This window comes from Pseudomonas sp. GW458-11-26-14-LB4, assembly GCF_059423925.1.
The window spans coordinates 56,329-111,618 of the sequence record NZ_JBWKYU010000014.1 but is presented as its reverse complement, the minus strand read 5'-3'; the positions used below and the strand labels follow the sequence as shown (position 1 = coordinate 111,618).

The window sequence follows — 55,290 nt, the reverse complement described above, 5'->3', positions numbered from 1 at the left end:
AGCATCGAACAGGCAACGCCACCCAGTACGCGCAACGGCAATACCACCCGGGCGAGGAAAAACAGAATCACGATGGTGGTCACCGCGCCAGCCGCTTGCAGCACGGCGTAGTCGTCCTTGCCGGCGCTGTATTGACCGAGCACCATGGCCGCCGAGGTGGTCAGGGTGACCCCGACAATCAGGTTGACCCCCACAGCCAGTGTGATGATCTTTTTCAGCTCCGCCTGTTCGCGGATATGCCTGAAAGCGATGCGCAGAGGCTGCAGCCAGATGTCCTGATGCTGCTCGAACACCTCCAGAGTGATACGGCTGAAACGTTGCCACACCAGCATGCTGAGGTCGGCCAGCAGGAACAGTCCGGCCACCCACAGCACCACCCAGTGCCAAGCCGAAAACTCCAGCAGCAATGCCGCCACCAAGGGTCCCAGAACCAGTCCGGTCTGGTCGGCTATCTGCGAGTAGGAAAGGGTTTTGGTGTAGCTGTAGTGCTGGAAAATATGCGGCATCAGCACTTCGCGGGCCATGATGCCCTGAGTAGTCAGCACGCCGCACAGCGCTGACAGCACCACCAGCCATGCGATACCGCCGAAGACGGCATAAAGCCCTACTGCCAGCACGCAGAGCAGCGCCCGGTAGACCTGACTGATGTGCAGGATTCTGATGGGCGAGAACTTGTCGCACAGGGCCCCGCACAACGGAAACGCGAGAAAACGCGGCAGCGACTCGACGAAGAATGCAAGCCCCGCCCAGGACGCGCTGTTGGTGGTCTGGAATACCACCAACGGCACGATGAACAACAGGATCTGGTCCGCCAGCCGCGACAGGAACAGCGAGATGAAAAAAGCCAGGTAATCCTTGCGCATGATGACTCCTGTCGGTGGGCGTTTTGGGCGTGATATGAAACCAGAATCCGCCGCCTCCGCAAGCGGCGGTCATATCTGATCGGAGAAAAACCGTTCGGCTGCGAACCCGACGAGATTCCCCCGCATGGGTTATACCTGAACCGGTGCCTTCGCCGCAGTCAGGAGAAACCGATGAAAACTTCCGGTCCCAGTCCCGTTATCACCATCGCCGAGCAGCCAGGCTGCCTCCTTGTGAAATTCCACGGCATACAGGTAGCTGCGTCTGCCCGAGCGCTGGTGCTGCTCGAAGCCAATTACCCGCCGGTCTACTACATCCCGCGCGAAGACATCGACGAGAAGTACTTCGCCCGCACCGATCACACCACTTACTGCCCGTACAAGGGCGATGCCAACTATTTCAGTCTGCAAGTGCCGGGGCATGAAGGGGCGAATGCGGTGTGGACGTACGAAAATCCGAAGATTTCGGTGAGCCAGATCAAGGACTATGTGGCGTTTTATCCCGATCAGGTGAAGTTTGAGTTGCTGGAAGCGGAGGTCTGAGATTTCGCAGCGTGGCGAGGGCATTGCGCCCCCGCCACACGTCTATCAATCAGTTCTTGTCCAGATCGATATTCTTCGTCTCACGCAGACAGATCATCCCCACCACCAGGCTCACCCCGGTAATCAGCACCGGGTACCACAGCCCGTAGAAGATATCCCCGGTGTACACCACCAGCGCAAACGACACGGTCGGCAGGAAACCGCCGAACCAGCCGTTACCGATGTGGTACGGCAGGGACATCGAGGTGTAGCGGATGCGGGTCGGGAACAGTTCGACCATCAGCGCCGCGAGCGGGCCGTAGCACATGGCCGAGATGATGATCAGGCCGACGATCAGGGCCACGATCATCGGTTTGTTGATCTGCTGCATGTCAGCCTGTTGCGGATAACCGGCGAGGGTGATGGCGCCGCGTAAGGCTGCTTCGTCGAAGCCGTCGAGTTTCACATCTCCGACGCTCACTTGCACCGTGCTGCCCGCTGGGGCGGCGACGCTGGAGTAGGGCAGGCCTTGCTTGACCAGGAAGGTCTTGACCTTGTCGCACGGGCTGTCGAATTTGGCCTTGCCCACCGGATCGAACTGGAAGGTGCAGGTCGCCGGGTCAGCCACCACGGTGATCGGTGCCTGACGGCTGGCGTGGTCGATGGCCGGGTTGGCGTAGTGGGCCAGGGATTTGAAGATCGGGAAGTACAGCGCGGTGGCCAGCAGCAGGCCGAGCATCAGCACCGGTTTGCGCCCTACCTTGTCCGATAGCCAGCCGAAAATGATGAAGAACGGCGCGCCGATCACCACGCTGATGATCAACAGACTGTTGGCCACCGCCGGGTCCATTTTCAGGAACTGGGTGAGGAAGAACAGCACGTAGAACTGCGCCGCATAAAAGGTCACCGCCTGGCCGGCGTTGATGCTGAACAGTGCGATCAGCACGACCTTGAGGTTTTCCCATTTACCAAAGGATTCGCGGATCGGCGCCTTGCTGGCCTTGCCTTCCTCTTTCATTTTCAGATAGGCCGGCGACTCGTGCAGGCTCAGGCGAATCCAGGTGGAAATGCCCAGCAGCACGATCGACAGCAGGAACGGAATGCGCCAGCCCCAGACTTCGAACTGATCGCCGGTGAAGTAGCGGCAACCGAGCACCACCAGCAGCGACAGCAGCAGACCGAGGGTGGCAGTGGATTGAATCCAGCTTGTGTGGAAACCGCGTTTGCCGATCGGCGCGTGCTCCGCCACGTAAGTTGCGGCGCCGCCATATTCGCCGCCAAGGGCCAGGCCCTGCAGCATGCGCAACACAACAAGAATGATCGGCGCGGCGATGCCGATGCTGGCGTAGGTCGGCAGCAGGCCCACCGCGAAGGTCGCTACGCCCATCAGGATGATGGTCGCGAGGAAGGTGTATTTGCGCCCGATCATGTCCCCCAACCGACCGAACACCAGCGCCCCGAACGGCCGCACGATGAAGCCTGCGGCAAACGCCATCAGCGCGAAGATGAACGCCGTGGTGTCGTTGACCCCAGCGAAGAACTGCTTGCTGATGACCGCCGCCAGGGCGCCGTAGAGAAAAAAGTCATACCACTCGAACACCGTCCCCAGGGACGAGGCGAATATGACCTTTCGGGTATCGGGGCTGGCGTCCGTGCTGCGCACGGCGTCCAGCGGTTGAGCGTGTTCTGACATATCGGTATCCCTCACAGTGATTGTTTTTGTTGTTTCCACTGTCGGCGCCGACCTTGTGGGCGTGCGCCGCTGTTCCTTTGGTCAAGAGAGTGCGGTCAGTGCTTTTTCTTCGGCGGGAAAACTCCGGGCGGTTGGGTTGAGAATCAGCTGTGCCGCTTTTTCAGCAATCATCAGCGTAGGCGAACAGGTGTTGCCCGAGGTAATGCGCGGCATGATCGACGCATCGGCAATCCGCAGACCGGGCACGCCGTGCACGCGCAACTGCGCATCGACCACCGCGTCCGCGTCGTTGCCCATGCGACAGGTGCCGACCGGGTGGAAAATCGTCGTGCCGATCTTCGCCGCCGCTTCGTGCAGTTGTTCTTCGGTCTGCAGGCTGGCGCCGGGCAGGTATTCCACCGGATTGAAGGCTTGCAGGGCCGGGGCGCTGACGATGCGCCGGGTCAGGCGAATCGCGTCGGCGGCCACGCGCAGGTCTTCGGGATGGCTGAGGTAATTGGGTTGAATCAGCGGGGCTTCTTGCGGATCGGCGGAACGGATCTCTATTCGGCCCCGGCTCTGCGGCCGCAAATCACACACCGACGCGGTGAACGCAGGGAAGCTGTGCAGCGGTTCGCCAAAACGCTCCAGCGACAGCGGCTGCACGTGATATTCGAGGTTGGCCGAGGTCTGTTCCGGCCCGGATCGGGCAAACGCGCCCAGCTGACTCGGCGCCATCGACAAAGGCCCGCTGCGGTCATACAGATAGCGCAGGCCCATGCCCATCTTGCCCCACACGCTGCCAGCGATCTGGTTGAGGGTGCGGGCGTTTTCCAGTTTGTAGATCAGCCGCAGTTGCAGGTGATCCTGCAGATTGCCGCCGACGCCCGGCAGCTCATGCACCACGCCGATCCCGAGCTTTTCGAGCAGCGGACGCGGGCCGATTCCGGAGCGTTGCAGAATGCTCGGCGAGCCCACGGAGCCGGCGCACAACACGATCTCCTTGCGCGCCTTGAAACTCTTTTGTTGACCTTGCCAACGGGCGCTGACTTTCGAGGCGCGGCCGTCTTCAAACAGAACGCGATCCACTTCGACTTCGGTCAATACCGTGAGATTGGCCCGATCGCGAATCGGCTTCAGAAACGCCTTCGCCGCATTCCAGCGCACCCCGGCCTTCTGATTGACCTGAAAGTAGCCGCAACCCTCGTTGTCGCCCTGGTTGAAGTCATCGATGCTGGCGATGCCGCTCTGTTCCGCAGCGCTGCGGAACGCATCGAGAATCTGCCACGACAGGCGCTGGCGTTCGACCCTCCATTCACCCTTGTCGCCATGGAATTCCGCTGCGCCAGCAAAGTGGTTTTCGCTCTGTTTGAACAGCGGCAGCACATCGTTCCAGGCCCAGCCCGGATTGCCCTCGGCGGCCCAGCCGTCATAGTCGTTGGCCTGGCCACGCATGTAGATCATGCCGTTGATTGACGAACAGCCGCCCAGCACCTTGCCGCGCGGATAACTCAGCGCGCGGCCGTTGAGGCCCGGTTGTTCTTCGGTCTTGAAGCACCAGTCGGTGCGCGGGTTGCCGATGCAGAACAGGTAACCCACGGGGATGTGAATCCACGGGTAGTTGTCGCGCCCGCCGGCTTCCAGCAGCAGCACGCGCTGCTGCGGATCCGCCGACAGCCGATTGGCCAGCAAACACCCAGCCGGTCCGGCGCCGACCACGATGTAATCGAATTCATCGAGGGAAGTCTGCATTCCCTGACCTCGCTTATTGTTTTTGTTATCGGTCATCCTAGTTGTTAGCTTTCGTCAAAAGAATGTTAGTTTTTGCGCAGCCGCTGTGCGTTTTCAAACAGCGCTCCCTGACGATAGCCGACAAGGACAAGCCATGTTCGACTGGAACGACCTGCGGTTCTTTCTCGAGTTGCAGCGCAGCGGCCGCTTGCTCACTGCCGCCCGCCGCCTGAACACCACCCACGCCACCGTGGCCCGGCATATCGAGGCCATCGAAAAAAGCCTCGGCACCGCGCTCTTCGTCCAGCACGCCCAAGGCTACGAAATGACCCCGGCGGGGGAGGCGCTGCTCAAACACGCCGAAGCGATGGAAAACGTCGCGCTGCTCGCCCAGGAAGAAATCACCCAGTCCACCGCACCGCTGGGCAAGATTCGCGTCGGCGTCACGGAAGGGCTGGGCATCATGTTTTTGGCCAGCCGCATGATCGGGTTGTTCGAACGCTATCCGGGGCTGGAAGTGGAACTGGTGGCGGTGCCGCGTTTCGTCAGCATCCTCAACCGCGAGGCGGAAATCAGCATTCACCTGGAACGGCCGGCAGCTGACATGCTGGTCACCCGCAAACTCACCGATTACCGGCTCGCGCTCTATGCCAGCCGCGCCTATCTCGACAATGCGCCGCCGCTGCGCAGCCGCGAAGATCTCGGACGACACGCGTGGATCGGCTACGTCGATGATCTGCTGTTCAGTCAGGAACTGATGTTTCTCAACAGCTTCTGTCGCAACCCGCGTGTTGTGTTTCACAGCACCAGCGTGATCGCGCAGCAGCAGGCGGCGCGCTCAGGTCTCGGCATTGCAGTTCTTCCTTGTTACATGGCCGCGTCGGACCCGGATCTGGTGCCGCTGTTGCCCGATGAGAGCATCGAGCGCAGCTACTGGATCAGTACGCGGCGCGAGTTGCACAAGTCGGTGCGGTTGCGGGTGGTCTGGGATTACGTGGTGGGGTTGTGCGAAGGCGAGCGCGAGTTGTTGATGGGCCAGTAAAGAAGCTGTTTCATGCAACTAAAACGCTTGGCAAAAGGTCATTCGATTTGCGGAGGTTGAGTCATCTCGCAGAACCTCGACAACGAAGACGTTACCCGTGGCCACTCACCTCGATCGCCGCAATAACCTGTCCCTCGACAGCCTGAATTTCTTCCTCGCCGATGTGCGTGACGGGCTCGGTCCTTATCTGGCGATTTACCTGCTGGCGGTTCACCACTGGGAGCCGGCGAGCATTGGTCTGGTGATGACGATTGCCGGGATCGCCGCGCTCATCACGCAGACCCCGGCAGGCGCACTGGTCGACAGCACTCGCTTCAAACGGTCGCTGATTGCGATTGCCGCGCTGGTGGTCACCGCAAGCTGTCTACTGCTGCCGTTTGTGGCGTCGTTCAGCCTGGTGGCGGTGACGCAAGCCATCAGTGCCGTCGCCGCTTCGATCTTCGCGCCAGCCATTTGCGCGATCACCCTTGGCATTACCGGGCCTCGTGCCTTCACGCGAAGAACCGGGCGCAACGAAACTTTCAATCACGCCGGCAACGCCTGCGCCGCGTTGTTGGCCGGTTTGTCCGCGTACCTGTTCGGCCCGGTCGCGGTGTTTTATTTGATGGCGGTCATGGCGCTGGCCAGTGTGATTGCCGTTTCCTTTGTGTCGGCAGACGCGATTGACCACGATCTCGCCCGAGGCCTGAATCCCAGCGAAACGGGGCAGGGCAAGCAGCCTTCGGGGCTTTCCGTGTTGCTCACCAACCGACCGTTGCTGATGTTTGCGATTTGCTGCGCGCTGTTTCATCTGGCGAACGCGGCGATGTTGCCGCTGGTGAGTCAGAAACTGGCGCAGGCCAATCTGCAGATGGCCACGCCGCTCACGTCTGCCTGCATCGTCGCGGCGCAACTGGTGATGGTGCCGGTCGCGCTGCTGGTGGGAGCGAAAGCGGATCTGTGGGGACGCAAGCCATTGCTGCTGGCGGGGTTTCTGATTTTGCCGTTGCGTGGCGTGTTGTATGTGCTGTCGAACGATCCGTGGTGGCTGGTTTCGGTGCAGTTGCTCGATGGCATCGGCGCGGGGATTTTCGGCGCGCTGTTTCCGGTGGTGGTGAAAGATCTGACGCTGGGCACCGGGCATTTCAATGTCAGCCTTGGGGCGATTTCGACGGTGTTCGGTTTGGGTGCGGCGTTGAGCAATAGCCTGGCGGGGATTGTGGTTCAGGAGGCGGGATACAGCGCTGCGTTCCTCACCTTGGCGGGGGTGGCGATGGCGGCGCTGGTGCTGCTTTGGGTGGCGGTGCCGGAGACGGTGTCGCGCCCCGATGCCGACTCAATCACCCTGCAAGGCAGGGCGCCGCCGATGGTTGCGCCTTGACTCAAACGGTCTCAAGACCTGTTCAACCGGCGGGAATCGACAGCGTCGCCCGCAGGCCTCCCTCGACCCGGTTTTCCAGTGTGATCCGCCCACCCAGACGCGTTGCGATGGTATTGACGATGGTCAGCCCCAGGCCCGCGCCCTCGGGATTGCCCCGGCTGTAGAACCGTTCGAACAGTCGTGCCCGGTCCGCTTCATCGATACCCGGCCCCTGATCTTCAACGCTCAAATGGTAAAACCCGTCGGCCCGGGTCAATTGCACGCTGATCACGCCTTGCTCCGGGGAGAAGTTGGCGGCGTTGGTGATGAGGTTGTTCAGGGCAATGTCGATGGTGGCAGCATCGGCGAACGCTGGAAAAGGTTGTTCGCTGACGTCGAAGGCCAGTTCCAGATGCTTGCTCAGCAACCATGGCGTGAGCTGCACCAGACTGTTGCGCACGGTGTCGCCAAGGTCGATGCGTTGGTTGGCAGGCGCACTGGCCTTGGGTTCGAGGCGGGCCATGGTCAGCAACTGATTGACCAGTCGGCTGGTTCGATCCACGCCGGCAATCAGAAACTCGAGTGACTCGCGACGTTCCTGCTCGGTGCCGGATTCCAGCAGGTTTTGCGCGTGTACCCGCAGAACCGCCAGCGGCGTGCGCATTTCGTGGGCGGCGTCGGCGATGAACCGGCGTTCCCGACCGAGCACTTCCTGGATCTGCGCAAGCATGCGGTTGAGCGCGGCCTGCATCGGTTCCAGTTCGCTGGGAAGCGGCGTCAGTTGCAGCGGTTCTAGGGAGCCGCTGTGCCTGGCGCGTAGCGTCGCCGCCATATTGGCCAGGGGCTTGAGCCCCCAGCCGATGGCCAGCCAGATCATCGCCGCAAGAATCAGGCTGCCGATCACGTTCGGCCACAGGGTATGGCGGACGATCCGGTCAACCAGATCCGCTCGCACGTCACCGCGTTCACCCACCCAGATGCGCAAACCGTTCTGTCGGTCTTCCAGGACAAACGCCCGCCAGTGGCGCTTGTTCAAATCCACCACATCACTGAAGCCTGGCTGGATCGGCGGCGTGCTGAAGGAGGGCGCGCTGGCGGTATGCACCAGGACCTCGCCCTTGGCATTCCAGACCTGAAAGGCGAGCTTTCTCTCGTAGGGATGGCCGTCACCCTTGGGCACGGCTTCAGCCAGGGCCGAGTTGAACGCCCGATAAAGATCCGCGTGCTCCTGCCCCGGCAACGGCATGCGCATCACGCCTTGCAGCAACCGTGCGTTCTGCGCCAGTTGCGCGTCGTAGACTTCGGCGATTTCGTGGTTGCTGTCGTGCAGATTGAACAGGCTGAGCACGGTCAGACCGGCGAGCATCAGGCCGATGATCAGGGTCAGGGTGCGGCGCCGGATCGAGGTCATCGGCGCTCCTCCACCAGATAACCCACGCCACGGATGGTGCGGATCAGGTCGGTGGAGAATTTCTTGCGCAGGTGATGAATATGCACTTCGAGAGTGTTGCTTTCGGCTTCTTCGTTCCAGCCGTAAAGCAGTTGTGTGAGGTGGTCGCGGGTCATGACCCGACCCGGCGGCGAGAGCAGTTCGTGCAACAACTGATATTCCTTGGGCGTGAGCACCACCGGCTGCCCCAGGTAGCTGACTTGCTGGGTGCCGGGGTTGAGGCTGATGCCGGCATGTTCGATCAGCATCTGCGCGCGTCCGGCACTGCGTCGCAGCAGGGCGCGCAGGCGGGCCTTGAGCTCGGCCAGGTCGAAGGGTTTGATCAGATAGTCGTCGGCGCCGGCATCCAGCCCCGCGATGCGGTCTTCGGTGGCATCGCGGGCGGTGAGGATCAGCACCGGCAGGTTCGAACCGCTGCCACGCAGACGACGTAATACTTCAAGTCCGTCCATGCGTGGCAGGCCGAGATCAAGCACCGCCAGATCAAAGGTTTCGCAGAGCAGGGCGTGCAGGGCGCTGCTGCCGTCCTTGAGCCAGTCGACGGTGTAACCCTCGCGCCCCAGCGCCTGATGAATGCCCTCGCCGAGGGCCACGTCATCCTCGATCAGTAATAAACGCACACGGACTCCTGTCAGTCGAGTTTCTTGTTCACGTCCACCAGCAACGCGGCGATTTCTTTGCGGCGCCCGGCGTCGGCACTTTCCCGGCCTGGGCGTGGAGCGGCTTGCAGGGCCTTGAGCAGCGCTGCTTTGGCTTCAGCATAGCGTTTTTGACGGTAAAGGTGATCGCCCCAGAAGTACAGACTGTCGATTCCCTCGGGGTTGAGTTGCAGGGCTTGTTTGAGCAGTTGTTCAGCCTTGTCGCTGTCGCCGAACCCGATCGGCCAGCCCGGTACCCGGTCGTACAGCGCGGCAAGGCTGGTGTAGGCCGAACCTTGCAATGCCTTGGGGTCGAGGGTCAGGGATTTTTCCAGATCGGCCTTGGCGTCCTTGGCTTTGCCCAGGGCCCCGAGCCCGCCCTCGGCACCGGCCCAACTGCTGGTGACGATGCCTTTCCAGATCCAGGCCTCGGCGACGGCCGGACGTTCGGTGGCGAAGTGCGTTGCCTGGACGGCCAACTGTTCAAATGCAGCGGCGCGCTGTTTTTCCGGTGTTTCGTACTGGATGTGCGCCCAGCTCTGCTGGATGCTGTTGAGGCGTTGTTGATCGGCAGCGTCCAGCGCCCAGACACTTTGACTGAGGGCGCCCAGCAGCACACAGGCGAGAATTTTTTTCATGGTTTCGGCGTCTCGTTTTCAGGTTTTTCACTCAGGCGACGGATCAATGGCAATTGCTTGCGCAGACCGCGATCCACCAGATTGGGCAGCAGGCTGTTGAGGCGTACGAAGAAGCGCTCCGGCCAGCCCAGATAGAGGTCGCGGCGATCACCGGCAATCGCATGGATCACGGCGGCAGCGACGGCTTGCGGATCGTCGACGCTGGATTTGAGTGCGTCGTTCAATGCCTGGGCGGCGGGGCTGTTCATGGCGGTGCGTGTGGCGCGGGGCGCCACGTACAACACACCGACCCGGGTATCCGCCAACTCTCGGCGCAAGGCCTCGGAAAATCCGCGCAAGGCAAACTTGGTGGCGCAATAACTGGCATAACCGGGATAGCCGATCGACCCGTAGGTCGAGCCAACGTTGACCACCATGGCACTGTCGGCCTGCTTGAGCAGCGGCAGCAACAGTTTGGTCAGGCAGATCGGCGCACTGATGTTCACCGCCAGCATGGCGTTGATGTCGCTGTCGTCGAGCTGTTCCAGCATTGCGAAATGATTGACCCCGGCGGCGTTGATCAGCAGGTTGATGCCGCCGATGGCCTCGGCGGCGGCCAGCACCTTGCGGCGGTCGCTGAGGAATGTCAGGTCGGCAGCGACCCAGCACAGGTTCTGTGGGTAAAGGTCAAGCAACGGGCGCAGCGATTCCTGATGCCGCGCGACCGCCAGGACCTGCGCACCGGCAGCGCACAAGGCACGCGTGATCGCCATTCCGATGCCGCCGCTGGCACCGGTCAACACCACACGGGCTTCATGCAGCTGCATGTTGAGCCTCCGCGTCACGGGGCAGGCCGCGGAACATGTCGGTGTAGAGCCGATAGACGACTTTCGAGGCATGGATCACCGCCGCCTGGTCGGCCGGATCTTCCAGCTGATTCATCAGCCGGCGATAGGTTTGCATGTGCTCGATGTCCAGCGAGCCGTGGGAACTGAGGTAGCTGAACGCCGTTTCCGGCAGGGCCAGACGCTCGCGGATACTGCCCGCGGCGTGGGTGGCCAGGGCGATGCTGGTGCCCTCGAGCACGTTGACCATGCCAAACAGACCCACCGGATTGCCTCGGGCGATCAGGTCGTAGAGAAAGCTGACCATCAGCTCGATCGGCAGCGACGGCTGGCCATCACGCACCGCGTTACGGTCACCGCCACAGGCCTCGATGTCGTTGAGCACCCATTGCTCGTGGCCGTATTCGTCCTCGATGTATTCGCACACGGCTTTGCGCAGCCATTCCAGGTGCGTCGGCAGGCGTGCACCACAGGCCATCATCAGAGGTACGGTGTGACGCACGTGGTAGTAGGCCTGGGCGAGAAACGCGCGATAACTTTCAAGGCTGACCTTGCCTTGCAGCGCATCGAGAATGATCGGCAGATTGAACAGCTCGTGGCGTTCCTGGTGCGTGGCTTCTTGCAGGGTGTCGAAAAAACTCATGGTGCGGATTCCTCGGAAAGGGCGGATTCGATAAGCACGGCGCGGTACTGCGCGACGATTGCCTCGCGGCGCGGGCGACCGTTGGCGGTGAGCAGGCCGTTGGCGGCCGTGAAAGGTTGTTTGAGACGTGTCCAGTGATGCACCTGGGCGTAATCGGGCAAGGCCTCGTTGGCAGCGTCGACGGCGGCCGTCAACTGAGCATCGGTGCAGTCCGGACGGTGCGGCCAGAGCAGGGCGTGGTTGTGCGGCAAGGCTTCGCCATACACAAAGGCCTGGGCGATGTGATGGCGCTGGGTCAGTTCGGACTCGACCCATTCCGGGTTGACGTTGCGGCCGAAACTGGTGACGAACTGATGCTTCTTGCGGCCCTTGAGGTAGAGAAAACCTTCCGGGTCGAACTCCCCCAGATCGCCGCTGGGCCACCACTCATCGCTGTACGCTGGTTCGCCAAGGTAGCCGAGCAGGGTCGAGCCTTTGATCAACACCTCACCGTCTTCGGCCAAGCGCACTTCGACGTGAGGCAGGGGGCGACCAACACTACCCGGACGCCGAGCCCCGGGCCGGTTGAGACAAACCACCGAGGCGCACTCGGACAGGCCGTAGCCTTCGTAGACCGGCAGGCCGACCCGTTGCGCGCGGTGCAGCAGATCCTCGGAAACCCGTGCGCCACCGACGGCGGCAAAACGCAGCGATTGCGGATCGAAGGCTTTCTGTTCGGCAGCGCTGACCAGTAATAACAGCAATTGCGGCACCAGAATCAGGCTCTCGGGTGCCCGGCTGGCCAGACAGCCCAGCAAGCGCGGCAGGTCGACGCCGCTGGCGCCCTGGATGCCCAGGGTTTTCTGGCTCGGCACGCTCAGCGTCGCACCGGCGTACAGTGCGGCGTAACAGCCGAGGTTCTCCAGCAGGATCGCCAGTGGCAGCAACGCCACGTGATGTTGAGGGGCTGTGGGTTTGCTGGCCTCTTCCAGCTCCCGAGCGACCCGCAGCAGACTGTCGGCGCTCAGGCACACGCCCTTCGGTGTACCGGTGGTGCCGGAGGTAAACGTCAATTTGGCGGTACCGGCGGGCAGGCGGTTCGGGCCTTCAAAGGCGCGGCACCAGAATTCACCGCGTCGTTCATAACCGGCGGCCAGCAATTCTGGCACCAACTCCGGTTCGGCGATCACTCGCTCGGCCTGGCTTTGCTCTAGGCAATGGGCACGCTGCGCGGGGCTGAAAAAGGGCGGCAGCGTCACGCAGGCCAGACCTTCAAACAACGCCGCCAGATCCCAGAGTATGGCTTCGACGCCGTTGTCCAGCGCCAGGGCGATAACCTTCACCTTTTCATCGCGCAAGCGCTGCTGGCGGTACATCACCTCGGCGTACAGCGTCGTGTAGCTGATTTTCAGCGTGTCGCCCCACAACGCCAGGGCGTTGTCATTGCGCCCTGCATGGCTGCGCAGGGTTTCCTGGAATCGTTGACGTTCAAGCGACATGGCAGGCTCCTTCGACAGAAGTCGGCAATCCCAGCCGACTGAACAGACCGATGTTGCGCAGATGGATGAAACCGGAGCGGATATTGCCCACGTGCACCCAGGGTTTGCTTTCGTAGTAACTGCCCCAGTGGTGACGGTCATCGCCCAGACGCTCCGGGTCAGCGGCGCACAGCGTCACCGGCTTCAGACCCAGGCGATGGAAGCTGTTGACCAGCCCGATATTGCCGGTGAAGGTCACCCATTCCAGACCGCCCATGGCCAACAGATAAGTGATCGCAATGATGCTCAGGCGCGCGCTGCCGGTGTCGTTGGCGGCAAGGTTGCCGACTTCGACAATCGCGCTGCGCTCCACCGGATGGTCTGCCGCCGCGCTGATCAACGGCTCGATCGGTTCATCCAGGTAACGTTCAAGAAAAAGTGGTTCAAGGTGCGCACGACGTACTCCAGCGACCGCGCACAAGTCCCCGGAGTCGTTGTGCACACCAAACAGTTCAGGCATGAAATGGCGGATATCGGCGCCGTGGGCCTTGCGAAAACGTTGTTGAATAAACGCTTCGAACGCCGCCCGTTGAGCGTCGCCGGGTTGGGCGCTCGACAGCTGCATCTGCGGTGTTTCGCCTTGGCCAAAACGCAGGGGCAGGTGGATGTTCCAGTCAGAATCGGGCATGGGCTGAACGCCTCCCTCAATAGGTTTGAGTGGAGTATCCGGACCATTTCTTAACGAAGTCTGAAGGTGAAAAAAGGTTAACGAACGACGGATCTTCAGATTGTCTTAAGACTGTCACGGCAGTGTGACGCCGTCGGTTCGCCCGGCAACCGGATCGAGACAGCCGAACGAGTCGGCCGTCGCTTAAAATAATCACGAGGCAACTATGACCCGCGACATGGCCGCACCCCGTTATGGAAAACTTTCGATCATCTTGCACTGGCTGATGCTGGCGCTTTTCGTGGGCGTGTATGCCTGCGTTGAAATCAAAGGCTTCATGCCCCGAGGCAGCGAAGCGCGAGGCCTGTTAATGGGCCTGCACGGGATGTTCGGCGCGAGCATTTTCGTCCTGGTGTGGGTGCGCCTGTTTGGCCGCCTGACGCCGCGTCCGCCGATCACCCCCAAACCGCCTGCCTGGCAGACGGGCATATCGCACCTGATGCACCTGGCATTGTACGTGCTGATGATCGCCACTCCGGTACTGGCCTGGCTGATGCTCGCGGCCGGCGACAAACCTTTTCCGTATTTCGGCTTTCATGTGCCGGCGCCGGTGGCGGTCGATCCGGACCTGGCCAAGCAGATCAAGTACTGGCACGAGCTGATCGGCAATGCCGGTTACTGGCTGATCGGCCTGCATGCCGCTGCCGGACTGTTCCATCATTACTGGGTCGGCGACGACACCCTGGACCGGATGCTGGGCGGGCGCAATCGCTCCTGAGGACCAAGCCCGCTCAGTCAGCCAGGTGTTCCGGCGACACCACCCATACGCTGCACGGAATCTTGTACAGCAGGTGTTCTACCGTGCTGCCGACCAGCCGGCCTGCGCCGCGATGGCCGACGCGGCCCATGACGATCATGTCGATGTCATACCCGCTCGCGTAGCTGCACAGCACCTTGGCCGGGTTGCCCATGACCATGTGCTGACGCTCGTCCGGAATGCCGTTGCGTTCGGCCAGTTCGCGGAACGCCTCGGCCTGGGCATCGAACAGGGACTTGGCGGAGCTGGAGGAGAAGAACGCCGAGGCATTGTTGAAGCCGAATTCATTGGCGCTGATTGATGACAGATCATGGGCATACAGCACGTCGAGTTCGGCATTGCACAGGCTGGCCAGTTTGGCGGCCTCGCGCAGGATCCGGTCGTTGAAGCCGGCGTACTGCCCGTCACGGTGGAACGGGTCCACGGCGGCCAGGATCTTGCGGGGCAGGGCATGCCCGACATGGCTGACGAAATGCAGCGGCACCGGGCATTCGCGCAGCAGGTGAATATCCAGCGGGGTGAACATCAACCGTGACAGGAGCGATTCCGGCTCCAGCGCCTTGATCAACGCCGCCATGGGCTGTTCTCTGAGGTGAATGAGGATTTCCTGTAAGGGCCGTTCCACCCACACCACTTCCGTGGTGACGGTGACCCCGAGCTTGCGCATCGAATGCGCCCGTTCTTCGAGCCACTGACGATGACGCTCGATATAGCCGATTCGCATCTGTTCCAGTGCTTGCTCGTTGACCATGCTGGCGGTCGCCAGACCTTCCAGATAATCGAAAGCCACGATGTGCAGGGCCGCGCCCGCCGCCTTGGCCAGTGCCGCTGCACGGTCGAAGGCAGGGTTGTTTTCCATCAGGGGTGAGGCGACCAGCATGTAACGCGATTGCTCTGACATGACGACTCTCCTTTGGCAGGACACTTGAACCGATGGTTACAGGCTGCGCCAGGCGCGGGGTGGCCGTTTGATCTTTGTCAAACAACCGATGGTCGGCAGAACGCCGTCAGACGGGTGGTCAATCGAGGTGGATGTCGTCGATTGTTGATCATTATCAAACGCTGGCCAGACCGTGCGGCGCAGGCTGGGTTACGAGTCGAATCCCTCAGGAGAATGCTCATGGCCACCATGAAAGCCGCGATTTTCGTCGAGAACAATCGCATCGTGCTCGACGACAAGCCGATCCCCGAAGTTGGCCCGCAGGACGCTTTGATTCGAATAACCACCACGACTATATGCGGTACGGATGTGCATATCCTGCGCGGCGAATACCCGGTGGCGCAGGGTTTGACGGTCGGTCACGAGCCGGTGGGCTTCATCGAGCGTCTGGGATCACAGGTGCGCGGGTTTGTAGAGGGGCAACGCGTGATTGCCGGCGCCATCACTCCCAGTGGGCAAAGTTATGCTTGCCTGTGTGGCTGTGGTTCTCAGGACGGGCCGGACACTCGTCATGGTTTCCGGGCCATCGGCGGGTGGAAGTTCGGCAACACCATCGATGGCTGCCAGGCCGAATACGTCTTGGTGCCCGATGCCATGGCCAATCTGTGTCCAATACCGGACGGCCTCAGTGATGAACAAGTGCTGATGTGTCCTGACATCATGTCCACCGGTTTTTCCGGTGCCGAACGGGGCGAGGTGAGCATCGGCGACAGCGTCGCCGTATTCGCCCTCGGCCCCATTGGTCTGTGTGCAGTCGCCGGTGCCCGGCTCAAAGGCGCCAGCACGATCATCGGTGTCGATGCGGTGGCCGAACGCATGACGGTAGCGCGTCGATTGGGGACCACGCATGTCGTCAATTTTCGCGAGGGCGATGTGGTCGAGCAGATCATTGCCCTCACCGATGGGCGCGGTGTCGATGTCGCGATCGAGGCACTGGGCACACAAGGTACCTTTGAATCGGCGTTGCGCGTGCTGCGTCCGGGCGGCCGCTTGTCGAGCCTGGGTGTTTACTCGAGCAACCTGCACATACCCCTCGACGCCTTTGCGGCCGGGTTGGGCGATTACAGCATCGTCACCACCCTGTGCCCCGGCGGGAAAGAGCGTATGCGGCGTTTGATGGCGGTCGTGCAGAGCGGCATGGTTGACCTGTCACCGCTGGTGACTCACCGATTCAAACTGGATGACATCGAAGCAGCCTATGACTTGTTTGCGCACCAGCGTGACGGGGTGATGAAAGTGGCGATTACACCGTGAAGGTGCAGGTCCTGCCGCTCACGGGACGAGCACGATCGCGCCGTTGAATTGCCCGGCGCGCAATCGCTCCAGTGCATGATTGGCTTCTTCGAGCGCAAACAGGGTGGTGTCGCAGTGCACCGGGGCGTGCTGCAGCTCCGCGAAAAAAGCCGTGCCATCTTCGCGGGTCAGGTTGGCCACCGAGCGGACGCTGCGCTCGCCCCACAGCAGCCGGTAGGGGAAGGCCGGAATGTCACTCATGTGAATTCCGGCGCAGACCACGCCCCCCCTTTGGCCGTGACAGCCAGCGCCAACGGCACCAGGGCCCCGACCGGGGCGAAGATCAGACTGGCATCGAGCAGGTGTGGCGGTGGCTGATCCGAAGGCCCGGCCCATTCGGCGCCCAGCGATCGGGCGTAGCGCTGGCCTTCGCTGTCATCCGGTCGTGTAAAGGCATACACCTTCTGTTTGCGTGCGCGTGCGACCTGAATCGCCAGATGCGCCGCAGCCCCGAAACCGTAAAGCCCCAAATGGCGCGCCTCCCTGGCCATTTGCAATGCGCGAAAACCGATCAGCCCTGCGCACAGCAGCGGCGCAGCCTGGGTATCGGAAAGGGTTTCAGGAATGACCAGGCAGAAACGGGCGTCGGCCACGAGGTACTCGGCATAACCACCGTCGAGATGGCAACCGGTGAACTGGGCCTTGTCGCAAAGGTTTTCCCGGCCCGTGCGGCAAAACGAACACTGACCGCAGGTTCGGCCCAGCCAGGGAACGCCGACCCTTCGGCCGACCCATTCGGGCCCGACATCGCTACCGACGGCCGAGACGGCGCCGACCACCTCATGCCCCGGCACCCGTGGCAACCGTGCCTGAGGCAACTCACCGTCGACCAGATGCAGATCGGTACGGCACACCCCGCAGGCCAAAACCTTGATCAACAACTGGTGTGAGCCGGGCGTGGGAATGGGCCGCTCTTCAAGTATCAAAGGCTGGCCGGGGCGGTGCAGAACCATGGCGCGCATGACGTCACTCCCGTCGGCAGGGTCACCGCAGGTGACGATGGCAGCCGACGATCAACTGCTTGAGCCCATCCATGTTCTGAATGGTGACGTCGCGGCCGGTGATTTCCACCAGCCCCATGTCGCGCAGGTGGGCGATGCCGCGACAGATGGTTTCGAGGCGCAGGCCCAGGTAAGAGCCGATCTCCTCCCGACGCATCTTCAACACAAAGCAGCGCGACGAATAACCACGAGAGTTCAAGCGTTGCGACATGTTCAACAGGAACGCTGCCAAGCGTTCATCCGAGCTCATGTTGCCCAGCATCATCAGCATGTCGTGATCGCGAACGATCTCCCGGCTGAGGACCTTGTTCAGGTTGTGCTGCAGTGATGGCAGCTCCCTGGCCAGTTTTTCCAGATGACCGAAATGGATGGGGCAGACTTCGCTGTCTTCCAGCGCGACTGCATCGCAGGTGTGCAGATCCGAACTGATGGCGTCCAGACCGAGCATTTCACCGGCAATCTGGAACCCGGTGACTTGCTCGCGACCGTCGATCGACAGCACGCTGGTCTTGAACGAGCCCAGCCGCACGGCATAAAGCGAGCGCAAGGGGTCGCCGGCACGGTAGAGCGCCACACCTTTTTTGACCTTCGATCTCTGCACGATCAGCGTGTCCAGACGCTCGATTTCCCCACCGGTCAAGCCGAGCGGCAGACAGAGCTCCAGCACGCTGCAACTGGAGCATGCGGTTTTGAGATGCTGGTCGTGGTACGCGCGAGTTTCTGCCACCAGGAAACCCTCCCCGTCACCTGTTGAGCATAGTTCTCAAGGCGCCTTGGACACGCAAAAAGTGTCGTGAGCCCAGCTGAAACGACGAACGGAGCCGTTGCTGTCGAATATCCAGGCGTATTGGAAATGAGTCATGCATCACTGCTGTGACGCAACGCCGACTCAATTGATAAAAATCAGTACTGCGCACGAACGCCGCCAGATACTTGAACGACAGCATTGCCTGTTGTGACCACGCTGGGGGACGTCATGCATCAAGCCTTTGTGCGTGCTTCGACGCCCGGGTTCCGGCACAGGAAATGAAGTTTGCAATCTTCCAGATACACGTTTCGGGGAGAGGCACGTGATGCTCAAACTCAAACGCATTCTATTGATAGCCCCGGGTGAAATGATCCTGACCCCGGCCTTTGAACGCGCCTATGCGCTGGGTGGTGCGAGCGGAGCGCTGTTGCACATCGTCGCGTTCGATTATATCCCGGTGCTGGCAGCGGCCGGGCTGTTTGCACCGGAAGCAATGGCCCAGGCGCGGGAAGGGTATCTGCAAGTGCATCGGCACTGGCTGGAGCAGCAGGCCCGCTTCAAACGATGCATTGGCTTGAACGTTACTACTGAAGTGGTCTGGGCCAGATCGAACCTGGCGCACGTGCTTGAGTACGTGAATGACTTTCATCCGGACCTGGTCATCAAGGATACCCATTACGTCCCGGCACTCGACCGCGCCTTTCATCGCCCGCTGGACTGGCACTTGCTGCGCGAATGTCCGGCACACCTGCACCTGGTGACCCACGCCGGGCATGCCAGGCCAATGAAAATTCTTGCGGCGGTCGATCTGTCGCATCTGGAAGAACTGACGCAAGGGTTGAACGACCGGATACTCGACCTCGCTTCCACACTGGCGGCCGGCTGCGACGCGACGCTGCACCTGCTCAATGTCGGTTGCTGGGCGGTTATGGGTGATGGGGCCGCAAGTGTGCCGACAGGCAGCCTGGACGGCAGTCTGAAAGAGGCAATCGAAGACGCCCAGCAAGAAGCTTTCGAAGCACTGGCTGAACGCTATGGCATCCAGAGTTCATGCAGACACTTGCTGACCGGCATCCCGCAAAGGGTCATCGGCCTGTTTGCCCGGCAGCACGCTTTTGACATGGTGGTGCTGGGGACGCTGTATCCCGACGGCAAACACCGGTTCATCGGCAGTACCGTCGAGAGCGTGTTGAACCAGGCTCCTTGCAGTCTGATGATCGTCAAACCGCCGCAACCCTCTGATTGAAAGTCAGCGCTGTCAGGCCTGCAGTTGATAAAAATCAACGGCTCCCGCGCCAAAGGAGCACTCAATAGTGCTCCTCCGAGCGTTCAAGGAAACGGCCATGCGAATCACATTTCTGGGTGCTGCGGGCACGGTGACGGGCAGCAAATATTTGCTGGAACATCATGATCAACATGTACTGATCGATTGCGGCCTGTTCCAGGGCTACAAGCAACTGCGATTGCACAACCGCGACCCGTTCCCGCTCCCTCTCGGCGGTCTTGACGCGATTGTACTGACCCATGCCCATCTTGATCACAGCGGCTATCTGCCGGTACTGGTACGCAATGGTTATCGCGGCCCGGTCTACGCCACGCCAGCGACCTGTGAACTGGTAAAGATCCTGTTGCTGGACAGTGGCCGATTGCAGGAAGAAGAGGCTGAGTTCGCCAATCGGCATGGCTTCTCGAAGCATAACCCGGCGCAGCCGCTTTACACCGAGCAAGATGCGGCACAAGCATTGAAACTGTTACGGCCGGTGGAGTTGCGTCACAAGGTTCAAATCATCCCCGGCATGATTATCGAACTACACTGCGCCGGGCATATCCTGGGCGCAGCGACGGTCACGGTGGTTGCCGACGGACGGTCCCTGATGTTTTCAGGGGATCTTGGCCGACCGGATGATCCCTTGATGCTCGCCCCGGAAATCGTCGAGCAAGCGGACTTTCTGCTGGTGGAGTCAACGTACGGCGACCGCAAGCATCCAGCCGAATCGCCGCATCAACAGTTGGCCGAGGTCATCAACCGTACTGCGTTGCGCCGAGGCATCACGCTGGTGCCATCGTTCGCAGTCGGACGTGCCCAATTGCTGATGTATCACCTGTATCAATTGAAACGCACAAAAGCGATTCCCGATCTTCCTGTCTACCTGAACAGTCCCATGGCTACTGACGTCACGGGCCTGTATCAGCGATTTCGCAGCGAGCACAAATTGTCTGCGCAGGCCTGCGACGGGATGTGCCATGTCGCGCAGTTTGTCCGGACGGTCCAGGACTCGAGAGAGCTTGATCAACTGCGCACCCCGGCGGTGATCATCGCTGCCAGCGGCATGGCGACGGGAGGGCGGGTCGTCCATCATCTCAAGGCGCTGGCTCCCAACCCGCTCAACACATTGTTGATGCCGGGCTTTCAGGCCGGTGGCACCCGTGGGGCGCAGATTGTCGCGGGCGCTCCCAGCGTACGCATCCATGGCAGGGACGTACCCATCAACGCTGAGGTGGTACCCATGCAAACCCTGTCGGCGCATGCCGACGCCGACGAAATCATGCAGTGGTTGCGTGGATTCAAGCGGCCGCCGAAACACACCTTCGTGGTGCACGGCGAGCCAAACGCATCCGACACGCTGCGCCGCCGCATCAGCCTGGAACTGGGATGGTCGGTGTCGGTGCCGGAGTATCGTGACAGCGTGGATTTAGGCGAAACCGATGCCCCAGAGCATTCGCGACTCTGATGAAAAAGCCCCCGCCGTTATCGGGCGGAGGCTGTCAGGCGGTCAGTCGGCCTTGATCGGCACGACCTTGTCCGCCTTCATGGCTTCGGGCTTTTTCGGCAGGGAAATGTTCAGCACACCTTTGCTGAAGCTGGCTTCGATCTTCTCGGCATCAACACCCTTGGGCAGATTGAATACTCGCTCGAAGGAGCCGTAGTGACGCTCGCTGAGGTGATAGCCCTTCCTTTTTTCCTCCTTGTCCTCTTTCTTCTCCCCCTTGATGATCAGGTTGCCGTTGGACAGCTTGAGCTCGATGTTCTTTTGATCCATGCCGGGCAACTCGGCCGTGATCTCGAAACTCTTGTCCTTTTCGGTGATGTCCACGGCAGGCAGGCCGTGGCTGCTCAGTTCGCGCCGCCAGAAGGGTTCGACATCGAACAGTCCACGGCTGAACGGCGACAGCGCCGAACCGCGATTGAAATCTTCGAACAGGCGATCAACCTGTTGCCGGAGTTTTTCCAGAGGGCGCCACGGGTCTGATGGCAGGGGCAGCTGGCTCGATTTGTCCTCGGTATGGATCGGCATTTTTTTCACGGAATTGCTCATTTTGACGACTCCTCTCAGATGAAGGGCAGGCTGCAAATGTCCTGTACGCGAGTCCACCCTGGAAAAAAATACGGCGCGGGCACTGGCCTCAAAGCGTCAGTGCCCCGGTCCACAGCATCCAGCCGGCGAAGGCCGCCGCCGTCCAGATGATGATCAGCAGTCCCGTTTCGGGGCCGTTGAGCGGTTGTCCCTGGCGCGATTTCATGCTGGCCAGGTAAATCAATGAGCCTGGGGCATAGAGCAAAGCGCTGAGCAGCATGTATTTCGGCCCGGCGGCGTACAGCAGCCACACGCAGTACAGGGTGGCGATCAGGGCAATGGCCACGTCGCGTATTTGCAGGCCCAGATGTCCCTCGTAGGTCTGCCCTTGCCAGGCCAGCTTCAGCGCATAAAGACCGCTGAACAGGTACGGCAGCAGAATCATCGATGTGGCCAGGGAAATCAGTGCCAGGTAGCTGGCGCTTGAATACAAAGTCAGCAACAGAAACAGTTGAATGCAGCCATTGGTGATCCACAGGGCGTGACTCGGCACGCCACGGCTGTTTTCCTCGGCCAGTGCGCCCGGCATGACGTTTTCCCTGGCTGGCGTGAATACCGATTCCGCCGCCAGCAGTGTCCAGGCGAGCAGTGCTCCGCCCACCGAGATGATCAAGCCGATGCTGATCAGAACGGCTCCCCAAGGTCCTGTCGCAGCTTCAAGCACACCGGCCATGGATGGATTTTTCAGGGCTGCCAGATCCGGTTGCCTGAGAATGCCCAGCGACAACAGAGACACAGCAATCAGCAGCAACAGGGTGATGACAAAACCAATAACCGTGGCGCGTCCGACATTGGTCCTTTCTGCCGCCCGGGCGGAAAACACGTTGGCGCCTTCGATGCCGATGAATACCCAGACCGTCACCAGCATTGTGCTTTTGACCTGGTCAAGGGTGCTGCCCAGCGCCGGCGAACCCCAGAAGTCGACGCTGAAGGTTTGACGTTGAAATGCCGCGATCACCAGGCCGATAAACAACAACAACGGCACGATTTTGGCCACGGTAGTCAGCGCGTTGGCGCGTGCTGCCGTGCGCATCCCGCTGAGGATCATCCAGTGCAGCGACCACAACACCACAGACGCCCCGACAATCGCCGCCGTGTTGTTGCCTTCGCCGAACAGTGGAAAGAAGTAACTTAACGCGGCAAACAGAATCACCAGGTAGCTGACGTTGCCGATCCATGCGCTGATCCAGTAGCCCCAGGCCGAATTGAACCCGAGGTATTCGCCGCCCAATGCCCGGGCGTAGGCAAATACGCCGTTATCCAGCGCCGGTTGACGGTTGGACAGTGTCTGGTAAACCAATGCCAGCGAGAGCATGCCGACACCGGTGATCAACCAGCCAATCAGAATCGCCCCGGCGCCCGCACTGGCCGCCATGTTCTGCGGCAGGCTGAAAATGCCGCTGCCGATCATCGAGCCGACCACCAGCGCAATCAGCAGGCTCAGGGACAGCCGTTTGCTCTCGACTTTTTGCAAACGGCCCGTCATCGGTTGACCGGTGGGAGGAACAGTTGAATGCGTGCCTTGCAAGTGCGTAGCCATGGGAGCCTCCGGGAAACGAGGTGGTATGCACTCACCGAATGCGTTGGCGTGAATGTTGACTCTAATTTCTGCGGGAACACTCAGACGCCGTTTGATCTAGATCAGAAAGAACAAACACCGTGTTTTTGCCTGGGCGCCGCCACGATGTGAGCGCTGACACAGGGATTACCCTGACCGTTTGCGGCGTGGATTGTTGATCATTATCAAGTGTCGGACACGTAGCCCGGCGCAGTCTGGTTCAGCGCCCACCCCGGTACATGACTGCAATGTTCAGCCTGACGCTGAGGCGCAATAGCATCGGCGACAGCCTATTCATGGCGAGCTCACGACACTGCTTCGAAGGACGTAACGGTGACTGCATGACGGATTGCTTTCGGCGATTGGAGGTGATGATGAACATTGAAATCAGTGGACCGAGCGACGATCAATGGATCGTGCGAATGGATGCATTCGTGGTCAGGTTTGACAGCAAGGTCGCTGCGCAATCTTTTGTCGATCAGCTCAAGGCACGGATCGATGCGCCTCATGTGTGGCCAACGATTGTCGATACAGCGCCGGTTGCACGACCCAGGGTCACGCGCGCCGGTGACCCCGTCGCGCTATGAACGACGCACTGGGTCTGGCGGGGGCCGCCGCAGCGCTGGGTATCGGCATGCTGGTCGGTCTGGAGCGCGAGCGGCATAAAGGGCGCGGCGACAGCCGTGCCTGTGCCGGGTTGCGCACGTTCGCGATCACGGCGCTGCTGGGTTACGTCGCGATGCAAGTGGGCGGCGCACTGCTGTTGGGTATTGTGGGCGGCTGTCTGGCGCTGCTGATCAGCGTGGCTTACTGGCGCAGCCTGAGCACTGATCCGGGGCTGACCAGCGAAGTGGCCTTGCTCACGGTGCTGGTACTGGGCGCGCTATGCGGCACAGCGCCGGAACTGGCAATCGCCATTGGCGTGGTCATGGCGGGGCTGCTGGCTTACCGGCAGAAACTCCATCACTTCGCCCGCAGCCAGTTGAGCGAAGCGGAGATGCGCGATGGGTTGGTGCTGCTGATCGCAGCATTGGTGGTGTTGCCGCTGACGCCTGACCGGTTCATCGGTCCCTACTCGGCACTCAACCTGCGCACCCTTTGTACATTGACCGTGTTGCTGATGGCCGTCGGCGCCATCGGGCATATCGCCGTGCGCACGCTGGGTGTGCGCTACGGCTACGCGGTCAGTGCCATCGCGTCCGGTTTCGCCTCCAGCACCATGACGATTGCGGCGATGGGGCATATCGCCCGCAAAGACCCGGAGCACCTCAAGGTACTGAGTGCGGCGGCCCTGCTGTCGAACCTGGCCACGGCGGCGCAGGTCGCGCTGATCGTCGGCGCGGTCGACACCGCGCTGTTGCCGCACCTGTGGGGGCCGTTGCTGGCCGGATTTGGCGTAACGCTGCTGTTCAGCCTGGGCCTGCTGTTCCCCAGGCCTGCGGTCGCTGCGAACCAACCGATCAAGGTCGGCGGGGCGTTCAATCTCAAGCTCGCGCTGGCGGTCACGTTGACCATGGCCGGCGTGACGTTTTTGTCTTCGTTGATGCTCGATCACTTTGGCGAGGCGGGCGTGATGCTGACTGCCGTGCTAAGCGGATTCGCCGATGCCCATTCTTCCACGGCTTCAATCGCCACCCTCGCCAAGGGTGGCCTGTTGGCTTACAGCGCCATTGCGCCACCCGTGTTGCTGGCGGTCAGCAGTAACGCGTTGAGCAAGTGCCTGGTGGCCTGGATCAGTGGCGGACGACGCTTCGCCGCGTATGTCATACCCGGTCAGATTCTGCTGACCGCCGCGATGTGGGCCGGTCTGCTGGTGGATCGAGAGACGATTTGACTGGACACTGACAAAAATCAAAGTGGTGGTCGGTAAAAGGGGCAGCCTGAGACTCATTCCCTGCCATCGCTCAATGCCGAGGTGCACCATGTCACAGGAACCCCGCCTGCTGCTGATCGCTCCGCCCGCCATGAACCACACGCCGGCATTCGATCGTGCCTTGGCATTGGCGCAGGCGCTGCAAAGACCGCTGCATATCGTGGCATTCGATTATTTACAGGCGCTGGCAGTGGCCGGGCTGTTTGCCCCGGAACAGGTGGCCGTGGCCCGTGAAGCCTACCTGGAGAAGCATCGCCACTGGCTTGAAGAACAGGCGACCCGGATGCGTGGACACGGGATCGTTGTCACGAGCGAAGTAGTCTGGGTCCAGGACCCTTACGCGGAGATTCTGCAATTCATCAATGAGATACCGTTGGTGGTGATCATCAAGGATGCTCATGAAGAGTCGGCCTTGAAACGGGTGTTCTTTACTCCGCTGGACTGGCAACTGCTGCGCGATTGCCCGATCCCGGTACACCTCGTGACCAACGCCTTGAACCCTCGCCCCCGTCATGTTCTGGCGATCATCGACGTGCTGCGCAGCGAAGATCAGGATCTGGTGTTCAACGACCAGATTATCGATGCCGCATCGAAGCTGGCCGAGGTGTGCAATGCCCGGCTGCAGTTGTTGCACGTTTACGATTGGACCGCCGCCTATGCGCAAGACTTCGGGGTCGGCGCGTTGCCACTGGCCACCGGTATCTACGAGGCACTGGGCACGGCGCAGCATGAGGCGTTTGCCGCGATGGCCGAGCGTCATGGCGTGTCGAAGGAGTGTCGTCATTTCATCGAAGGTGCGCCGGTGCCGGCCATTTGCCGATTCGTCGAAGAGCAAAACGTCGACATGATCGTGGCGGGTACGGTGCAGCACCTGGGTCTGACCAAACTGCTGGGCACCACCGCCGAACAACTCTTGCACCGGGCACCGTGCAGTGTGTTGGCGATCAAGCCGGGCAGGGGACTCTAGCGTCGGAGCACCGGCGATCGCCCGTACGGACGTTCGCCGGCGGCAGAGGCTACAAGTACAGGCTGTGAATGACCTGGCGGGGATCGTCAGGGTCATTGTGCCGTTCAAACCCCAGCGTCCGGGCCAGGTCACGCATCGGGGCATTACTGGCAGCATCGACCGAATACATCCGATGCATTCCATTCTTGCGTGCCGCCGAGATCAGGTGCTCCATCAACAGGGTCCCCAGTCCCAGGTGCGTCCATTCATCGGCGACGGTAACGGCGCATTCGCACTCGTGTTCACCCGTGGCGGCATAGCGGCTTACGCCGATCTCGATCAATTGGCCGTTGTCGTGCACCAGCGCGACGTAGGCCAGGCGCAGGCGATTATCGGTGTCCATCAATTGATCCAGCATCGTGCCCGACGGTTCGTTGATCTGCGCCAGAAAGCGCATGTGTCGCGACTCCGGAGACAAGCGTTTGATGAACGCATATTCGCGTTCCCGATCCTTTTCCGAAAGGGGCCGGATCAGCACATGGCGACCGTCCCTGAGTGCTTCGATCCAGTGTTGCCCGGCGATCGAGGCATAGGCATTGGCGGCTCGTTCGTTGTGGTCTTTGACGGTGAGCATGAGGAGACCCTCCTTGCGGTTTTAAAGACGGGTGCGGGACACAGCGCCCTGCAGTCGCTTTCTTTCTACGCCGCTCAATGGGCAGGAATCTGATCTGGGTCAGAGACCGGCGATGTTGAATGGTCCGAAGTTGATGTAAATCAACTGCGCGCCAGTCGCGCAGGCTCAGTCTCAAAGCCTGCGGTTGTCTTGCGGAGGTGTGTGATGGGGCAATATCAACGTTTGCTGCTGGTCGCCGACCAGACCCTGCATCAGACGCCCGCCATGCTGCGCGCGGTGGCGCTGGCCAAGGCGAGCGGGGCGGCGCTGGACGTTCGGGTCTTCGCTGAACCGGCACCCGTGGTTCGCCTGTGGGAGGACAAAATCGATGAGGTCGGCTATCAGCGCTATCTGCGCCACCACCGTCGCTGGGTAGCCGATCAGCTTGAGCTACTCTCGGAACAGGGACTGAAGGTGACGGTGAACGTGGTGTTCACCACCCACGCGCTGCTGGATATCCTGCGGGCTGTCGCAGACCTCAAACCTGATTTGCTGATCAAGGATGTGATGCTCGAACCCCTCCTGAAGCGGGTTTTCATAACGCCGCTGGATTGCCATTTGCTGCGCGAATGTCCGGTGCCCGTGCATCTGGTCAACGAGGTCCGTTACAGCCTGCCGCATCGGATCGTGGCGGCCGTGGATCCGTTCGATCCCGAGACCCAGATCAGCGGTCTGAATGACACCATCATTCAGACTGCCAACGCGCTGGCCACGCAATGTGACGCGCCCATGCACCTGCTCTACGCCTATGACCTGTCACCGGCCTTCAATGGCGACGCGCCGCTGGTCGGTGCCGGATGGGGAGTGGATTTTGTCGAGGAGCTGCGGCAGTCCCTGCACCAGGCTTTCATCAACCTCGCCGATCGCTACGGGATCCCGCCCGAGCGACGCCATTTTGTGATGGGGTTGCCGGTGCCAGTCATCAGCGAGTTTGTCGAGCAATACCTGGCGGATGTGGTCGTGATGGGCACGGTGCACCGCGCAGGTATTGACCGGTTGATGGGTAGCAATACCGAGCGGGCGCTGTATTCGGTACCCGGCAGCATCCTGGCGGTAGGGCCGGTCGTTCGAACCGAAGTGCAAGGTCCTGGATCTGACGAGAGGTCTCTATGAGCCAGTATCAACGGTTGTTGCTGATCATCAATCCGCTCCTGCGCGAGTCCGCTGCGATCAACCATGCCGCGGCGCTGGCCAAGGCCAGTGGCGCGCGCTTGCACATATTGGCGCTGATTCCCTCGCTCGACGGTTTGTCGCTGCTGGAAACAGGCAACCGGTCACAGGCACGCGAAGCATTTCTTGAGGAACACCGGCAGACGCTGGAAGCCCGGGCGGTCAATCTGCGCGGCAGGCGGATCGAGGTGACCACCGAAGTGGACTGGGCCGCTGATGTGGAGCAGCGCATCCTTGAGCACGTCAAAGCGTATGGGCCCGATCTGCTGATCAAGGAAATCGAGCAGGTGTCGGCCCTCAGGCGCGCGTTTTACACGCCGCTGGACTGGCAACTGCTGCGCGATTGTCCGGTACCTGTGTATCTGGTGGGCGGAAGCGGCTATGTATTGCCTCGTAAAGTGCTGGCGGCGGTCGAGGTATCGGATATCGAGTCCGCCGACAACTCGTTGAACGAGCAGATCATCCGGCAGGCCAGTGCCCTGGCCATTCAGTGCGACGCCGAGTTGCACTTGCTCTATGCCTGCGATATTTCCGCCGCGTACCTGGCGGACATGGGAGGATCGCCCTTGGCCGAGCTGACTCGGTCACTGCGCGAGGACCTGCAAAAATCGTTTCTTCGACTGGCCGGGCAGTTCGGTGTGGCCTCCAGTCAGCGCCACTTCGTTGAAGGCCGGCCAGTCACTGTGCTGAGCGAGTTCGCCGACGAGCAGCATGTCGATGTCATCGTGATGGGAAGAGTTCGCAACCGGGGCTTGAGCAAATGGTTGGGCAGTACCACCGAGCACATTCTTTACCAGGTACCTTGCTGCGTTCTGGCGGTTTGACGAGCGTTGCCGGGCTCTCGGCAGGCGAGATGCTTTCCGTTGGTCAATCAGCGTATTGACATATCGAACAATCTCGATATTCTCGCCGCATGGACCTGATCGAAGTATTCAAAGCACTCTCAAACCCGGTACGGCTTGAAATCCTGAAAGGCTTGAAAGACCCCGTAAAGAACTTCCCTCCGCAGGACGAGGGCGACGTTCACACGGTGGGCGTGTGTGTGAGCAGTATTCAAGAGGGCATCGGACTCTCGCAGTCAACGGTGTCCGGTTATCTTGCAACGCTGCAGCGTGTGGGCCTGGTTGAAGTCAGGCGCATCGGTCAGTGGACCTACTACAAGCGCAATGAAGCCAACATCAGCGCCTTGGCCGAGGTCATAGGGAAAGAGCTGTAAAAAAATTTACCGCATGATATCGAGATATCTCGATATCCCTTATTATCGATACGAGGATTCAACATGAAAGCGATGCTGCTTGAATCATTTGGCAACCCGGAATCGTTCACACTTTGCGACGTACCCAAACCCGTGCCGGAAGCGGGGCAAGTGCTGGTCCGGGTACACGCCACCTCGATCAATCCATTGGATTATCAAGTCCGACGCGGCGACTATCAGGATCTGGTGCAACTGCCGGCCATCACCGGACATGACGTCTCCGGAGTAGTCGAGGCGGTTGGCCCCGGCGTGACGGCTTTCGCGCCGGGCGATGAAGTCTGGTACACGCCGCAAATCTTCGACGGCCCCGGCAGCTATGCCGAATACCACGTGGCATCCGCCAGCATCATCGGCAAAAAGCCTTCATCGCTGAGCCATCTCGAAGCGGCCAGCCTGAGCCTGGTGGGCGGGACGGCATGGGAAGCCTTGATCGTGAGGGCGGTGCTGAGAGTGGGGGAGAGCATCTTGATACACGGCGGCGCAGGCGGCGTCGGACACGTCGCCATCCAGCTCGCCAAAGCGATGGGCGCCAAGGTGTTCACGACCGCGCGTGCAGCAAACGCCGAGTTCGTCCGCCGCATGGGCGCCGATGTGATCATCGACTACGAAAAAGAAGACTACGTCGAAGCCATCCTGCGAGAAACCAATGGCCTCGGAGTGGACGTGGTATTCGACACCATCGGCGGCGACACCCTGTCGCGCAGCCCCGACGCCCTCGCACAACTTGGCCGCGTGGTCTCGATCGTCGACATCGCCCGGCCACAAAACCTCGTCCAAGCCTGGGGCAAGAACGCGAGCTATCACTTCGTGTTCACCCGCCAGAACCGCGGCAAGCTCGATGAATTGAGTGCCCTGGTGGAGCGCGGTCAACTGCGACCACATGTTGGCGCGGTGTATTCGCTTGCGGAGATTGCGCTGGCCCATGCTCGGTTGGAAAGTCCCAACAACGGTCTTCAAGGGAAAATCGCGATTGCGGTTGAGCCGTCGCTTCGGGCGGGTTCTGCGGGGGATGCGTCATGATTTATGAGATCGCTTTGTTGCCCGTTTATAAAGAACGTGTTGATGAGTTCAGAGGTGCATTTGCCGAGGTTGCGCCTTTGCTCCGCCGCGCGAATGGGTATGGCGGGCACATGCTTGCGCAGGGGATTGAAACGCCGGAGCGGTTCAATTTGATCGTGCGGTGGGAGTCGCTTGAGGCTCATACGGAGTTTGAGGCGGGGGAGGATCACAGGGTCTTTATGCTAGGGCTTGAGAGGTATTTTTCGGAGGAGCCGCAGGTTTATCACATTGAGGGGGCAGCTTTTAGTGCTGGTGAAGGTGATGGGGCGCTTTGGCCCGAAAACTGAAACAGGAGCCCTTCAGAAAAAGGGAGCAGATTCACTACCTGAATCTGCTCCCTTTTTTGTTCGTTAAGCTCAACCGTTGGCGTTTGCTCTCTTTTCCGCCGTCACGATGCAAGCCTTGTAGAAATTGGAATGGAAATCGCTGATCGCTTTCTGTTGCAAACTCTCGCTTGAGTATTGAGGAATCTCGTACGCCTCGCGAATCAACGACTTGAACACCTCACCCACATACTCGTTCTGCTTACCTGCCGCTTCGGCCAGTTCCATCACCGAAGCCATGGGCACGCCTTGCTGCCTGGTTTTCATGACCTGTTTGGCCGAGTTTTCTATTCGTTGGCATTCTTCGAGCTCTTCCTGCGGCACAGGAGAGGCAAGGGCGGAAAAACTGATGGCGAAGGTTACTGCTGCTGCCAGACATTGTTTGTGCACGAGGTGTCGTCCCTGGTTTTGAGGCTGAACCATATCATTCGTGGCTCGGCGCCACCATTGCAGGCAAGGAGAAAGAGGGCCAGGTGCTGGCATGCGGCCACGCCTTGCGCCCCCCGATTTCCGCTGTCACCCTTCGGCCCGTTCTTCAAGGATCAGAAGAAGGAATCAAGGATTGAGTGGCTACATCCCCAACCCGCCTAAAAACTATCGCAACAAAGGAACCGACCCCGTCGATATTCATGCCCAGCGTTGGGCTGAGTATGAGAAACACGGGAAGGAACCGGCATCTGCACGTGAAAAAATTGGCATAGCCCTGCGGATCGGAGTGTTCTTCGATGGTACGGGGAATAATGCCAATAATGCTGCGGCCGGGCTTCTGTGTGGTGCTCATCATCCGATTGCGGCTCAAGATATTGATGCCAGTTGTAAGCCGTTCATGAAAGATCCGGACAGCAGCTACGGTAACGACACCAGCAATGTGCAGAAACTGAGTGACTTGTATTACGCACCTCAGAAAGCCGAAGGAGACGGCTCGCAGAAGCAAGCCTTTCGCATGGTGTATGTCGAGGGGATCGGTACTCGCTCAGGCATGGAGGACAGCACGCTTGGGGCCGGCACTGGTCGAGGTGAGACGGGGGTTGCAGGTCGTGTTCAGCTTTCGTTTTCAGAGATCAAACTGCGTATTGAAGGGGTACTGGCTAGCCATCCTGAGAGCGAAATTACTTCTCTGACATTCGATACGTTCGGTTTCAGCCGTGGAGCTGCTGCCGCTCGGCATTTTGCCAATGAAATTGCACGCGGAAAGCAGGGCCCTCTTGGGGATGTGATGCGCAGTAGTGCGAGAGGATTTAGTTCTACTTTCAATGATCAATACAAAAGCAGCATCAACATGGGCTTCATTGGTCTGTTCGACACCGTACCCTCGATTGCCGGATGGTCAAATCTGGGCAATATCAAAAGCCCTGTTGCCACTGGCATCAGGTTGTACCTGGATCGTCGCTATTTCTCTGATGTCGTCCAGCTGACTGCCCGCGATGAATGCCGGGCGAATTTCGCTTTGAGTCGCGTCAAGCCCGATCATTTGGAAATCGTTTTACCGGGAGTTCATTCCGACCTTGGTGGTGGTTACCTCGAAGAAGCACAAGAGAATGTACTCGTCAGCCCCATGCAAAGCTTGGACGTGTCGCAGAATACTGATGTTGTGACAACCTCGATTTATCGTGATGCAGAGATAGTGAAGGATCAGTTGCTTGCCAAAGGTTGGCCTGCGGAAATGCTGGAGATTGTCACGCCAGCTGCGTTGCCCTTGCCTAATGCGTTACAAGATCGGCTCAGTCCGCGCCTAAAACGGGTGTACGCCGCCGTCCAACTAAAACGTCCGGTGAGTGGCATGCTCTCCCGGGTGTACCTGCGCTTGATGCACCAGTTGGCGAAAGAGAAGGGCGTTCGCTTTAAAGACATTCCGGATACACCGGAATTGGCTGTTCCTTCAGAGCTTCAAGCGTTGTGTGATCGGTTCTTGGCGGGTGACTACAGCGTTACTCCGCAAGAAGAAAAGCTGTTGAAACTGAAGTACATTCACACGTCCGCAAACTGGAACCACCCCCTTGGCCGCAGAGATGGCAGCGGAATGAGCGCGGTCTATATCAATGCTCCTACCGCAGACTCAATTCGCGTACAACATCCTCACGTACCTGACTGGACGCTCTGGTAATGAAATTACTCGTCACTCTGTTTTGCGCGTTGTTCATGGCTGGCTGCCAGTCTGCTGACCCGCTATCAGGCAAAAACGACCCCAAATCCGAATGGTGGGAATTGGCATTCATCGAACCTGATTACATGCAGGTTTGGGTGGAGGACAGTTCTGTGCAGGACGTTACCGGCAAGGTCTACTTCAAGGCCAATGGTGGCTCCGCAGCCGGTGGCGAGCCAGAGGACGGCACCGAGTCGGCTCGCGGCTGGTCAATAGTGGACGGCAGCGGGAAACGAGTAGTGGGTGCCGATCTTCCCGTTCGGATATATGTTCGATGGCAGTCAATCGTTGAAAAGAAAACCTGGCAAGCCTGGGTGGATATTCCAGAACATGCCAGGCAATTGATGTTGGAATCCACCAGCAAACGTTGCCCGCAAACACCTGAACGAGAGGCGCGGTTTATGGCGTCGGTTTACTTGGGGCTGGCGCCCGGCGGGGTGGTGCAGGCTTGGGTTAAAGACTCGTGTCATAAGGCGATCAAGGTCGCTCGGGCGAAAGCAGAGATTGAGCCGTTAGGGCCTAGTCAGGGTAAGAACCAAGGACGTTACGCCTATCCGGTCAGTGAAAAATCCAAGCGTTATATCGACAAATTCGGCATTCCGTATGGCAGTTGGTAATTCTTGGGAAACGGGGGCGAGTCGGAAAAGATAGGGCGGCTCTTTTGATAAATAGATGCGTCCCATTTTTAAATCTGCCCGCATTCCTCCCTGACTTATTGAACAAGCTGCCGGATCCCCAGAGACAAAATCAAACCACCGCATAATTGATCAATAGCTTTTTTCCTCCTTCGATACGCTGACGCGATGTCAGGTTGCGAAAGAGCGATTGCGACCATTCCATACCAAGTCATTGAAACCACCACTACGACTGCCAGCATCGACAAAAACGTGCTTGTTGACACGTGGGCGGGGGCTGCCGCTGAGAAAATAGCGGCGTAGAAGGCCATGGATTTTGGGTTGCCGATGTTCGTGATGACTCCTTGAATGAATGACTGCCGAAAGTTTCCGACGGCAGCATCATTATTGGGGGCAAGCGCGGTCTTTCCGGCATTTAGCAACAGTCGGAGTCCAAACCACATCAGATAGGCGGCCCCCAGAACTTTTACGATCAGCGCCGCCCAAGGAAACGCAGCAAATACAACGCCGATACCTGCTATTGCACAGGTGGCCCAGAGTAAGTTGACCAATACAATGCCTGCCACCAAGGCCAAGGCTTCTGGCCGCGACGCAGCGACCGCTTTGTGGACTACCGCAACGAAATTGGGTCCTGGAATAACGACACCGGCCAGGTAAACCAAAAAAACTGTCAAAACAGCGGGACCATCGATCATGTGCGTTCCTTTGCGAGCTCAGTAGTTGGAGAGGTCATCATTCGGTTCAAGATCCAACGTACCTGCTACTTTCGGTTGTCATCCGATGAGCAGACCATTTTTGACGCTTATTAAGTGATGATGTCAACGGCAGTACTCCCCAACCGCTCCCCATTAACTACCACATGCACCGTATGTACCCCCGCATAGTGCTTGCGCGTAGTGAAATCCTTGATCACCTGTCGCCGCGCCACAACCTCACTCCCATACCCCGCCAGCTCCAACGTCTTCAACTTGAAAACCTTCGCCGAAGTCCCGCCATTCGCCTTCACATAGTCAATCGCATAATCAATCACCAACCGCTGTTCAACTGGCACCAACGATCGAACGGTAAACGACAAAGTAATCGTCTCCCCAAGCCGCACAACCGCCGGTTCCACCTTCACATCCAGCAACTCAACCTCAGCCTTCGCCCCCGCACCGATAACCGTGAGCGCCCGAGAATTCCCCTGCTTGATCAAACTCCGCAACGCATGTTTGGCAATCCACGCCGTGTGCTTGTTCTCCAGCGACCACCCCTCAATCGTGTCCAGCACCCACTCCGGATGCTCTTTGGTCACGTCATTCAAATGATTCGCCACGGACTTGCGCACGTACAAACTTTCATCGGCTTTCAACCGGTCAAGAATTCCGGCGGCCAAGTGTGGATCAGCCTGCACCGGTTCCAGCCGAAACGACCACGGCAGGCGAGGGCGGCTGCCTTCGCTGGCGAGTCTTCGGACGTGGTGGTTTTCGTCTTGGGTCCAGTCGTGCATCAGTTCCAGCGAGCGTTCCAGGTCGCTGCGCAGGAAGTGGCGGATGGCGAATTCAGAGGAACCGAAGGTGGTGAAGTATTTCAGGGCCTCCATGGAAGCGTCGAACGCGTGCGCGCCGTAGCACGCGACGTAGTGCGGCAGGCACATGCTGACGAAGCCGCTGTTCAGTCGCGGGGCAAGTTCGCGCAGGACAGCGAGGGAATCTGCGTAATCCAGCGGTAGCACGTGATGCAGGCTTTCGCTGACGCGGGCCATGCGCTGCATGACGGAGAGGTCGGCGAGGCCGTCGTTGGCGTGCTTGAGAAACGCCTTGGCCTTGAACGCCGGGTACACGGCGCTCATTTCTGTGGCGATGTGTTGCAGGCGTTCGGCGTTGAAGATTTCTTTGAGGGCCGGGGCGGCGGTTTCGGTGGCGCTCATGGTCAGGTCATCGGGGTGTCGATGAACGCCTGGGTGCTTTCGGCGTACGCGGTGTATTGGGCGATGCGCGGGAAGTGATCGGCGTCGATCTGGTCGGGGACGACGAGGCCGGTGAAGCTCCAGGCGACGGCGAGAGTGATGCCGTCCTGCTGGAGAGGGCCGTCGGTGGGCAGTGGGTGTTTTTCGAGTTCATGTTCAAGGGCGGTGAAGGCGGCGGCGAGTTGGCCTTCGACGCGTTTGACCCACGGCTGGTATTGAATGTCGGCCGGGCGCAGGTTGCGTTCGTAGTAGAGCTGCACGGCTTTTTCGCAGGCGGCGAGGCCGAGACCGATCAGGCGCAAGGCTTTGGCGCGTTGCGGCAGGTCGGCGGGCAGCAGGGTTTTGCCGGACAGGGCTTCGAGATAGTCGAGGATCAGGGTCGAGTCGATCAGCACTTCGCCGTCATCAAGGATCAGGGTCGGCGCCTTGACCACCGGGTTGATCTGCTGGAAACGTTCGAAGTGGCGGAACACCGAGACCGGGTCGTGTTCCATTTCGACCCCCAGGCATTTGGCAGAGATCGCCACGCGGCGCACGTAAGGGGAGTCCAGCATGCCGATCAGTTTCATGACGCGTTCCTTCAAGTCGAACCGGGGAGGGCATAACGTAGCCGAGGTTGGGGGGATTTGTCAGTCTTTGCGAGGGGAGGGTTTTGCGTTCAGTGACCGTAACGAATTGCGACAAAGCGCCGCTCGTCCGACGTTTGTCTTCTATATACAGCCGCTCGACTGAATTTCTTGCTATAAACGCACTCCGATGAGCGCTGTGAAGCCTGTGTCAGAGCAGTTTCCGGGCCTTGTCGGACAAATTCCCGGTATTTACAGTTGCTGAGGCCTCAAACGGGCCTTAGACTGCCGCCCCTTCGTAAATTGAGTGCCGGGTGGCGTTTGCAATAAACGATGCCTTTCCGATGACCGCAGGCGGTTCGCCGGAACGCTCCCTAATTCGCCTTAATGCACGTTTTTTATAGAGATATCAATGACAAAGGACAAGTTGCTGGCCATGCCGGCAGATGACTACATGAATGCCGAGCAACACGCTTTCTTTCAAGAGCTGTTGCAGAACATGAAAGTCGAAACCCATGAGCGCATTGAGCAGAACCGTATTGCCATCGAAAGCCTGGACACCCCGGCTGACCCGGCGGACGCCGCATCGGTGGAAGAAGAGCGCACCTGGCTGGTAAACGCGATCGATCGCGACCAGCGCATGCTGCCGCAACTCGAGCAGGCCCTTGAACGTATCAAGGAAGACAGCTTCGGCTGGTGCGACGACAGCGGCGAGCCGATCGGCCTGAAACGCCTGCTGATCAGCCCGACCACCAAGTACTGCATCGAAGCTCAAGAGCGTCACGAGCAGATCGACAAGCACCAGCGTCAGGCCTGATTCCTGAGGCGACCCCTTCAATGCGGGTCGTCGCGAAAAGATCGCAGCCTTTTGCAGCTCCTAAGGGAACTGCAAAAGGCTGCGATCTTTGCTTTTTCTCGTCTGCCGGAAAGTCCCCGCACCATTCCATTGACCTGCCACAGACCCACGACTAACGGACCATGGATAATGGCGTTGTAGTGGCGTTTAATGCAGTCACAACAATGAGAACAAGCGTGGGGTAACAAAATGACGAGAGATGGATCTCTGGTTGCGGCTCTGCCTGCACCAGTTGTTTTGCCGAAGAATCGCTGGCTGACGCCGACCCTGCAAAGCATCGCTCTGATGCTGTTGCTGGCCGGAATGAGCCTGGGCGAATGGCCGTTGTACGTCGGCATGCCGCTGGCGGTGCTGATCGTCTGGCTGCCGCGCCTGCGTTCCCGGGCGGTCCCCGATGCGCAACCGATCGATAGCAATAACGCGATGTCCGAGCTGACTCGCGACCTTTCCTACACCACCAGTCATAACGCGCTGTCAGCCGCAGGCGTGGCGTTTTCCGTCAAGGAGCTGGCCGGCAAGCTGCAATCGCAACTCGACGCCGCCGCGCAGATCGTCAACAACGCCGAAGTCATGATCGCCACTGAGCAGGCCACTTCGCAGCTCAGCCGTGAAGCCTTGGGCGCTGCCAGCGAAGCCCATCACAGCAGCGCAGCAGGGCGCACCGAGCTGGTGGATTCCATTTCGCGCATGCATCAGCTCAGCCAGCGTGCCAATGCCAGCCGCGAACTGATCGAAGCCTTGAGCCAGCGCAGTGATGACATCCAGCGCGTGACACTGGTGATTCAGTCGATTGCCAGTCAGACCAATCTCCTGGCATTGAACGCCGCCATCGAAGCGGCCCGGGCCGGCGAGCACGGTCGCGGTTTTGCGGTAGTAGCGGATGAGGTGCGCGGTCTGGCGGCCCGTACTGCAACGGCCACTGGCGAAGTGGGCGAGATGGTCGCCGACATCCAGCAACGCACGGCGCAGGTGGTGGAGCAGATCCGCCAGCTCTCCGACGATTTGCACACCGGCGTCGAGCAGGTCGAACACACCGGCCAGCACCTGGAAAACATCGCGCGACTGGCTGCCGGCGTAGAAACCCAAGTCGGCGAAATCGCCCGAGGCGCGGAAACCAATCGTGAACAGCTCGACAGCCTGTTCACCGCCATCGAGCAGATGCGCAGCGATCTGGCGATCAGCGACCAACAGACCCGGCACCTGGCCGAGGCCGCCGTGCAAATGGAAGGGCAGGCGGAAACCATCAGCGAACGTCTGGCCGAAGTCGGGCTGGATGACTATCACCAACGCATCTACGACCTCGCCCGCGAAGGGGCCAGCCAGATTGCCGCGCGGTTCGAGGCCGATGTCGAGCAGGGACGCATTAGTCTTGAAGACCTGTTCGACCGCCAATATCAACCGATTCCCGACACCCAGCCCGCCAAGTTCCAGACTCGTTTCGATCGCTACACCGATCAGGTGCTGCCGGCCATTCAGGAACCGTTGCTGCCGCGCCACGAAGGCCTGGTGTTCGCCATCGCCTGTACGCAGCAGGGTTACGTGCCGACCCACAATCAGGCATTCAGCCAGCCGCTGACCGGGGATGCACAGGTCGATACCGTGAACAACCGCACCAAACGCAAATTCGCCGACCGCACCGGCATCCGCTGCGGCAGCCATCAGCAACCGGTGTTGTTGCAGACCTACACCCGCGATACCGGCGAGCTGATGCACGACCTGTCGGTGCCGATCATGGTCAAGGGCCGTCACTGGGGCGGGTTGCGTCTGGGCTACAAACCGGAAAAGCCGCGCTGAGCCATTGTTGCCGGAACTGCAATTAAGCTGTGCAGCGACGTTGCTGTTTCCTCTTGATCCAAATCATTAACATGCCCACATAGTTAGGTTGCTAATGAAGTTGGGAGGTCAACATGCAATGCAGAGTCGATGTCGCGGTGATGATCGGCAGCGGTGTACCCGCCGGTCTGCGCGCGATGGGGCAAAGTGTCTGCTGGGTGGTGCTGCTCAATGGCGAACGCCGGGGCACTGCGTTTGCAAGTCGTAACGAGGCGGAAGAGTGCAGGGCCGCATGGCTTGCGCAATTGAGCGCTGAAACCGGTGACAGCCTGCACTGATCAAGATTACTTGCCCCGGTGCAGGCGCACATTCAGCTCATCGACCATGATGGCTTCCTCGCCATCGGCCCGCAGCCACTCCTTGAGCATTTGCGCCTGTTGTGGGCTCCAGAAGTCGGCGTCGATCAGCTTGGTATCGGCATCCAGCGGATGGGCTTCGATGAAGTCGTCGATCGCCGTTTCCTCCGAAGGCAGCCCTAATTGATCGAACAGGGTGGTCAGGTTGTAGGCAGGCAGTTCCATGGTGTACTCCTTGAAGGATGGCGGGGTCGGTCACTCTCTTTATCTGAGGTGCTCGCTGGCCAGGAGTTCGATTCGCGATTCCAGTGAACGGGCAAGGGCGCAGGCGGCGTTGTGATTCTCGCGGAAACCTCTGACAAGCCCCGTCGACTTTTCCCTGATATGGAAAAAGCCGTTGCCCGCCGGGATTACCTGGAACAACGGTTCCCGTCCGCAAGGCTCCATTGCAGGAACAGTCTCGAAGGCTGAAGTGTTCAAGGCAAAGGCAGGTTCGTGAGTCACGGCAAAATGCGTCATAGTGCACATATGAAGTCCTTTTCATGGATTGACCCGCATTTACTGGCCACTGCGGGTAGTCGCGAATAGCATCGCTGCTCTAGAATCGCCAACACCTGTTGACGGCATGGCGTTATCTAAAGCAATTTTTTGCGTGCGATATGTCGGAAAAGTGCTTTTCTTGGTGAGTTTTTTCCCTAAAGTTCGTAGTCAGTTTTCTCTGGCCGGCCGTGAGGCGTTTTCCTTCAACATTTGGAGAATGTCTTTGCAGGTTTCGCGGGTGGCATTCCAGTAGTCTTGTGGACCTCGCGTTGGATGAGCACTTCGCTCGCTCAGGCGTATATTCGAGTCATTGTGCAACACCTTCGGCCTGGCCGACTTTTACTGCCGTGCGCGCTTTTCGCGTACGGCACTCTTTTCAAGTGTGGGGATGTTTCTTTGGCAGTCAGTAACCTCGATATGCATGCTTTGTTCGTGCTGGGTGATTTGCGGGCAAAGCTGGTCAAGCAGTTTCAATCGCGTTTTGTTTACATCACCGAGCAAAACGCCGAAGGCATTTACGTTGCCGAGATCGACACCGAAAGCGCATTGGTGGTCGATGACAAACCTGGCCTCAAGCTCAAGGTCGGTGATCATTTCAGCGCGTCGGTGCTGCCGAGCCGTGAAGGCGGCAAGATGGACATCCGCTTTCGCGAAATCAAAATGACGGTGTACGGTCTGGGCGACTATGCGTTCGTCACCACGGCCGACGGCCATGCCATCGTGTTCAAGGAAGGCCACAGCGCGGTTACCGTGTTCGCCGCCAATGAACAACTGCAGGAAGGCCTGACCAAGACCCTGAAAGCCGTCACCGCCAAGGCCGCCAAGTGGCGCAAGGGCGAACTGGTGACGTTCAAGGCCAGCGAGTGAGCCGCGCCGATTTCCATTTGCAGAACCTCGACAGCGCCCGTGAAGAAGCACGTCGATTGTTCACTGCGAAGGCCGAGTTGAAGGGCGCTTGGTTAGGTTGGGTCGCCTCGCAGATCTACGCCTTGCAGCCTGCGGAATACGCCAGCATGGTCAGACGCGAGCTGAAGAACCTGCAGGAAATTTCTGAAAAGTAGCCTTGTCCGTGTCATGCCCCTGAAAAAGCAGGAACCTCGTCTACAGTCAGTTGACTGAGTATTCAGAGGCTTGCGGTCTTCTGTCAGGCCATCCTGCTATTGCTGTGAACAGCACGAGGTGCAAAAGCATGAACGGATTTCGACGGTTGCTGGCCGCTGGCCTGACCTCCTTCGGCTTGATGACGGCGGTGCCTGCGGTGAGCGCGGCACAGGCGCCGATCCACTTTGCCGACCTGAACTGGGAAAGCGGCAGCCTGATCACCGACGTCCTGCGGATCATCGTCGAGAAGGGTTACGGCCTGCCGACCGACACTTTGCCGGGCACCACCATCACTCTTGAGACCGCACTGGCCAACAACGACATTCAGGTCATCGGCGAAGAGTGGGCCGGGCGCAGTCCGGTGTGGGTCAAGGCCGAGGCCGAAGGCAAGGTCGTCAGCCTGGGCGACACGGTCAAAGGCGCCACCGAAGGCTGGTGGGTGCCGGAGTACGTGATCAAGGGCGATCCGGCCAAAGGCATCAAGCCATTGGCGCCGGAGCTGCGCAGTGTCAGCGATCTGAAGAAGTACAAGGATGTGTTCAAGGACCCGGAATCCCCGAGCAAGGGACGGTTCCTCAACAGCCCGATCGGCTGGACATCGGAGGTGGTCAACAAGCAGAAGCTCACGGCTTATGGCTTGCAGGATGATTTCGTCAATTTCCGCAGCGGCTCCGGTGCGGCACTGGATGCGGAAATCAGCTCATCGATCCGTCGGGGCAAACCGGTGCTGTTCTATTACTGGTCGCCGACCCCTCTGCTCGGTAAGTTCAAGCTGATTCAGCTGGAAGAGCCGCCTTTTGATGCCGAGGCCTGGAAGACCCTGACCGACGCCGATAATCCCAATCCGAAACCGACCCGTTCACTGGCCTCTAAGCTGTCGATCGGGGTGTCCACGCCGTTCCAGAAGCAGTATCCGCAGATTGCCGAGTTTTTCAGCAAGGTCGATTTTCCGATTGATGACCTGAACAAGGCGCTGGCCGAAATGAGCGAGAAACACACGGCGCCCCGGGATGCGGCGGTGGCGTTCATGAAGGCGCATCCGGATGTGTGGCAGGCTTGGTTACCGAAGGATGTGGCAGATAAGGTTTCAGCTGATTTGAAATAGAGGCCGTAACGATGGGCCTTATCGCGGGCAAGCCCGCTCCCACAGGTTTTTCGGTGTGCTCTGAGCTTTGAAAACACATCGATTCCTGTGGGGGCGGGCTTGCCCGCGAAGCTTTTAGAAGCGGGTTTGCACAGCCAGCTCAAAGGTGCGCGGTGAGCCGAGGTAATACGCCGGCGACACATGGGCGAACTCGGCATACACCTCATTCGTCAGGTTGCGCACCCGCCCGGTCACGGTGGTGTGCGAGTCCACCTTGTAGCTGAGAAAGCTGCCAAACAGCGTGTATGACGGCACGGTCATGGTGTTGGCCGTGTCGGCGAACACCGATGCCACGTACCGCGCATCGACTCCGCCTTGCCATTGCGGCGAGAAATCGTAGGTCAGCCACAGATTGCCGACCCGGTCCGGCACGTTGGTCGGTGTATTGCCCTTGCGCGAAACCACTACGCCGGCGGCGTTCTTCTCGTTGAACTCGTCGTATTGCGCATCGACCCAGGCGAAGTTGCCTTCGGCCAGCAGCTTGTTGGTGATCCGCAGCGAGCTGGCAATCTCGATGCCCTTCGAAGTCTGCTGGCCGACCGGAATGCTGCTGGTCGGGTCCAGTGGATCCGTCACCGCGAAGTCCTTGCGCTCGATGGTGTAGGCGGCCACTGTCGCCGAGCCGCGCCCGTTCAGGTAGTCGAACTTGCTGCCGATTTCCCATTGCTTGCCGGTCGAGACATCGAAGTCCTGGGTGCCATTGGGTTGCTCGGCGGCGGTGCTGTATTGCACGTACACATTGGCTGACGGAATGAACTGGTATGTCAGGCCGACGCGCCCGGTGACCGGTTCCCAGCTACGTTTGAGATGGCGCGGGTTACTCGCGGTCACCGTGCGATGGTTGGTCACGTCGAGGTCGATGTCGTCATAGCGCAGACCGGTGAGCAGCGAGAGCTTGTCGGTCAGTGCCAAGCGGTTTTCGGCAAACAGCGCTTTGGTCGTGACTTCGTTGGTCTTGTCGCTGACAAAACCCGGCATCGTTCCGGGGATGTCATAGAAATGCCCCGGTCGGTAGTTGTTCGGGTTCACCGTGCTGGCGCCTTTGACGTTCAGCGGCGAGTTGGTGGTCTGGTTGACCTTGTACTCGAATCCGCCGGACCAGGTGGTGTCGAGGCCGAACAGGCTGTTGTCGTGGCGCAGTTCGAACTGGTTGCCGTTCTGCTCGCCCTGGTGTCGCACCTGATACGCAGTGGAGCGGTTCACCGCGCTGTTGTCGGCGTTGTATTGATAGGTTTCCAGGTTGCGGTAATCGCGCTGGCTGTCGAGGTGATAGAGGGTGTTGCGCAGGGTGGTGCTGTCGTTGATCCGGTAGTCGATGATCGAGCGCACCCAGATTGTCCGCTGCTCGTAGCGCCCATCCTCGACGTTGTAGTTATTGAAGCGATTGTGCTTGTCGATCTTCAGTTCGCCGGCCTTGGGGTTGAGCACCGGCGTGCCCCAATACGGGCTGTCTTCGTGTTCATCCTGATATTCCAGGGCCAGGGTGTGCGACAGGTTCGGCGTCAGGTCGCTGAGCAACGAGAACGCCACGCTCCAGGCATCGCGCTCCTGGCGGTCGATGTAGCCGTTGCTGGTGTTGTGGCTGACGTCGAGACGCGCGTAATGCTGCACCTCGGCGCCGGGTTCGCTCAGCGCGTGGTTGAGGCCGAATGCGGTTTCGGTAGTGTCGTAGGTGCCGTAGCTGACCCGACCTTCGATGGCTTGCTCGTCGCGCGTGGCCAGTTTGGTCACGTAGTTCAGCGAGCCGCCGACCGAGCCTGCGCCGTTGATCAGCGACGAGGGGCCGCCGACCAATTCCACCCTATCATAAATCCATGAATCTACGGGGCGAGCCAGGCCGCCGGAAACGTTCACGCCATTGAACATCTGGGTGATCTGGCTGCTGGTGAAACCGCGATAGGAGACGAACCCGCCAAAGCCCGGCGGGGCACTGGCGTTCACACCCGGCAAGGTGTTGGCAGCGTCCTGGAAGTTTTGCGAGCCGTGACGTTCGATGTCATTGCGGTTGGCAATCGCCACCGACGCCGGGGTGTCGCGCACGCTGAGGCCCAGGTGCGAGGCCATGCCACTGGACTGGTCGAGGCTCAGGCCCGGTTCGGCGCCGGACTCGCTGTCAATGGTGATTGGCGCCAGATCCACGGTGGATTGCGCCCAGACGTTGACGGACAGGCAGCCGCACAGGCTCGCCAGCAAGGTAAGTTGTTTCATCGATTGAATCCTGAATGCTTGTCTAGGAGTCAGCGCACAGGCGAACGCCGCGCGTTGGCGCAGTGGGCTGACAAATCAAAAAGGCAAGGACACTCAGGCGAGCGGCGGGGCGCGAGGGTTGGCCGAAGGCCAGATGAAGCGGGCAGGGAGGTCGGCGCTGACGATGACCGGCAGCGGCGGGCTGTGTTGTTCAGGCAGGATCGCGAGGGTCAGGCTGGAGTTGAACGCCGGGCCCATGCCTCCGGTGGAGCACAGCGGACAACCGAAGGCCTTGGCCAGGGTCGGCAGTTTTTCTTCAGCGGGATTCGAGGCGAGCGGCGCCTGGGTGCTCGGGTCGACGGCGCAGAACTGGCCGCCGATACCGTTGAGCTGCATGCCGACCATTTGTCCGTGACCGATGCTGCAGGCGAACACGTTGAACAGGACGCAGCAATAGAGCATCCAGGCCAGCAGTGAGCGATCGGTACGGGTGAATTTCATGGGGCGGCACTTTACCGCACCGCCGACCGGTCGTGCACATGGAAAAATGCCGACTAGGATGTTTTGTTCAAATCCCTTTAAAGGATTCTCGACCATGACCTTTGTGTTGGCTCAATGGCTGGTGACGATATTTGCGGTGATCAGCCTGATGCATGTGTATTGGGCGATGGGTGGGCAGTGGGCGGCCGTGGCGGTGGTGCCGCAGGTTCCGGTGGACAACGGCGGACTGACGCTCAGGCCGGCGTTCAAGCCGTCAGGCTGGATCACGCTGGTGGTGGCGGCAGCCCTGCTACTGATTGCCGCACTGGTGTGCATGCGAGTGGGGTGGTGGCTGCCCGCCGTGCATCACTGGGCGCTGCAATGGGTGATCAGCGCGATTGCGCTGCTGATGTTTGCACGGGCAATCGGCGATTCGGAGCTGGTGGGGTTTTTCAAGGAAGTGAAGGGGTCGCGGTTCGCCCGGCTCGACACTTGGGTTTACTCGCCGCTGTGTCTGATATTGGGAGCCGGGCTGTTGGCTGTTGCCTGGATTTAACTGCCGGTTTCAGTGCGCCGGCTGCTGACCTCGGCCGGCACGTCATCTCCGGCCATACGCTTGCGGAACAACGCCGCTCGCGCCAGCAACAGGGTAGTCACCGGTACGGTGATCGACAGCAGAATCGGGATCAGCCATGCATGGAGCACCGGCCCGGACTTGAGCGCCGAAAAACAGATGATCGACGCCAGCGCCACGCACCACGCGCCCAACGTCGAGGCCAGCGCCGGCGGGTGCATGCGCTGGAAGTAATCTTTCATCCGCAGCAGGCCGGTCGCGCCGATCAGGGCGAACACGCCGCTGAGGACCAGCAGGATCGCCACCGGGATTTCCACCCAGAGAGACAGTTCAGCGTTCATTCGATCACCTCGCCACGCAGGAGGAACTTCGCCAAAGCAAACGAGCCGACGAAGCCGAACAGCGCGATCAGCAGCGCCGCTTCGAAGTAGGTGTCACTGGCATAACGAATCCCCAGGGTCAGCATCATCAGCATGGCGACGATGTACAGGTAATCCAGCGCCAGTACCCGGTCTTGCGCCGACGGGCCTTTGAACAGGCGCACCAGCGTGAGGACCATGGCCAGGGAAAACAGGAACAGCGTCAGCAGAATCGCGTTCGACAGCAGCGGGCTCATTCGAAAATCTCCATCAATGGCCGCTCGTAAGTGACCTTGAAGTGCTGGATGAATTGCGCTTCGTCATCCAGATCCCACACGTGCAGCAACAGAATGCTGCGATCCAGCGCCAGCTCCGACCATACCGTGCCGGGCACGACCGTACAGATCATCGACAGCGCCGCCAGACCGTTGGCATCGCGCAGGTCCAGAGGCACCTTGATGAAGCGTGAACGAAGCGGCCGACGACCGGCGTTGAGTACACCCCAGGCCACCTGCAGGTTCGAGACGATCACATCGCGCCCGACCAGCAGAAACAATCGCAGGATCGTGCCCGGGCGGCGGATGTGAATCCGTTGCGGGCGCAGCTTGCGCATCATCAGTGGAGCGCTGAAACCGAGTACGGCACCCAGCAGCAGATTGCCCGGGCTGACCGACAGGTTCAGCACCAGCCAGAGCAACCACAGCGCAAGCGACAGCCAAGGAGCAGGAAACAGACGTTTCATGGTTGCACCTCCAGCAGCGCAGCCTTGGCTTCCGGGCTCGGCACGGCGCGGGTGCCGAGCACTGCCATTACGTATTGCTGCGGATTGTTCAGCGCATCGGCCGCTGCCTGGGTGTAACGCCACAGCGGTTCAGCCTTGAAGGTCAGCGCGATGCTCAGCCCGAGCAGCAGGAAAATCGGCGTGCATTCCAGTTTGCGCAGCAGGGGCGACGGGCGCTCTTCGGGCGACCAGAAGCGCTGGATGCCCAGGCGCGAGAACGCCATCAGCGAGCCGAGTCCGGTGAGGATCAGCAGGGCCAGCATTGCCCATGCGGCATTCGAGATCGGTTCGCCGGCGCCGAGGCCCAGCGGGTTGAGCAGGGCGCCGATCAGGCTCAGCTTGCCGATGAAACCGGACAGCGGCGGCATACCGATAATCAGCAGCGCGCAGGCAATGAAGCTCAGGCCGAGGAAGGCCATGGTCCACGGGATCACCTGACCGACCACGGCTTTCTGATCGTCGTCGAGGTTGATGCCCTTGACCGGACGCTGCCACTCCTGCGGACGCGGCAGCAGTTCGTTTTCATCTTCCAGCGGCACTTCGATGGCGGTACGCGAGCGTTCGATCAACTCAGCCAGCAGGAACAGCGCGCTCAACGCCAGGGTCGAGCTGACCAGATAGAACAGCGCGGCGCCGATCAGATTGGGTTGGGCAAAACCCACGGCCGACAGCAGGATCCCCGCCGACACCAGAATGCTCAGGCTAGCCATGCGTTCCAGGCGTTGCGCGGCAATGATTGCCACGCCCGCACCGGCCATGGTCGCCATGCCGCCGTAGATCAGCCAGTCACCGCCGAAGTAAGCCGAAGCGCCCGCTTGGCCCGAGAACAGCAGCGTCCACAGACGCAGCAAGGTGTAGACGCCGACTTTGGTCATGATCGCGAACATCGCCGCCACCGGCGCGCTGGCCGACGAGTAGGCCGGTACCAGCCAGAAGTTCAGTGGCCACATGCCGGCCTTGGCCAGGAACGCCACGGCCAGAATCCCTGCGCCAGCGTGCAGCAGGCCTCGGTCGGCTTCCGGCACCAGCGGGATCTTCAGGGCCAGATCCGCCATGTTCAGCGTGCCGGTCACGCCGTAGATTAATGCCGCGCCGATCAAAAACAGCGACGAGGCCAGCAGGTTGATCGAAATGTAATGCAGCCCCGACGACACCCGCGCCCGGCCCGAGCCGTGGAGCAGTAAACCGTAGGACGCGGCGAGCAGCACCTCGAAGAATACGAACAGGTTGAACAGGTCCGCCGTCAGGAATGCGCCGTAAAGTCCCATCAACTGAATCTGGAACAAGGCGTGGAAGCTCGACCCCGCGCCGTCCCAGCGGGCCATGGCGAAGAGCAGGGCGCTGACGCCAATGATTCCGGTCAGCACCAGCATCAATGCCGACAGACGATCGACCACCAGCACGATGCCGAACGGCACCTGCCAGTTGCCCGGCAGATAAACCCCAATCGAACCGGGAACGCCGGTGGTCTGGGTCCATTGCAGCAGCATTACCGAGATGCCGAGGCCGAGGAGGCTGGAGAACAGGTTGATTTTCGCCTTCAGTGGTCGGTGCTTCTCGCCGAGCATCAGCATGATGGCGGCGGTCAGCAGCGGCAGCAGGATCGGTGCGGCGATCAGGTGAGTCATCGCCGTCATTCCTTGGGCTCCCTTCCGTCAACGTGGTCGGTGCCGGTCAGGCCCCGTGAGGCCAGCAGCACCACCAGAAACAAAGCGGTCATGGCGAAGCTGATGACGATGGCCGTCAGCACCAGCGCCTGGGGCAGCGGGTCGGTGTAATTGAGCAGATCCTGCGGCACGCCGTCCTTGATGATCGGCTCCTTGCCGATGAACAGGCTGCCCATGCTGAAGATGAACAGGTTGACGCCGTAAGAGAGCAGGCATAGGCCCATCACCACCTGGAATGTCCTTGGCCGCAGGATCAGCCAGACCCCGGACGCGGCGAGCACGCCGATGGCGATTGCGATGACTTCTTCCATCAGACGGCTCCTTTGGCGGCAGCGGTTTTGTGGCCCCGGACCGATTGGTGGGCGAGGGCGGTGAGGATCAGCAAGGTCGAGCCGACCACCACGGCGTAGACGCCGATATCGAAGAACAGCGCGCTGGCGATATGGATGTCACCCAGCAGCGGCAGGCTGAAATGCCAGGTGTGGGTGGTGAGGAACGGATAACCCACCACCATCGCCCCGAGGCCGGTGACGGTGGCGAACAGCAGGCCGGTGCCCATCCAGCGCAGTGGGCGCAGGCTCATTTGCGCCTCGACCCACTGGGTGCCGGCGACCATGTATTGCAGGATGAACGCCACCGACATCACCAGACCGGCGACAAAGCCGCCACCCGGCTGGTTGTGCCCGCGCATGAACAGGTAGAACGACACCACCAGCGCAATCGGCAGCAACAGACGCACCAGCACCGCCGGCACCATCATGAAACCGAGCGCGGTGTCGCTGGCCGAGCGCGGGTTGACCAGATCGGTGACCACGTCGGGGGCGAGCAGGCGCTGCTGGGCCGGCAGTTGCAGGCTTTCTTTCGGCGGGCGGAAGCGACGCAGCAGGGCGAACACGGTCAGTGCCACGGCGGCCAGCACCGTGATTTCGCCAAGGGTGTCGAAACCACGGAAATCCACCAGCATCACGTTGACCACGTTGCTGCCGCCGCCCTCGGGCAGGGCGCGGCTCAGGTAAAACGAGGAAATGTCGTTCGGCGTCTGCCGGGTCAGCATCGCGTAGGACAGCAGCGCCATGCCGCCACCAACGGCAATCGACAGCAGCAAGTCGCGCAGACGCCGTACCCGCGCCTTGCGCAGGCTGCTTGGCAGCGGCGAAACCTCTTCGATCCGCCGTGGCAGCCAGCGCAGGCCGAGCAGGATCAACACGGTGGTCACCACTTCGACCACCAGTTGCGTCAGGGCCAGATCCGGCGCCGAGAACCAGACGAAGGTCACGCACGTCATTAGCCCGCAGACGCTGACCATGGTCAGGGCCGCGAGACGGTGATACTTGGCCTGCCACGCGGCGCCGAGGGCGCAGGCGATTGCCAGCAGCCACAGGGTCACGAACACGATCGAGCCAGGGATCTTCGGCCGGTCGCCCCAGCTCAGGCTGCTGTGCAGCATTGGGATCAGGCCGGCCAGCACTGCCGCCAACACCATCAGGAACAGCTGGGTTTGCAGACGCTTGGTGCCGATGCGCCGCTCCAGCCGCCGGGCCAGGCGCATCATCGCCACCAGACTGCGCTCGAACATTCGCTTGCCGTTGAGGCGGCCCGCCAGCGGCGGATACTTGAAGCGGCCGCGCTTGAGCTGGTTGCGCAGTAGCAGATAGACCACGATACCGCCGGACATGGCGATCAGGCTCATGATCATCGGTGCATTGAGGCCGTGCCAGATCGCCAGGCTGTATTCCGGCAGCACGCCACCCACCACCGGCAAGGCGGCAGTGGCCAGCAACGGGCCTACAACTTGTGCCGGGAAAATCCCTACCAGCAAACAGGTGAACACCAGCAACTCAACTGGCGCGCGCATCCAGCGTGGCGGTTCGTGCGGGGTGTGCGGCAGGTCGGTGGCGGTCGGGCCGAAGAACACATCAACAGTGAAGCGCAGTGAATAGGCCACGCTGAACGTGCCGGCAATCGTCGCGACGATAGGCAACGCGGCTTCGACCCACGCCGTGGCGTTGATGAACACGGTTTCGGCGAAGAACATTTCTTTCGACAGGAAACCGTTGAGCAGCGGCACCCCGGCCATGGATGCACTGGCCACCATCGCCAGGGTGGCGGTGAACGGAATCAGTTTGAACAGGCCGTTGAGTTTGCGGATGTCGCGGGTGCCGCTTTCGTGGTCGATGATCCCCGCGGCCATGAACAGCGAAGCCTTGAAGGTCGCGTGGTTGAGAATGTGGAACACCGCCGCCACGGCGGCCAGCGGGCTGTTCAGGCCGAGCAGCAGCGTGATCAGGCCGAGATGGCTGATGGTCGAGTAGGCCAGCAGTCCTTTGAGATCGTTCTGGAACATCGCGCAGTACGCGCCGAGCAATAGCGTGGCGGCACCGGCGCCGCTGACGATGTAGAACCATTCTTCGCTGCCGGACAGCGACGGCCACAGCCGGGCCAGCAGGAAAACCCCTGCCTTGACCATGGTCGCCGAATGGAGGTACGCCGAAACCGGTGTGGGCGCCGCCATCGCGTGCGGCAGCCAGAAGTGGAAGGGGAACTGGGCGCTTTTGCTGAGGGCGCCGATAAGAATGAGGGGAAGCAGGATGGGGTAGAGGGCATGTGCGCGAATCAGATCGCCGGCGGCCAGGACCTTGTCCAGGTCATAGCTGCCGACCACATGGCCGAGGATCATGACCCCCGCCAGCAGACATAATCCGCCCGCACCGGTGACCATCAACGCCATGTACGCACCACGGCGCGCGTCGTGGCGGTGGTGCCAGTAGCCGATCAACAGGAACGAGAAAAGGCTGGTCAGCTCCCAGAAGAACACGATTTGAATCAGGTTGCCGGAGATCACCAGCCCCAGCATGGCGCCCATGAACGCCAGAAAGAACGCAAAGAAACGCGGCACCGGATCGTCCGGCGACATGTAATAACGGGCATATAAGGAAACGAGGGTGCCGATGCCCAGCACCAGCATCGAGAACAGCCAGGCGAAGCCGTCCATGCGCAGGACGAAGTTCAGGCCCAGGCTGGGCAGCCACGTGAATTCTTCGCGGATCACGCCGCCGTGGGCGATCTGCGGGTATAGCAGCGCGACCGAGACAGTCCCGACCAGTGCGACCAGACCTGCCAGCAGGGATTCGGCGTTACGTGCGTTGTGCGGCAGCACGGCTGCCAGACAGCTGCCCAGAAAAGGCAGAAGCAGTAGAACTATCAGGGACATAGGCTTCTAATCTGCGGAAGTTTGTGAAGCATCATACGTGCCAGCTCCCGGATCGCCAAACGCGAGGATGTCTCTGAATCCTACAAAGTAGCCGTAAAACCCCGTTTAGCCTTCGGTCTCGTGCTCCAATTCTTCCGTGACCGTTTGTGTCTCTTTGCCTTTGGTCTTCAATTCACTGACGATCACTGACGATCACTGCCGCCACGATCAGCCCCGCACCCACCAATGCAATCGCTGGCAAACGCTCCCCCGCGATGCGCCCGACGATTCCGGCCCACACCGGCTCACCGGCGTAGATCAAGGTCGCTCGGGTCGGCGAAACACTTTTCTGCGCCCAGTTCATCGCCACCTGAATCGCCGCACTCATCGCGCCCAGGCCCAGAGCCGTACTCAGCAACAGCCACGAGAAGTCCGGAATTGCCTCGCCGGTCGGTACCACCATCAAAAACGACAGCACCGAAGTCGTCGCCAGTTGCACAACGGTTACGCGACGCACATCGACCTGCCCGGCATAGTTGCTGATCAGGATGATTTCGGCTGCTATCGCGATGGCGCTGATCAGCGTGGCGATTTCACCGGGGCTGAAATTCAGCGAAGCACCGGACGGCCCGGAAAGCAGCATCAGCCCGGTAAACGCCAGCATGATGCCAATGCTCGGCATTAAACCCGGGCGCCGGCCGAGAACCAGCCATTGCAGCAGAGGCACGAACGGCACGTACAGCGCGGTGATGAACGCCGACTGGCTGCTTGGAATGCTCTGCAAACCGACAGTCTGCAAACCGTAACCGAGCAGGATCGCCACGCCGATAAAGGCACCGGCCTTGAGTTCGAACAGGGTCAGCTCACGCAGGTGCTTCCAGGAGAACAGCGCAACGATGCCCGCGGCGGCAGCAAAGCGCAGGCCGACGAAAAACATCGGACCGCTGACGGTCATCGCGTGCTGCACCAACAGAAAGGTGCCGCCCCAAAGCATGGTGATCAGCACCAGCACGCACTCGGCTTTGCTGAATCGGGAAAACCGCAGGGAAGATTGGGAGGGATTGGCTGACGTCATGACCTTGCGCACTTTTAAGGAGGAGACGCACAATGCGCCAAATGTTGCGCAGTATACTGCCCAACTCCAGCCAGTGAGCAATATAGTGCACAAAGATTCCGTTCAGCGGGCTTCGGTCCTGCAACACGTCAGCCAGAACGTCCGGCGCCTGCGCCACGCCGCCGACATGAGCCAGACGGCCCTCGCGGAAAAGTCCGGGGTCAGCCGGCGGATGCTGGTGGCCATCGAGGCCGGCGAGAAGAATGTCAGCCTGACCACCCTCGACCGCGTCGCCGAAGCCCTCGAAGTGGCCTTCAGTGATCTGATCCAGGCCCCGGACAATCGCGATCCCGGCCGGATCAACGAACTTGCCTGGGCCGGCAGCATCCCCGGCAGCAAAGCCGTTTTGCTATCCAAGGCCAATGCCACCCGCGCGGTGGAGCAGTGGGAATGGTGCCTGCAACCGGGTGAGGTCTATCCCTCGCAACCGGACGCCGAAGGCTGGAGCGAGCAGATTTTCGTGTTCGAAGGCTGCCTGACGCTGATGCTCGGCGATCAACCCCAGCGCATCGCCGCCGGGGAGTTTTTCATGTTCGCCAGCAACCAGCCGCACACCTATCGCAATGACGGGGAAGTGGCGGCGCGCTTCGTGCGCAATGTGGTGATCTGACTGTTGCAGGGCCGACAGCGGATAAACAGTTTGCTCCATCCTGCGTGCAGACTGCTTTAGGTTGTTATCTCAATCTATTGATAAATAAAGAAAATGTATTCAGGCATGACTCCTGCTATGGGTTCTGGATCCTCATCCGGAAACCACGGAGTCGCCTCACATGATCGCTTCAAATCAAACCGCTAAACGCCTCCTGAACATCGGGAGTACCGTCTGATGCCCCGCGAAATCCGTCTCAACGCCTTCGACATGAACTGCGTCGGTCATCAGTCGCCGGGCCTGTGGGCTCACCCTCGGGATCGCTCCTGGCAGTACAAGGATCTGGAGTACTGGACCGATCTGGCGAAAATCCTCGAGCGCGGCAAGTTCGACGGTTTGTTTATCGCCGATGTGCTGGGCATCTACGACGTGTACAACGGCAATGGCGAAGCGGCGATCCGGCAGGCGGCGCAGGTGCCGGTCAACGATCCGTTGCAGTTGATCCCACCGATGGCGCTGGTCACCGAGCACCTGGGCTTCGGTCTGACCGCTTCGCTGTCCTTCGAGCATCCGTATCCATTCGCACGACGCCTGTCGACCCTCGATCACCTGACCAAAGGCCGTGCCGGCTGGAACATCGTCACCTCTTATCTGGAGAGCGGCGCGAAGAACATCGGCCAGCAAGCCCAGACCGAACATGACGCACGCTACGACTTCGCCGAAGAATACCTCGAGGTCTGCTACAAACTCTGGGAAGGAAGTTGGGAAGAGGGCGCGATTCTGCGCGATCGCGAACGGCGGATCTTCAGTGACCCGAGCAAGATTCACGAGATCCGCCACCACGGGAAACACTTTCAGGTGCCGGGCATTCACCTTTGCGAACCGTCGCCGCAGCGCACGCCGGTTCTCTATCAGGCGGGTGCTTCCAGCCGGGGCAAGCAGTTTGCCGCCGAGCATGCCGAATGCGTTTTTGTCGCTGCCCCGTCGAAAGTGCTGCTGAAGAAAACCGTGGCCGACATCCGCCGCCGCGCCGCCGAGGCCGGGCGTGATCCGTCGAAGATCCTGATTTTCAACCTGCAAACCGTGATCCTCGGCGAAACCGACGCCAAGGCCAAAGCCAAATTCGAAGAATACAAATCCTGGGTCAGCTACGAAGGCGCGATGGCGCTGATTTCCGGCTGGACCGGCATCGACTTCAGCCGCTTCAAACCGGACGAACCGCTCAAGCATGTGCACACCAACGCGATTCAATCGGCGGTCGAGGCGTTTTCCACGGCGGATCCGAACAAGGTCTGGACCCCCAACGAACTGGCCGACTGGGTCGGCATCGGCGGCTTCGGCCCGTTGTTCGTCGGCAGCCCGGAAACGGTGGCGGACCTGTTGCAGGAATGGGTCGACGAAACCGACGTCGACGGCTTCAACCTGGCCTACGCGCTGACCCACGAAACCTTCATCGACGCCGTGGAACTGCTGGTGCCGGAGTTGCAGAAGCGCGGGGTCTACAAGACCGAGTACGCGCCGGGGACCTTGCGCGAGAAGCTGTTTGGCGAAGGGCCGAGACTGCCGGAGGTTCATCCGGGCAGCGTCTATCGAAACCTCGGCGAGCTGCATCGGCAGGAGAAAAAAGTCGCGTCCGTCTAGACGCCTTCGCGGCGTCTGAATGACACTGCCTTGAGCAAACCCTCTGCAGCGAGAACGGCATGACTCAAACCGATACGACCGCACTGCGTCACGCCGACATCCTGATTGTCGGCGGCGGCCTCAGCGGCACGATGCTGGCGGTGCAATTGCTGCGTTTGCCGGGGCGCAGAAAGATTCTGGTGATCGAGCCCCGGGCCGAGCTGGGCCGGGGCGAAGCGTACAGTGCGGTGGAACTGGGCCACACGCTTAACGGCAACGCGGCGCGGATGAGCGTTGACCCGGACAATGCCGATGACCTGACCCAGTGGCTGACCGCTCACATCGCCGGTGGCGGCTGGCCGGAGTCGGATCAGCAACATGTGCCGGTCAGCGAACTGTTTCCACCTCGGGGGCTGTTTGGCGTGTATGTGCAACAGCGTCTCGCCGAAGCGCAGCAGGTGGGCGCGCAACACGGTTCTACGGTCGAGCATGTGCGCGCCGAAGTGGTCGATGTTCAGGCCTCCAGTGATTCCGTGCAGCTCACCTTGAGTAACGGTCAGCAATTGCTCGGGGCTTTTGCCGTGTTGGCGACCGGGATGTTCCCGGCTGCCCGCACCCCGCAAAAAGAATCCAGTGGTCTCAACGCGGCGGCACTCGATCCGTGGGATGTCGCGGCCATGCGCCAGCTCGATCCGCAATCGACGGTGCTGATCATCGGCTCCGGCCTGACCATGGTCGATGCCGTGGTGTCGCTGGAGCAGGCCGGGCATCGCGGGCCGATCGAGGTGTTTTCCCGGCACGGGTTGTTGCCCCATGTGCGTCGGCACCCGCCCGCGTGGGTGGACTTCCTCGCCGAGGATCACAGCATTCGCACACCACGCCAGTTACTGCGCGAATTGCGCCGGCATTGCCGCGACGCCATCGCACAGGGCATCGACTGGCAGGCGCCGCTTGACACCGTGCGTGCGCACATCGGCCGGTTATGGAGTCAGGCCAGCGATGTGCAGCGCCGGCAATTCGTGCGGCATGTGCGGCCGTGGTGGGAAAGTCATCACCATCGTTCGCCGCCGCTGAGTGCGGAACTGGTCGAGCGTCTGCACCGGGAAGGGCGATTGCGCATTCATGCGGCGTCTTACAAGGGTCTTGAGCCTGCATCGGGCGACGGCGTGAGT

Annotated in this window: 56 protein-coding genes and 2 pseudogenes (2 of these 58 cut by a window edge); 27 read left to right on the top strand and 31 right to left on the bottom strand. The window is 60.4% G+C overall.

Annotated features, from left to right (window positions below; all coding sequences use genetic code 11):
• On the bottom strand, nt 1–863 hold the 5' portion of the coding sequence (locus AC07XZ_RS19275) for an MFS transporter (protein WP_102687043.1). It extends 352 nt beyond the left edge of the window; 863 of the gene's 1,215 nt are visible here — the first part of the coding sequence; its start codon is at nt 861–863; the stop codon falls past the left edge of the window.
• A gap of 171 nt (nt 864–1,034) precedes the next feature.
• Here AC07XZ_RS19275 and AC07XZ_RS19270 point away from each other — a divergent pair, with 171 nt between their 5' ends.
• Entirely contained in the window at nt 1,035–1,403 is a 369-nt protein-coding gene (locus tag AC07XZ_RS19270) for a DUF427 domain-containing protein (RefSeq protein WP_064379499.1), read from the top strand.
• A gap of 49 nt (nt 1,404–1,452) precedes the next feature.
• Here the strand turns inward: AC07XZ_RS19270 and AC07XZ_RS19265 are convergent, their stop codons facing one another.
• On the bottom strand, nt 1,453–3,075 hold the full coding sequence (locus AC07XZ_RS19265; protein ID WP_085746133.1) for an MFS transporter: 1,623 nt from the start codon (nt 3,073–3,075) through the stop codon (nt 1,453–1,455).
• 81 nt (nt 3,076–3,156) lie between these two features.
• Nucleotides 3,157–4,806, bottom strand: coding sequence for a GMC family oxidoreductase (locus AC07XZ_RS19260; protein ID WP_102687044.1), 1,650 nt, complete (start codon nt 4,804–4,806; stop codon nt 3,157–3,159).
• 133 nt (nt 4,807–4,939) lie between these two features.
• Between AC07XZ_RS19260 and AC07XZ_RS19255 the strand changes: the two genes are divergently transcribed.
• Nucleotides 4,940–5,827 (top strand): LysR family transcriptional regulator, encoded by an 888-nt coding sequence (locus AC07XZ_RS19255; protein ID WP_064379494.1) that lies wholly within the window; start codon nt 4,940–4,942, stop codon nt 5,825–5,827.
• Between the two features lie 97 nt (nt 5,828–5,924).
• Entirely contained in the window at nt 5,925–7,187 is a 1,263-nt protein-coding gene (locus tag AC07XZ_RS19250) for an MFS transporter (RefSeq protein ID WP_102687045.1), read from the top strand.
• A 22-nt stretch (nt 7,188–7,209) separates the two neighbouring features.
• Here the strand turns inward: AC07XZ_RS19250 and AC07XZ_RS19245 are convergent, their stop codons facing one another.
• The 7 genes from AC07XZ_RS19245 to AC07XZ_RS19215 are packed head-to-tail and all read right to left on the bottom strand — an operon-like array spanning nt 7,210 to nt 13,504.
• Nucleotides 7,210–8,577, bottom strand: a complete 1,368-nt coding sequence (locus AC07XZ_RS19245; protein ID WP_102687046.1) for an ATP-binding protein — start codon at nt 8,575–8,577, stop codon at nt 7,210–7,212.
• Nucleotides 8,574–9,236 (bottom strand): response regulator, encoded by a 663-nt coding sequence (locus tag AC07XZ_RS19240; protein WP_102687047.1) that lies wholly within the window; start codon nt 9,234–9,236, stop codon nt 8,574–8,576. The genes AC07XZ_RS19245 and AC07XZ_RS19240 overlap by 4 nt, the downstream gene beginning before the upstream one ends.
• Nucleotides 9,237–9,247: 11 nt before the next feature.
• Nucleotides 9,248–9,892, bottom strand: coding sequence for a tetratricopeptide repeat protein (locus AC07XZ_RS19235; RefSeq protein WP_102687048.1), 645 nt, complete (start codon nt 9,890–9,892; stop codon nt 9,248–9,250).
• Nucleotides 9,889–10,698: an SDR family oxidoreductase gene (locus AC07XZ_RS19230; RefSeq protein WP_085746139.1), complete on the bottom strand. Its 810-nt coding sequence runs from the start codon at nt 10,696–10,698 to the stop codon at nt 9,889–9,891. The genes AC07XZ_RS19235 and AC07XZ_RS19230 overlap by 4 nt, the downstream gene beginning before the upstream one ends.
• Entirely contained in the window at nt 10,685–11,359 is a 675-nt protein-coding gene (locus tag AC07XZ_RS19225) for an iron-containing redox enzyme family protein (RefSeq protein ID WP_039767068.1), read from the bottom strand. Before AC07XZ_RS19225 ends, AC07XZ_RS19230 begins: the two co-directional genes overlap by 14 nt.
• On the bottom strand, nt 11,356–12,837 hold the full coding sequence (locus AC07XZ_RS19220) for an AMP-binding protein (protein WP_102687049.1): 1,482 nt from the start codon (nt 12,835–12,837) through the stop codon (nt 11,356–11,358). The genes AC07XZ_RS19225 and AC07XZ_RS19220 overlap by 4 nt, the downstream gene beginning before the upstream one ends.
• The gene (locus tag AC07XZ_RS19215) at nt 12,827–13,504 is read right to left on the bottom strand and encodes a thermostable hemolysin (RefSeq protein WP_102687050.1); all 678 of its coding nucleotides are present in this window, start codon (nt 13,502–13,504) and stop codon (nt 12,827–12,829) included. Before AC07XZ_RS19215 ends, AC07XZ_RS19220 begins: the two co-directional genes overlap by 11 nt.
• 205 nt (nt 13,505–13,709) lie before the next feature.
• On the opposite strand from AC07XZ_RS19215, the gene AC07XZ_RS19210 reads away from it, so the two are divergent.
• A complete protein-coding gene (locus tag AC07XZ_RS19210) occupies nt 13,710–14,261 on the top strand; it encodes a cytochrome b (RefSeq protein WP_102687051.1) in 552 nt (183 codons plus the stop codon).
• A gap of 13 nt (nt 14,262–14,274) precedes the next feature.
• Here AC07XZ_RS19210 and AC07XZ_RS19205 read toward each other — a convergent pair whose 3' ends face one another.
• A complete protein-coding gene (locus AC07XZ_RS19205; RefSeq protein WP_102687052.1) occupies nt 14,275–15,201 on the bottom strand; it encodes a universal stress protein in 927 nt (308 codons plus the stop codon).
• 219 nt (nt 15,202–15,420) lie between these two features.
• Here AC07XZ_RS19205 and AC07XZ_RS19200 point away from each other — a divergent pair, with 219 nt between their 5' ends.
• A complete protein-coding gene (locus tag AC07XZ_RS19200; protein WP_102687053.1) occupies nt 15,421–16,494 on the top strand; it encodes an NAD(P)-dependent alcohol dehydrogenase in 1,074 nt (357 codons plus the stop codon).
• Between the two features lie 18 nt (nt 16,495–16,512).
• On the opposite strand, the pseudogene AC07XZ_RS19195 reads toward AC07XZ_RS19200, so the two are convergent.
• Both AC07XZ_RS19195 and fnr read right to left on the bottom strand, forming a co-directional pair.
• A pseudogene (locus AC07XZ_RS19195) lies at nt 16,513–17,495 on the bottom strand (zinc-dependent alcohol dehydrogenase family protein).
• A 22-nt stretch (nt 17,496–17,517) separates the two neighbouring features.
• The gene (fnr, locus tag AC07XZ_RS19190; protein ID WP_102687054.1) at nt 17,518–18,261 is read right to left on the bottom strand and encodes a fumarate/nitrate reduction transcriptional regulator Fnr; all 744 of its coding nucleotides are present in this window, start codon (nt 18,259–18,261) and stop codon (nt 17,518–17,520) included.
• Nucleotides 18,262–18,607: 346 nt separating this feature from the next.
• On the opposite strand from fnr, the gene AC07XZ_RS19185 reads away from it, so the two are divergent.
• A complete protein-coding gene (locus tag AC07XZ_RS19185; RefSeq protein WP_102687055.1) occupies nt 18,608–19,528 on the top strand; it encodes a universal stress protein in 921 nt (306 codons plus the stop codon).
• A gap of 97 nt (nt 19,529–19,625) precedes the next feature.
• Nucleotides 19,626–21,014, top strand: a complete 1,389-nt coding sequence (locus AC07XZ_RS19180; protein WP_102687056.1) for an MBL fold metallo-hydrolase RNA specificity domain-containing protein — start codon at nt 19,626–19,628, stop codon at nt 21,012–21,014.
• A gap of 42 nt (nt 21,015–21,056) precedes the next feature.
• Here AC07XZ_RS19180 and AC07XZ_RS19175 read toward each other — a convergent pair whose 3' ends face one another.
• Nucleotides 21,057–21,599, bottom strand: a complete 543-nt coding sequence (locus AC07XZ_RS19175) for an Hsp20/alpha crystallin family protein (protein ID WP_102687057.1) — start codon at nt 21,597–21,599, stop codon at nt 21,057–21,059.
• Nucleotides 21,600–21,687: 88 nt separating this feature from the next.
• Complete coding sequence (arcD, locus tag AC07XZ_RS19170) at nt 21,688–23,178, bottom strand: arginine-ornithine antiporter (protein ID WP_102687058.1); 1,491 nt, start codon at nt 23,176–23,178, stop codon at nt 21,688–21,690.
• 392 nt (nt 23,179–23,570) lie between these two features.
• On the opposite strand from arcD, the gene AC07XZ_RS19165 reads away from it, so the two are divergent.
• The 3 genes from AC07XZ_RS19165 to AC07XZ_RS19155 all read left to right on the top strand — a co-directional run bounded on the left by AC07XZ_RS19165 (nt 23,571) and on the right by AC07XZ_RS19155 (nt 26,036).
• Complete coding sequence (locus tag AC07XZ_RS19165) at nt 23,571–23,783, top strand: hypothetical protein (protein ID WP_085746271.1); 213 nt, start codon at nt 23,571–23,573, stop codon at nt 23,781–23,783.
• On the top strand, nt 23,780–25,030 hold the full coding sequence (locus AC07XZ_RS19160) for an MgtC/SapB family protein (protein ID WP_102687059.1): 1,251 nt from the start codon (nt 23,780–23,782) through the stop codon (nt 25,028–25,030). The genes AC07XZ_RS19165 and AC07XZ_RS19160 overlap by 4 nt, the downstream gene beginning before the upstream one ends.
• 88 nt (nt 25,031–25,118) lie before the next feature.
• Complete coding sequence (locus AC07XZ_RS19155) at nt 25,119–26,036, top strand: universal stress protein (protein WP_102687060.1); 918 nt, start codon at nt 25,119–25,121, stop codon at nt 26,034–26,036.
• Nucleotides 26,037–26,085: 49 nt separating this feature from the next.
• Here AC07XZ_RS19155 and AC07XZ_RS19150 read toward each other — a convergent pair whose 3' ends face one another.
• Nucleotides 26,086–26,649: a GNAT family N-acetyltransferase gene (locus AC07XZ_RS19150; protein WP_085746153.1), complete on the bottom strand. Its 564-nt coding sequence runs from the start codon at nt 26,647–26,649 to the stop codon at nt 26,086–26,088.
• A 204-nt stretch (nt 26,650–26,853) separates the two neighbouring features.
• On the opposite strand from AC07XZ_RS19150, the gene AC07XZ_RS19145 reads away from it, so the two are divergent.
• The 5 genes from AC07XZ_RS19145 to AC07XZ_RS19125 all read left to right on the top strand — a co-directional run bounded on the left by AC07XZ_RS19145 (nt 26,854) and on the right by AC07XZ_RS19125 (nt 30,459).
• Nucleotides 26,854–27,801 carry a universal stress protein gene (locus tag AC07XZ_RS19145; RefSeq protein ID WP_102687061.1) on the top strand — a complete coding sequence of 316 codons (948 nt, stop codon included), beginning with the start codon at nt 26,854–26,856 and terminating at the stop codon, nt 27,799–27,801.
• Nucleotides 27,798–28,682: a universal stress protein gene (locus AC07XZ_RS19140; protein ID WP_102687062.1), complete on the top strand. Its 885-nt coding sequence runs from the start codon at nt 27,798–27,800 to the stop codon at nt 28,680–28,682. The genes AC07XZ_RS19145 and AC07XZ_RS19140 overlap by 4 nt, the downstream gene beginning before the upstream one ends.
• 89 nt (nt 28,683–28,771) lie before the next feature.
• A complete protein-coding gene (locus AC07XZ_RS19135) occupies nt 28,772–29,074 on the top strand; it encodes an ArsR/SmtB family transcription factor (protein ID WP_007950555.1) in 303 nt (100 codons plus the stop codon).
• Between the two features lie 63 nt (nt 29,075–29,137).
• The gene (locus AC07XZ_RS19130; protein WP_102687063.1) at nt 29,138–30,133 is read left to right on the top strand and encodes a zinc-dependent alcohol dehydrogenase family protein; all 996 of its coding nucleotides are present in this window, start codon (nt 29,138–29,140) and stop codon (nt 30,131–30,133) included.
• A complete protein-coding gene (locus tag AC07XZ_RS19125; protein ID WP_102687064.1) occupies nt 30,130–30,459 on the top strand; it encodes an antibiotic biosynthesis monooxygenase family protein in 330 nt (109 codons plus the stop codon). The genes AC07XZ_RS19130 and AC07XZ_RS19125 overlap by 4 nt, the downstream gene beginning before the upstream one ends.
• A 69-nt stretch (nt 30,460–30,528) precedes the next feature.
• Here AC07XZ_RS19125 and AC07XZ_RS19120 read toward each other — a convergent pair whose 3' ends face one another.
• On the bottom strand, nt 30,529–30,885 hold the full coding sequence (locus tag AC07XZ_RS19120) for a hypothetical protein (RefSeq protein WP_102687103.1): 357 nt from the start codon (nt 30,883–30,885) through the stop codon (nt 30,529–30,531).
• Nucleotides 30,886–31,057: 172 nt separating this feature from the next.
• Here AC07XZ_RS19120 and AC07XZ_RS19115 point away from each other — a divergent pair, with 172 nt between their 5' ends.
• Nucleotides 31,058–32,599, top strand: coding sequence for a T6SS phospholipase effector Tle1-like catalytic domain-containing protein (locus AC07XZ_RS19115; RefSeq protein WP_102687065.1), 1,542 nt, complete (start codon nt 31,058–31,060; stop codon nt 32,597–32,599).
• On the top strand, nt 32,599–33,255 hold the full coding sequence (locus AC07XZ_RS19110) for a DUF2931 family protein (protein ID WP_102687066.1): 657 nt from the start codon (nt 32,599–32,601) through the stop codon (nt 33,253–33,255). The genes AC07XZ_RS19115 and AC07XZ_RS19110 overlap by 1 nt, the downstream gene beginning before the upstream one ends.
• Before the next feature lie 95 nt (nt 33,256–33,350).
• On the opposite strand, the gene AC07XZ_RS19105 is transcribed toward AC07XZ_RS19110, so the two are convergent.
• From AC07XZ_RS19105 to AC07XZ_RS19095, 3 genes are all read right to left on the bottom strand, one after another.
• Nucleotides 33,351–33,968 (bottom strand): LysE family translocator, encoded by a 618-nt coding sequence (locus AC07XZ_RS19105; protein WP_085746164.1) that lies wholly within the window; start codon nt 33,966–33,968, stop codon nt 33,351–33,353.
• A gap of 110 nt (nt 33,969–34,078) precedes the next feature.
• The gene (locus AC07XZ_RS19100; protein ID WP_102687067.1) at nt 34,079–35,182 is read right to left on the bottom strand and encodes a DNA alkylation repair protein; all 1,104 of its coding nucleotides are present in this window, start codon (nt 35,180–35,182) and stop codon (nt 34,079–34,081) included.
• Between the two features lie 2 nt (nt 35,183–35,184).
• Entirely contained in the window at nt 35,185–35,790 is a 606-nt protein-coding gene (locus tag AC07XZ_RS19095) for a glutathione S-transferase (protein ID WP_085746166.1), read from the bottom strand.
• A 409-nt stretch (nt 35,791–36,199) separates the two neighbouring features.
• Between AC07XZ_RS19095 and AC07XZ_RS19090 the strand changes: the two genes are divergently transcribed.
• The 3 genes from AC07XZ_RS19090 (at nt 36,200) to AC07XZ_RS19080 (ending at nt 38,754) form a co-directional block, all read left to right on the top strand.
• Nucleotides 36,200–36,604, top strand: coding sequence for a TraR/DksA family transcriptional regulator (locus AC07XZ_RS19090; RefSeq protein WP_039767046.1), 405 nt, complete (start codon nt 36,200–36,202; stop codon nt 36,602–36,604).
• Between the two features lie 228 nt (nt 36,605–36,832).
• Nucleotides 36,833–38,437 (top strand): methyl-accepting chemotaxis protein, encoded by a 1,605-nt coding sequence (locus AC07XZ_RS19085; RefSeq protein ID WP_102687068.1) that lies wholly within the window; start codon nt 36,833–36,835, stop codon nt 38,435–38,437.
• A 113-nt stretch (nt 38,438–38,550) separates the two neighbouring features.
• Nucleotides 38,551–38,754: a hypothetical protein gene (locus AC07XZ_RS19080; RefSeq protein ID WP_039767042.1), complete on the top strand. Its 204-nt coding sequence runs from the start codon at nt 38,551–38,553 to the stop codon at nt 38,752–38,754.
• A gap of 6 nt (nt 38,755–38,760) precedes the next feature.
• Here AC07XZ_RS19080 and AC07XZ_RS19075 read toward each other — a convergent pair whose 3' ends face one another.
• Nucleotides 38,761–38,997, bottom strand: coding sequence for a DUF2789 family protein (locus AC07XZ_RS19075; protein ID WP_039767041.1), 237 nt, complete (start codon nt 38,995–38,997; stop codon nt 38,761–38,763).
• 39 nt (nt 38,998–39,036) lie between these two features.
• A complete protein-coding gene (locus tag AC07XZ_RS19070) occupies nt 39,037–39,300 on the bottom strand; it encodes a hypothetical protein (protein WP_102687069.1) in 264 nt (87 codons plus the stop codon).
• A 408-nt stretch (nt 39,301–39,708) separates the two neighbouring features.
• Here AC07XZ_RS19070 and AC07XZ_RS19065 point away from each other — a divergent pair, with 408 nt between their 5' ends.
• The 3 genes from AC07XZ_RS19065 (at nt 39,709) to AC07XZ_RS19055 (ending at nt 41,518) form a co-directional block, all read left to right on the top strand.
• Nucleotides 39,709–40,179 carry a hypothetical protein gene (locus AC07XZ_RS19065; protein WP_007950541.1) on the top strand — a complete coding sequence of 157 codons (471 nt, stop codon included), beginning with the start codon at nt 39,709–39,711 and terminating at the stop codon, nt 40,177–40,179.
• Entirely contained in the window at nt 40,176–40,373 is a 198-nt protein-coding gene (locus tag AC07XZ_RS19060) for a hypothetical protein (RefSeq protein WP_102687070.1), read from the top strand. The genes AC07XZ_RS19065 and AC07XZ_RS19060 overlap by 4 nt, the downstream gene beginning before the upstream one ends.
• Nucleotides 40,374–40,501: 128 nt before the next feature.
• Nucleotides 40,502–41,518, top strand: a complete 1,017-nt coding sequence (locus tag AC07XZ_RS19055) for an ABC transporter substrate-binding protein (RefSeq protein ID WP_102687071.1) — start codon at nt 40,502–40,504, stop codon at nt 41,516–41,518.
• Between the two features lie 114 nt (nt 41,519–41,632).
• Here the strand turns inward: AC07XZ_RS19055 and AC07XZ_RS19050 are convergent, their stop codons facing one another.
• Entirely contained in the window at nt 41,633–43,765 is a 2,133-nt protein-coding gene (locus AC07XZ_RS19050; RefSeq protein WP_102687072.1) for a TonB-dependent receptor, read from the bottom strand.
• 93 nt (nt 43,766–43,858) lie between these two features.
• Nucleotides 43,859–44,245, bottom strand: coding sequence for a DUF2946 domain-containing protein (locus tag AC07XZ_RS19045; protein WP_085602912.1), 387 nt, complete (start codon nt 44,243–44,245; stop codon nt 43,859–43,861).
• A 94-nt stretch (nt 44,246–44,339) separates the two neighbouring features.
• Between AC07XZ_RS19045 and AC07XZ_RS19040 the strand changes: the two genes are divergently transcribed.
• Nucleotides 44,340–44,780, top strand: coding sequence for a DUF3995 domain-containing protein (locus AC07XZ_RS19040; RefSeq protein ID WP_007950535.1), 441 nt, complete (start codon nt 44,340–44,342; stop codon nt 44,778–44,780).
• Here AC07XZ_RS19040 and AC07XZ_RS19035 read toward each other — a convergent pair.
• The 7 genes and pseudogenes from AC07XZ_RS19035 to AC07XZ_RS19005 form a co-directional block, all read right to left on the bottom strand.
• Entirely contained in the window at nt 44,777–45,139 is a 363-nt protein-coding gene (locus AC07XZ_RS19035) for a Na+/H+ antiporter subunit G (RefSeq protein WP_007950534.1), read from the bottom strand. The genes AC07XZ_RS19040 and AC07XZ_RS19035 overlap by 4 nt on opposite strands.
• Nucleotides 45,136–45,414, bottom strand: a complete 279-nt coding sequence (locus AC07XZ_RS19030) for a K+/H+ antiporter subunit F (protein WP_011334688.1) — start codon at nt 45,412–45,414, stop codon at nt 45,136–45,138. The genes AC07XZ_RS19035 and AC07XZ_RS19030 overlap by 4 nt, the downstream gene beginning before the upstream one ends.
• Entirely contained in the window at nt 45,411–45,899 is a 489-nt protein-coding gene (locus tag AC07XZ_RS19025; protein WP_102687073.1) for a Na+/H+ antiporter subunit E, read from the bottom strand. The genes AC07XZ_RS19030 and AC07XZ_RS19025 overlap by 4 nt, the downstream gene beginning before the upstream one ends.
• Nucleotides 45,896–47,575: a monovalent cation/H+ antiporter subunit D gene (locus AC07XZ_RS19020; protein ID WP_102687074.1), complete on the bottom strand. Its 1,680-nt coding sequence runs from the start codon at nt 47,573–47,575 to the stop codon at nt 45,896–45,898. Before AC07XZ_RS19020 ends, AC07XZ_RS19025 begins: the two co-directional genes overlap by 4 nt.
• Entirely contained in the window at nt 47,572–47,916 is a 345-nt protein-coding gene (locus AC07XZ_RS19015; protein ID WP_003192163.1) for a Na+/H+ antiporter subunit C, read from the bottom strand. Before AC07XZ_RS19015 ends, AC07XZ_RS19020 begins: the two co-directional genes overlap by 4 nt.
• Nucleotides 47,916–50,816, bottom strand: a complete 2,901-nt coding sequence (locus tag AC07XZ_RS19010) for a monovalent cation/H+ antiporter subunit A (protein ID WP_102687075.1) — start codon at nt 50,814–50,816, stop codon at nt 47,916–47,918. Before AC07XZ_RS19010 ends, AC07XZ_RS19015 begins: the two co-directional genes overlap by 1 nt.
• A gap of 105 nt (nt 50,817–50,921) precedes the next feature.
• Nucleotides 50,922–51,870: pseudogene (locus AC07XZ_RS19005) on the bottom strand (DMT family transporter).
• An 85-nt stretch (nt 51,871–51,955) separates the two neighbouring features.
• On the opposite strand from AC07XZ_RS19005, the gene AC07XZ_RS19000 reads away from it, so the two are divergent.
• The 3 genes from AC07XZ_RS19000 to AC07XZ_RS18990 form a co-directional block, all read left to right on the top strand.
• Complete coding sequence (locus AC07XZ_RS19000) at nt 51,956–52,519, top strand: helix-turn-helix domain-containing protein (RefSeq protein WP_007950529.1); 564 nt, start codon at nt 51,956–51,958, stop codon at nt 52,517–52,519.
• A gap of 216 nt (nt 52,520–52,735) precedes the next feature.
• A complete protein-coding gene (locus AC07XZ_RS18995) occupies nt 52,736–54,139 on the top strand; it encodes an LLM class flavin-dependent oxidoreductase (RefSeq protein WP_102687076.1) in 1,404 nt (467 codons plus the stop codon).
• 59 nt (nt 54,140–54,198) lie between these two features.
• On the top strand, nt 54,199–55,290 hold the 5' portion of the coding sequence (locus tag AC07XZ_RS18990; RefSeq protein ID WP_102687077.1) for an FAD/NAD(P)-binding protein. 324 nt of this gene lie beyond the right edge of the window; 1,092 of the gene's 1,416 nt are visible here — the first part of the coding sequence; its start codon is at nt 54,199–54,201; its stop codon lies beyond the right edge, outside the window.

Excerpts from the sequence above, each read along its gene's own strand:
- AC07XZ_RS18995 (WP_102687076.1), top strand. The coding sequence starts at position 52,736 with ATGCCCCGCGAAATCCGTCTCAACGCCTTCGACATGAACTGCGTCGGT.
- AC07XZ_RS19210 (WP_102687051.1), top strand. The coding sequence starts at position 13,710 with ATGACCCGCGACATGGCCGCACCCCGTTATGGAAAACTTTCGATCATC.
- AC07XZ_RS19110 (WP_102687066.1), top strand. The coding sequence starts at position 32,599 with ATGAAATTACTCGTCACTCTGTTTTGCGCGTTGTTCATGGCTGGCTGC.
- AC07XZ_RS19080 (WP_039767042.1), top strand. The coding sequence starts at position 38,551 with ATGCAATGCAGAGTCGATGTCGCGGTGATGATCGGCAGCGGTGTACCC.
- AC07XZ_RS19235 (WP_102687048.1), bottom strand. The coding sequence starts at position 9,892 with ATGAAAAAAATTCTCGCCTGTGTGCTGCTGGGCGCCCTCAGTCAAAGT.
- AC07XZ_RS19220 (WP_102687049.1), bottom strand. The coding sequence starts at position 12,837 with ATGTCGCTTGAACGTCAACGATTCCAGGAAACCCTGCGCAGCCATGCA.
- AC07XZ_RS19035 (WP_007950534.1), bottom strand. The coding sequence starts at position 45,139 with ATGAACGCTGAACTGTCTCTCTGGGTGGAAATCCCGGTGGCGATCCTG.
- AC07XZ_RS19145 (WP_102687061.1), top strand. The coding sequence starts at position 26,854 with ATGGGGCAATATCAACGTTTGCTGCTGGTCGCCGACCAGACCCTGCAT.
- AC07XZ_RS19270 (WP_064379499.1), top strand. The coding sequence starts at position 1,035 with ATGAAAACTTCCGGTCCCAGTCCCGTTATCACCATCGCCGAGCAGCCA.
- AC07XZ_RS19165 (WP_085746271.1), top strand. The coding sequence starts at position 23,571 with ATGAACATTGAAATCAGTGGACCGAGCGACGATCAATGGATCGTGCGA.
- AC07XZ_RS19030 (WP_011334688.1), bottom strand. The coding sequence starts at position 45,414 with ATGAGCCCGCTGCTGTCGAACGCGATTCTGCTGACGCTGTTCCTGTTT.
- AC07XZ_RS19135 (WP_007950555.1), top strand. The coding sequence starts at position 28,772 with ATGGACCTGATCGAAGTATTCAAAGCACTCTCAAACCCGGTACGGCTT.
- AC07XZ_RS19265 (WP_085746133.1), bottom strand. The coding sequence starts at position 3,075 with ATGTCAGAACACGCTCAACCGCTGGACGCCGTGCGCAGCACGGACGCC.
- AC07XZ_RS19130 (WP_102687063.1), top strand. The coding sequence starts at position 29,138 with ATGAAAGCGATGCTGCTTGAATCATTTGGCAACCCGGAATCGTTCACA.
- AC07XZ_RS19125 (WP_102687064.1), top strand. The coding sequence starts at position 30,130 with ATGATTTATGAGATCGCTTTGTTGCCCGTTTATAAAGAACGTGTTGAT.
- AC07XZ_RS19105 (WP_085746164.1), bottom strand. The coding sequence starts at position 33,968 with ATGATCGATGGTCCCGCTGTTTTGACAGTTTTTTTGGTTTACCTGGCC.
- AC07XZ_RS19085 (WP_102687068.1), top strand. The coding sequence starts at position 36,833 with ATGACGAGAGATGGATCTCTGGTTGCGGCTCTGCCTGCACCAGTTGTT.
- AC07XZ_RS19200 (WP_102687053.1), top strand. The coding sequence starts at position 15,421 with ATGGCCACCATGAAAGCCGCGATTTTCGTCGAGAACAATCGCATCGTG.
- AC07XZ_RS19095 (WP_085746166.1), bottom strand. The coding sequence starts at position 35,790 with ATGAAACTGATCGGCATGCTGGACTCCCCTTACGTGCGCCGCGTGGCG.
- AC07XZ_RS19010 (WP_102687075.1), bottom strand. The coding sequence starts at position 50,816 with ATGTCCCTGATAGTTCTACTGCTTCTGCCTTTTCTGGGCAGCTGTCTG.
- AC07XZ_RS19185 (WP_102687055.1), top strand. The coding sequence starts at position 18,608 with ATGCTCAAACTCAAACGCATTCTATTGATAGCCCCGGGTGAAATGATC.
- AC07XZ_RS19175 (WP_102687057.1), bottom strand. The coding sequence starts at position 21,599 with ATGAGCAATTCCGTGAAAAAAATGCCGATCCATACCGAGGACAAATCG.
- AC07XZ_RS19140 (WP_102687062.1), top strand. The coding sequence starts at position 27,798 with ATGAGCCAGTATCAACGGTTGTTGCTGATCATCAATCCGCTCCTGCGC.
- AC07XZ_RS19025 (WP_102687073.1), bottom strand. The coding sequence starts at position 45,899 with ATGAAACGTCTGTTTCCTGCTCCTTGGCTGTCGCTTGCGCTGTGGTTG.
- AC07XZ_RS19245 (WP_102687046.1), bottom strand. The coding sequence starts at position 8,577 with ATGACCTCGATCCGGCGCCGCACCCTGACCCTGATCATCGGCCTGATG.
- arcD (WP_102687058.1), bottom strand. The coding sequence starts at position 23,178 with ATGGCTACGCACTTGCAAGGCACGCATTCAACTGTTCCTCCCACCGGT.
- AC07XZ_RS19160 (WP_102687059.1), top strand. The coding sequence starts at position 23,780 with ATGAACGACGCACTGGGTCTGGCGGGGGCCGCCGCAGCGCTGGGTATC.
- AC07XZ_RS19090 (WP_039767046.1), top strand. The coding sequence starts at position 36,200 with ATGACAAAGGACAAGTTGCTGGCCATGCCGGCAGATGACTACATGAAT.
- AC07XZ_RS19100 (WP_102687067.1), bottom strand. The coding sequence starts at position 35,182 with ATGAGCGCCACCGAAACCGCCGCCCCGGCCCTCAAAGAAATCTTCAAC.
- AC07XZ_RS19150 (WP_085746153.1), bottom strand. The coding sequence starts at position 26,649 with ATGCTCACCGTCAAAGACCACAACGAACGAGCCGCCAATGCCTATGCC.
- AC07XZ_RS19260 (WP_102687044.1), bottom strand. The coding sequence starts at position 4,806 with ATGCAGACTTCCCTCGATGAATTCGATTACATCGTGGTCGGCGCCGGA.
- AC07XZ_RS19255 (WP_064379494.1), top strand. The coding sequence starts at position 4,940 with ATGTTCGACTGGAACGACCTGCGGTTCTTTCTCGAGTTGCAGCGCAGC.
- AC07XZ_RS19045 (WP_085602912.1), bottom strand. The coding sequence starts at position 44,245 with ATGAAATTCACCCGTACCGATCGCTCACTGCTGGCCTGGATGCTCTAT.
- AC07XZ_RS19040 (WP_007950535.1), top strand. The coding sequence starts at position 44,340 with ATGACCTTTGTGTTGGCTCAATGGCTGGTGACGATATTTGCGGTGATC.
- AC07XZ_RS19180 (WP_102687056.1), top strand. The coding sequence starts at position 19,626 with ATGCGAATCACATTTCTGGGTGCTGCGGGCACGGTGACGGGCAGCAAA.
- AC07XZ_RS19155 (WP_102687060.1), top strand. The coding sequence starts at position 25,119 with ATGTCACAGGAACCCCGCCTGCTGCTGATCGCTCCGCCCGCCATGAAC.
- AC07XZ_RS19215 (WP_102687050.1), bottom strand. The coding sequence starts at position 13,504 with ATGCCCGATTCTGACTGGAACATCCACCTGCCCCTGCGTTTTGGCCAA.
- AC07XZ_RS19205 (WP_102687052.1), bottom strand. The coding sequence starts at position 15,201 with ATGTCAGAGCAATCGCGTTACATGCTGGTCGCCTCACCCCTGATGGAA.
- AC07XZ_RS19020 (WP_102687074.1), bottom strand. The coding sequence starts at position 47,575 with ATGACGGCGATGACTCACCTGATCGCCGCACCGATCCTGCTGCCGCTG.
- AC07XZ_RS19075 (WP_039767041.1), bottom strand. The coding sequence starts at position 38,997 with ATGGAACTGCCTGCCTACAACCTGACCACCCTGTTCGATCAATTAGGG.
- AC07XZ_RS19230 (WP_085746139.1), bottom strand. The coding sequence starts at position 10,698 with ATGCAGCTGCATGAAGCCCGTGTGGTGTTGACCGGTGCCAGCGGCGGC.
- AC07XZ_RS19050 (WP_102687072.1), bottom strand. The coding sequence starts at position 43,765 with ATGAAACAACTTACCTTGCTGGCGAGCCTGTGCGGCTGCCTGTCCGTC.
- AC07XZ_RS19225 (WP_039767068.1), bottom strand. The coding sequence starts at position 11,359 with ATGAGTTTTTTCGACACCCTGCAAGAAGCCACGCACCAGGAACGCCAC.
- AC07XZ_RS19055 (WP_102687071.1), top strand. The coding sequence starts at position 40,502 with ATGAACGGATTTCGACGGTTGCTGGCCGCTGGCCTGACCTCCTTCGGC.
- AC07XZ_RS19070 (WP_102687069.1), bottom strand. The coding sequence starts at position 39,300 with ATGTGCACTATGACGCATTTTGCCGTGACTCACGAACCTGCCTTTGCC.
- AC07XZ_RS19015 (WP_003192163.1), bottom strand. The coding sequence starts at position 47,916 with ATGGAAGAAGTCATCGCAATCGCCATCGGCGTGCTCGCCGCGTCCGGG.